The 48,878-nt window shown below is 30.5% G+C and carries 48 protein-coding genes, 1 pseudogene and 1 other annotated feature (1 of these 50 cut by a window edge); of the genes and pseudogenes, 42 read left to right on the top strand and 7 right to left on the bottom strand.

Translation table 11 applies throughout. The features are described 5' to 3' along the window. Positions 1-340: 340 nt before the first annotated feature. The 3 genes from HGI79_RS01755 to HGI79_RS01745 all read right to left on the bottom strand — a co-directional run bounded on the left by HGI79_RS01755 (position 341) and on the right by HGI79_RS01745 (position 3,859). Positions 341-820 (bottom strand): hydrogenase maturation protease, encoded by a 480-nt coding sequence (locus tag HGI79_RS01755; protein WP_185649002.1) that lies wholly within the window; start codon positions 818-820, stop codon positions 341-343. A gap of 154 nt (positions 821-974) precedes the next feature. Continuing rightward, positions 975-2,132 (bottom strand): YibE/F family protein, encoded by a 1,158-nt coding sequence (locus tag HGI79_RS01750; protein WP_185649001.1) that lies wholly within the window; start codon positions 2,130-2,132, stop codon positions 975-977. 149 nt (positions 2,133-2,281) lie between these two features. Further along, positions 2,282-3,859, bottom strand: coding sequence for an alkaline phosphatase (locus tag HGI79_RS01745; RefSeq protein ID WP_185649000.1), 1,578 nt, complete (start codon positions 3,857-3,859; stop codon positions 2,282-2,284). A 307-nt stretch (positions 3,860-4,166) separates the two neighbouring features. Between HGI79_RS01745 and HGI79_RS01740 the strand changes: the two genes are divergently transcribed. From HGI79_RS01740 to HGI79_RS01680, 13 genes are all read left to right on the top strand, one after another. Then, on the top strand, positions 4,167-4,832 hold the full coding sequence (locus HGI79_RS01740; protein WP_185648999.1) for a phosphatase PAP2 family protein: 666 nt from the start codon (positions 4,167-4,169) through the stop codon (positions 4,830-4,832). Between the two features lie 334 nt (positions 4,833-5,166). Continuing rightward, on the top strand, positions 5,167-5,937 hold the full coding sequence (locus tag HGI79_RS01735; RefSeq protein ID WP_185648998.1) for a histidinol phosphate phosphatase: 771 nt from the start codon (positions 5,167-5,169) through the stop codon (positions 5,935-5,937). Between the two features lie 161 nt (positions 5,938-6,098). Continuing rightward, positions 6,099-6,599 (top strand): flavin reductase family protein, encoded by a 501-nt coding sequence (locus HGI79_RS01730; protein WP_185648997.1) that lies wholly within the window; start codon positions 6,099-6,101, stop codon positions 6,597-6,599. 328 nt (positions 6,600-6,927) lie between these two features. Next, positions 6,928-7,713, top strand: coding sequence for a hypothetical protein (locus HGI79_RS01725; protein ID WP_185648996.1), 786 nt, complete (start codon positions 6,928-6,930; stop codon positions 7,711-7,713). A 69-nt stretch (positions 7,714-7,782) separates the two neighbouring features. Next, positions 7,783-8,856 (top strand): site-specific integrase, encoded by a 1,074-nt coding sequence (locus tag HGI79_RS01720; RefSeq protein WP_185648995.1) that lies wholly within the window; start codon positions 7,783-7,785, stop codon positions 8,854-8,856. 4 nt (positions 8,857-8,860) lie between these two features. Continuing rightward, positions 8,861-10,144, top strand: coding sequence for a hypothetical protein (locus tag HGI79_RS01715; protein WP_185648994.1), 1,284 nt, complete (start codon positions 8,861-8,863; stop codon positions 10,142-10,144). 11 nt (positions 10,145-10,155) lie between these two features. Beyond that, complete coding sequence (locus tag HGI79_RS01710; protein WP_185648993.1) at positions 10,156-11,547, top strand: hypothetical protein; 1,392 nt, start codon at positions 10,156-10,158, stop codon at positions 11,545-11,547. Positions 11,548-11,810: 263 nt separating this feature from the next. Beyond that, on the top strand, positions 11,811-13,427 hold the full coding sequence (locus tag HGI79_RS01705; RefSeq protein WP_185648992.1) for a tyrosine-type recombinase/integrase: 1,617 nt from the start codon (positions 11,811-11,813) through the stop codon (positions 13,425-13,427). Continuing rightward, positions 13,406-14,023: a hypothetical protein gene (locus HGI79_RS01700; protein WP_185648991.1), complete on the top strand. Its 618-nt coding sequence runs from the start codon at positions 13,406-13,408 to the stop codon at positions 14,021-14,023. Before HGI79_RS01705 ends, HGI79_RS01700 begins: the two co-directional genes overlap by 22 nt. Positions 14,024-14,282: 259 nt before the next feature. Beyond that, positions 14,283-14,612 (top strand): helix-turn-helix transcriptional regulator, encoded by a 330-nt coding sequence (locus HGI79_RS01695; protein ID WP_185648990.1) that lies wholly within the window; start codon positions 14,283-14,285, stop codon positions 14,610-14,612. Between the two features lie 35 nt (positions 14,613-14,647). Beyond that, a complete protein-coding gene (gene arsD / locus HGI79_RS01690; protein ID WP_185648989.1) occupies positions 14,648-15,025 on the top strand; it encodes an arsenite efflux transporter metallochaperone ArsD in 378 nt (125 codons plus the stop codon). 21 nt (positions 15,026-15,046) lie between these two features. Then, positions 15,047-16,792, top strand: a complete 1,746-nt coding sequence (gene arsA, locus HGI79_RS01685; protein WP_185648988.1) for an arsenical pump-driving ATPase — start codon at positions 15,047-15,049, stop codon at positions 16,790-16,792. 85 nt (positions 16,793-16,877) lie between these two features. Then, a complete protein-coding gene (locus HGI79_RS01680) occupies positions 16,878-17,594 on the top strand; it encodes a metallophosphoesterase (RefSeq protein ID WP_185648987.1) in 717 nt (238 codons plus the stop codon). Positions 17,595-17,745: 151 nt separating this feature from the next. Here HGI79_RS01680 and HGI79_RS01675 read toward each other — a convergent pair whose 3' ends face one another. Next, positions 17,746-18,837 carry a hypothetical protein gene (locus HGI79_RS01675; protein WP_185648986.1) on the bottom strand — a complete coding sequence of 364 codons (1,092 nt, stop codon included), beginning with the start codon at positions 18,835-18,837 and terminating at the stop codon, positions 17,746-17,748. Between the two features lie 212 nt (positions 18,838-19,049). Beyond that, positions 19,050-20,342 carry an RCCLKC-tail radical SAM protein gene (locus tag HGI79_RS01670; protein ID WP_207725675.1) on the bottom strand — a complete coding sequence of 431 codons (1,293 nt, stop codon included), beginning with the start codon at positions 20,340-20,342 and terminating at the stop codon, positions 19,050-19,052. A 378-nt stretch (positions 20,343-20,720) separates the two neighbouring features. Here HGI79_RS01670 and HGI79_RS01665 point away from each other — a divergent pair, with 378 nt between their 5' ends. From HGI79_RS01665 to HGI79_RS01630, 8 genes are all read left to right on the top strand, one after another. Further along, positions 20,721-21,011 (top strand): helix-turn-helix transcriptional regulator, encoded by a 291-nt coding sequence (locus HGI79_RS01665; RefSeq protein WP_185648985.1) that lies wholly within the window; start codon positions 20,721-20,723, stop codon positions 21,009-21,011. Between the two features lie 220 nt (positions 21,012-21,231). Then, the gene (locus HGI79_RS01660) at positions 21,232-21,576 is read left to right on the top strand and encodes an arsenic metallochaperone ArsD family protein (RefSeq protein WP_185648984.1); all 345 of its coding nucleotides are present in this window, start codon (positions 21,232-21,234) and stop codon (positions 21,574-21,576) included. A 25-nt stretch (positions 21,577-21,601) separates the two neighbouring features. After that, positions 21,602-23,347 carry an arsenical pump-driving ATPase gene (gene arsA / locus HGI79_RS01655; protein WP_185648983.1) on the top strand — a complete coding sequence of 582 codons (1,746 nt, stop codon included), beginning with the start codon at positions 21,602-21,604 and terminating at the stop codon, positions 23,345-23,347. 35 nt (positions 23,348-23,382) lie between these two features. Continuing rightward, on the top strand, positions 23,383-24,612 hold the full coding sequence (locus tag HGI79_RS01650; protein WP_185648982.1) for an ATP-grasp domain-containing protein: 1,230 nt from the start codon (positions 23,383-23,385) through the stop codon (positions 24,610-24,612). A 20-nt stretch (positions 24,613-24,632) separates the two neighbouring features. Continuing rightward, entirely contained in the window at positions 24,633-24,905 is a 273-nt protein-coding gene (locus tag HGI79_RS01645) for a hypothetical protein (protein WP_185648981.1), read from the top strand. A gap of 133 nt (positions 24,906-25,038) precedes the next feature. Beyond that, positions 25,039-26,358, top strand: coding sequence for an MFS transporter (locus HGI79_RS01640; RefSeq protein WP_185648980.1), 1,320 nt, complete (start codon positions 25,039-25,041; stop codon positions 26,356-26,358). Between the two features lie 210 nt (positions 26,359-26,568). Further along, a complete protein-coding gene (locus HGI79_RS01635) occupies positions 26,569-26,715 on the top strand; it encodes a hypothetical protein (RefSeq protein WP_185648979.1) in 147 nt (48 codons plus the stop codon). Positions 26,716-26,830: 115 nt separating this feature from the next. Continuing rightward, entirely contained in the window at positions 26,831-26,974 is a 144-nt protein-coding gene (locus HGI79_RS01630) for a hypothetical protein (protein WP_185648978.1), read from the top strand. A 151-nt stretch (positions 26,975-27,125) separates the two neighbouring features. On the opposite strand, the gene HGI79_RS01625 is transcribed toward HGI79_RS01630, so the two are convergent. After that, positions 27,126-27,350, bottom strand: coding sequence for a helix-turn-helix domain-containing protein (locus tag HGI79_RS01625; protein ID WP_395939490.1), 225 nt, complete (start codon positions 27,348-27,350; stop codon positions 27,126-27,128). A 112-nt stretch (positions 27,351-27,462) separates the two neighbouring features. Here HGI79_RS01625 and HGI79_RS01620 point away from each other — a divergent pair, with 112 nt between their 5' ends. Together HGI79_RS01620 and HGI79_RS01615 are read left to right on the top strand one after the other, a co-directional pair. Then, on the top strand, positions 27,463-29,112 hold the full coding sequence (locus tag HGI79_RS01620) for an ATP-binding protein (protein ID WP_185648976.1): 1,650 nt from the start codon (positions 27,463-27,465) through the stop codon (positions 29,110-29,112). Positions 29,113-29,312: 200 nt separating this feature from the next. Continuing rightward, complete coding sequence (locus tag HGI79_RS01615) at positions 29,313-29,459, top strand: hypothetical protein (protein ID WP_185648975.1); 147 nt, start codon at positions 29,313-29,315, stop codon at positions 29,457-29,459. A 588-nt stretch (positions 29,460-30,047) separates the two neighbouring features. Here the strand turns inward: HGI79_RS01615 and HGI79_RS01610 are convergent. Beyond that, positions 30,048-31,361, bottom strand: coding sequence for a replication-associated recombination protein A (locus HGI79_RS01610; protein WP_185648974.1), 1,314 nt, complete (start codon positions 31,359-31,361; stop codon positions 30,048-30,050). Between the two features lie 590 nt (positions 31,362-31,951). On the opposite strand from HGI79_RS01610, the pseudogene HGI79_RS01605 reads away from it, so the two are divergent. The 19 genes and pseudogenes from HGI79_RS01605 to HGI79_RS01515 all read left to right on the top strand — a co-directional run. Beyond that, positions 31,952-32,482: pseudogene (locus HGI79_RS01605) on the top strand (AAA family ATPase); the annotation flags it as partial. Between the two features lie 14 nt (positions 32,483-32,496). After that, entirely contained in the window at positions 32,497-32,880 is a 384-nt protein-coding gene (locus HGI79_RS01600) for a hypothetical protein (protein ID WP_185648973.1), read from the top strand. A gap of 226 nt (positions 32,881-33,106) precedes the next feature. Beyond that, entirely contained in the window at positions 33,107-33,286 is a 180-nt protein-coding gene (locus HGI79_RS01595) for a hypothetical protein (protein ID WP_185648972.1), read from the top strand. Between the two features lie 132 nt (positions 33,287-33,418). Continuing rightward, positions 33,419-33,874 (top strand): Rrf2 family transcriptional regulator, encoded by a 456-nt coding sequence (locus HGI79_RS01590; RefSeq protein WP_185648971.1) that lies wholly within the window; start codon positions 33,419-33,421, stop codon positions 33,872-33,874. Continuing rightward, complete coding sequence (nifS, locus tag HGI79_RS01585) at positions 33,867-35,069, top strand: cysteine desulfurase NifS (protein WP_185648970.1); 1,203 nt, start codon at positions 33,867-33,869, stop codon at positions 35,067-35,069. Before HGI79_RS01590 ends, nifS begins: the two co-directional genes overlap by 8 nt. A gap of 6 nt (positions 35,070-35,075) precedes the next feature. Continuing rightward, positions 35,076-35,513 carry a Fe-S cluster assembly scaffold protein NifU gene (nifU, locus tag HGI79_RS01580; protein WP_185649007.1) on the top strand — a complete coding sequence of 146 codons (438 nt, stop codon included), beginning with the start codon at positions 35,076-35,078 and terminating at the stop codon, positions 35,511-35,513. 287 nt (positions 35,514-35,800) lie between these two features. Beyond that, positions 35,801-36,307 carry a PRC-barrel domain-containing protein gene (locus HGI79_RS01575; protein WP_185648969.1) on the top strand — a complete coding sequence of 169 codons (507 nt, stop codon included), beginning with the start codon at positions 35,801-35,803 and terminating at the stop codon, positions 36,305-36,307. After that, complete coding sequence (locus HGI79_RS01570; protein WP_185648968.1) at positions 36,294-37,322, top strand: AI-2E family transporter; 1,029 nt, start codon at positions 36,294-36,296, stop codon at positions 37,320-37,322. The genes HGI79_RS01575 and HGI79_RS01570 overlap by 14 nt, the downstream gene beginning before the upstream one ends. A 78-nt stretch (positions 37,323-37,400) precedes the next feature. Then, positions 37,401-37,610: a binding site (T-box leader), on the top strand. Between the two features lie 57 nt (positions 37,611-37,667). After that, positions 37,668-40,307: an alanine--tRNA ligase gene (gene alaS, locus HGI79_RS01565; RefSeq protein WP_185648967.1), complete on the top strand. Its 2,640-nt coding sequence runs from the start codon at positions 37,668-37,670 to the stop codon at positions 40,305-40,307. A gap of 61 nt (positions 40,308-40,368) precedes the next feature. Further along, positions 40,369-40,620 (top strand): IreB family regulatory phosphoprotein, encoded by a 252-nt coding sequence (locus tag HGI79_RS01560; protein WP_185648966.1) that lies wholly within the window; start codon positions 40,369-40,371, stop codon positions 40,618-40,620. Positions 40,621-40,678: 58 nt separating this feature from the next. After that, the gene (gene ruvX, locus HGI79_RS01555; RefSeq protein ID WP_185648965.1) at positions 40,679-41,095 is read left to right on the top strand and encodes a Holliday junction resolvase RuvX; all 417 of its coding nucleotides are present in this window, start codon (positions 40,679-40,681) and stop codon (positions 41,093-41,095) included. A 93-nt stretch (positions 41,096-41,188) separates the two neighbouring features. After that, positions 41,189-41,458 carry a DUF1292 domain-containing protein gene (locus tag HGI79_RS01550; RefSeq protein WP_185648964.1) on the top strand — a complete coding sequence of 90 codons (270 nt, stop codon included), beginning with the start codon at positions 41,189-41,191 and terminating at the stop codon, positions 41,456-41,458. 81 nt (positions 41,459-41,539) lie between these two features. Further along, complete coding sequence (locus HGI79_RS01545) at positions 41,540-41,995, top strand: Fur family transcriptional regulator (RefSeq protein WP_185648963.1); 456 nt, start codon at positions 41,540-41,542, stop codon at positions 41,993-41,995. 53 nt (positions 41,996-42,048) lie between these two features. After that, positions 42,049-43,716, top strand: a complete 1,668-nt coding sequence (locus tag HGI79_RS01540) for a ribonuclease J (RefSeq protein WP_185648962.1) — start codon at positions 42,049-42,051, stop codon at positions 43,714-43,716. Positions 43,717-43,730: 14 nt separating this feature from the next. Beyond that, positions 43,731-44,081 carry a YlbF family regulator gene (locus tag HGI79_RS01535; RefSeq protein WP_185648961.1) on the top strand — a complete coding sequence of 117 codons (351 nt, stop codon included), beginning with the start codon at positions 43,731-43,733 and terminating at the stop codon, positions 44,079-44,081. 159 nt (positions 44,082-44,240) lie between these two features. Then, positions 44,241-46,061, top strand: coding sequence for a translational GTPase TypA (gene typA / locus HGI79_RS01530; protein ID WP_185648960.1), 1,821 nt, complete (start codon positions 44,241-44,243; stop codon positions 46,059-46,061). Between the two features lie 673 nt (positions 46,062-46,734). Beyond that, positions 46,735-47,385 carry an O-methyltransferase gene (locus tag HGI79_RS01525; protein ID WP_185648959.1) on the top strand — a complete coding sequence of 217 codons (651 nt, stop codon included), beginning with the start codon at positions 46,735-46,737 and terminating at the stop codon, positions 47,383-47,385. Next, positions 47,385-48,608, top strand: a complete 1,224-nt coding sequence (locus HGI79_RS01520) for a U32 family peptidase (protein WP_185649006.1) — start codon at positions 47,385-47,387, stop codon at positions 48,606-48,608. Before HGI79_RS01525 ends, HGI79_RS01520 begins: the two co-directional genes overlap by 1 nt. Before the next feature lie 217 nt (positions 48,609-48,825). Beyond that, positions 48,826-48,878 carry the 5' portion of a penicillin-binding transpeptidase domain-containing protein gene (locus tag HGI79_RS01515; RefSeq protein WP_185648958.1) on the top strand. 1,615 nt of this gene lie beyond the right edge of the window, so the window shows 53 of its 1,668 coding nt (coding positions 1-53); the start codon lies at positions 48,826-48,828; its stop codon lies beyond the right edge, outside the window.

The following is a 48,878-nucleotide window of genomic DNA, read 5'->3' as shown; positions in this document are numbered from 1 at the left end:
TCCTGAATATGCTGCCAAACTTCGGCACGTTAAAAACTTTTAGTCAGTCTAAAGTTCGTGTTTTTGAAAATCTAAGAGCCTTATATAAACTCGCTATGCTCAAACATATATAAGGTTCTAAGATTTTCTAAAAACACTTCACTAAGACTGACAAAAAGTTTTTAAATGTGCTTCAGTTTTGGCAGCATATTCCTGCGTATAAGTTAAATTTAAGTTGTGTGTATCTATATTTAAAATTTAGAGGGACTGTAGACATCGGTTTACAGTCCCTCAAGTTTTGAATAAAAAAGGTTGCATGCTTAGATAATTATTTCTCTCTCATTAAAACTAGGAAATATATTTATGATATCATATGTTCACGTATATCGTCTTTACAAGAACTTATGAATGTAATATGTTCTAAGCATTGTTTACATATTTCAGAAAACTTCATTTCTAAATCTGGGCTTAAGTCAAAGTTAAAGTAAAATTCATAGGCTTCTATATTTATTATAAAACCGTGAACTTTTTTATTAGATGAATCTAAAGCTTTTACTAAATCTATTGCATGAGTACATAAATAATTATTACTGCATATATCAATTTCCTTCAAAGGAGTAACTGTAACGTTGCCAGGCTGTATACCATAGTAACTAGAATCTAAGATTATTATAAAATCATCATTTTCAATTTTATTTAAACAATAGTTTATATCAGTTTCGCCCATTATTATATGAAAGCCAAGTAATGTGAGTTTACTGGTTAAAAATTCTAGAACTTTTACCCCAATGCCATCGTCGCACATAGATATATTTCCCAAAGCAATAATTTTTTTCTCCATAGTATCCCCCATATCCAACATTAAGTTTATATAGATTGTTAATAAGTATCTATATAAAAATATATGAGTGATATGGCCATAAAATTATACTTATTTTAATTTTTAAGGTAAATTAAAATACACAGGATCAATAAGATCCTGTGCAAGTGGTATATTATACTGCGGCTTTATGTTCTTCAGAAATTTTTTTTATATATTCAGGTTTTGTAAATATAACACCTGCTAGAATGGCAGTTAGAGGAGCTACTAGTACTAATCCAAAACTACCCACCATGGTATGAAGTATTTCAGCAGATACATATGTTAGATTTAAAATATTCATTACGGGTGTTCCTTGTGCCATAAAAACCATAAGCATTGCTGTATAGCCACCAGAATAAGCTAGAAGAAGAGTTGTTGTCATTGTGCCAACTACAGCTTTAGCCACTGAAAAACCACTTTTTATAGCATATTTCCTTGTTATATCAGGTTTGGTTATAACAAGCTCATAAACTGCAGTTGAAATATCCATAGTAACATCCATAATTGCTCCAGAGGAAGCTATAAAAATACCTGAAATAAATATACTGGTAAGGTTCAAGTTCCCATAGCCAGAGTAAAGCAGACTTTCAGAGAAGGGAACCACAGCACCATGAATTTTAAAAGCAGTACCAAAAATTAGAGCAAAGATACAAGTTAATAATACTCCAGAAATGGAACCTAAAAAAGATACTACAGCTTTTTTGTTCAGGCCAGCAACTAAAAAAGTAGTAACTCCAATTAATATAGTAACAACTATAAGGGCTGTTACTATTGGATTCCAACCTTTTAAAAAACCAGGAATTAGTACTTTCCATATCATCAGTACTGTAAAAATAAATGATAAGACTGATTTAACTCCAGTCCAACCAGCAAATAATATTAGCATTATTATAAATATAAAAAATAGAACTAATTCTATGTTAATTCTATAATGATCAATTATATTTACAAAATTAATTTTATTGCCTGTATGCTCTATAACTACAAAGGCTTTATCACCAACCGCAAACATTTTATCAAGTTCAAGTTGCCCTCTTAAATTGTTTGGTGATACAAATTCACTACCCTTAAAGGGACCATTTAATATTTTTACTTTTACGGCCTGAACTCCTGTTTTAACTATACCTCTTTGTTCAAGCTGTGAGTTATCTACAGATATAACTAATGCTTTAGCTCGTATGCTTTGATTATTTTTATCATTAAAGCTTGTGGGCATAATAATAAGAATAACATTTATTATTAGTAATATTATAACAAATATACTTTCACGGTTTTTTAATATTTTTAACATGCTGCTCCTTTCCTGGTAAAGGATTAAATTATAAATTTACCTTCAATATATAATCTAATCAATACATTTATTAATTCAAGTAAACATCAGATGGGATAAAAACCACCATCTGATGTTTACTTGAATATTATTAAAATTTCGCAATATTGTTAGGATATTGCCATAATCGAAGTTAACTTTTTAAATAAATCGGTGTTGTCGTAATATCCGTTAAATAAATCTTGACCTATACCTTTAACATATACTGGAATAGGAACTGCTGTATGGGAATAAGATGTAAAGCTTAAACCTGCTTTATGATCTAATATATGTGTTAAGGTTACAGTAAATGGATCATAAGTTCCATATAATAATTGAGCTTGTTCATCTTTTGCTCTATTAGCTTTTTCAGTCATACTTTGTTTTAATGCTGCTCTTAAATCATCCATATCTTTTGGACTAAGAGCCATACCAATTTGCTCCTCTGCTTCTTTTGCTTTAGGATTTTTTTCATCGGAAGCTATCTTAGATAGTTCATTATACTTAGCTGGATCCATTGCCTCAAGTCCATAACTTTCTTTAACCAAAGGTAATAAATCTTCAAGCTTAGCGTTGTCAGCAGTATGTCCAGCCTTTTTATAAGCTTCAACCTTTTTAGTAAACTCATCATAGGAAATAGTTTGTTTTCCTATTTTTTCAAAGAAAGTATTATAGCCTGTACCAGCGAAACCAAGAGTAAATCCACCAGTTTCATGGTCCCCAGTAACAACAATTAAAGTTTCATCAGGATGTTTTTCATAAAAGTCTACTGCTTGTTTTATGGATTTATCAAATGCTAAAGTTTCATGGATTGATGAAGCTGCATCATTAGCATGACAGGCCCAGTCAACCTTTCCACCTTCTACCATCATGAAAAATCCTTTATCGTTATCTAATACATTTATACCTTTTTTAGTAAAATCCTCTAAAGAAATTGAATCTTTATCATTGTTTATAGCATAAGGTAATGCTTGGTCAGCATCAAGCTTTGGGCTTATAGCTATAACTTTTCCAGACTTTGAGTCTAACTTTTCTAGAGAAGCTTTATCTTTAACTATCTTATAGCCATTTTTCTCAGCTTCTTTAAATGCATCAGGTTTATCTTTAGTTTTGCCTGTTGGCTGCTTAAGACCTCCACCAGCAAAATAATCAAAATTACTTTTTCCAAGCTCTAAGGATATGTCATAGTAGTTGTTTCTTGAAGGATTATGTGCATAGAAAACTGCTGGAGTAGCATGATCTAATGAAACTGAAGATACAATACCTACTTTCATTCCTTTTTTCTTTGCCATTTCAGCCATTGATGTATATTTTTCTTTTTTAGCTGGATCCATATTAATTACGCCGTCATTGGTTTTATGTCCAGTAGCTATTGCAGTACCCGCAGATGCAGAGTCAGTTATAAATGTATCTGCAGCATATGTTGTATTCATACCTTGAGCAGGAAACTGAGTGAAAGCTAACTTTTGTATGTTTGGATTCTTAGGATCCTTTTGATTTCCAAGAAAAATTTCAGCTGAATTTATTTGAGATATACCCATACCATCACCTATGAATAAAAAAACATACTTAGGATTCTTTTTACCAGTGAAAGTATTTGGGTTAGCAGAACTGTTTGTAGCAACGGAACTACCACAGCCAGATAAAAGTAAAGATGTGGTCATTACTAGTGATAATACACCTAAAAACCATTTTTTCTTTTTTAACATTGTTTTTCCCCCTTATATAACTTTAAACTATGTAAATAAATACCACGGTACTAGTATATTGTACTTTTGTTAACATTATATTAGGATTATGTTAACTGTTAACTAAATGGTTTAATTTGATAATTTTATATATTAATGAATTTACTGAAGAATATGGTTAAAAGTTTGACTAGAAGTAAAATTTGTTAAAACATAAATAGAAATATCAATATCATAATAATAGGAATAATGTTCGACAAATTTCGATAAAATATTACAGTGAGAGAATTGAATAAAGATAAAATGTTTAATTCAGAGGTGATAACTTATGAAGATGATAAAAAAAAATATAAAGTCTTTAGGACTAATGTTCATAATACCTTTAGTAAATATATTATACATGTATCTAAATAACTCTTTAAGAGGAGTTCACTATTTAATAACTAATATTGATAGGAAGATTCCTTTTATAAAAATATTTGCTATACCATATTTAGTATGGTATCCATTTATAGTTATTACCTTAGTATATTTTTGCTTTTACTATAGAAAAACATATTATAAAGTTATATTTAGCTTTGTAATAGGGATGTTGATATGCTATGCGTCATTTTACTTTTTTCAAACAGGCATACAGCGACCAGAGCTATATGGTAATGATTTTCTTACAGAGTTGATAAGATTTATATACAATACTGACAAGCCTTACAATTGTTTTCCAAGTATTCATGTGTTAACCTGTTATCTAGTAGTTAAGGGAGTAAGAGATTGTAATGAAAAGAATTCAACTGATAAAGCTATTATTACTGTAACATCTATGCTAATAATTCTATCTACACAATTCATTAAACAGCATGTGATTTTAGATTTAATTTTTGCTATACTTTTAGGTGATGGAATTTATAGAATTATAACCAACATTAACATAGAAAGGATCACATTATTGATAAAGAAACCATCTTGGTGGACTACAAAAAAGAAATTAGAGACTTAAAATTCACATGGGTTAAAATAAACCTTTATTTTTTTTATATAAGAGTGTAAAATTTTAATAAAATAATTCTAAAACATGTATAGATAGCCATGTCCGAAATTTAACTTATACCACCGTATATATTACCATGTTTCGTCACGTTAAATATTTTTAATTAGTCTAAAGCTCTAGGATTTTTCTCAAATTCTCGCTAAGACTAATAAAAAAATATTTAAATGTGATTTCAACATTGGTAATATATACCTACGTATAAGTTAAATTTTGACTTGGGGTATCTATATTTAATTAATGTAATAAACATAATAAAGTAAGCAGTAAATTGGAGGGATAGCATATGTTTGACACACATCTTCATACAAAAGTTTCAACAGATTCAAAAATGGAAATAGAGGATGCTATTAAAGCATCGGAGGCAAAAAATATTTCATTAATTATAACAGAGCACATGGATTTAAATTATCCACAGAAGGATATGTTTTGTTTTGATGAAAAATTATATTTTGATAAATATTTAAAGTATAGAACTGATAAATTATTACTTGGAATTGAAATAGGTATGAAAGCCGATTGTATTAATGAAAGTAGAAATATAGCAGTAAATAGTCCCTTTGATTTTGTTATAGGATCAATTCATTTGGTAAACAATATGGATATATACTATACTGAATTCTATGAAGGAAAAACTAAGAAAGAAGCTTATGAAGAGTATTTTAAGTGTATGCTTGATTGTGTGGAGCAATATGACTTTATAGATAGTATGGGACATATAGACTATATAGCTAGATATGGAAAATATCCTGATCCAGAAATATATTATGAAGATTTTTCGGATTACATAGACGAAATACTGAAAAGTTTAATAGAAAAAGATAAATGTATAGAATTAAATACTAGAAGATTAGATGATAAAACAGTGGTTGAAAACTTAATTAACATTTATAAAAGATACAGAGAATTAGGTGGCAAAGATGTAACAATAGGTTCTGATGCTCATGGAGTAGCAGCTATAGGTAGTAACTTTGATTTAGCACGAGAAATAATAGATAGATGTAATTTAAAGGCTGTATATTTTAAGGAGAGAAAAAAGGAATATGAAAAAATATAAGTGGGAAATATTATGGAGGATTTAGAATTAATATTAATATTAGGTAACATTAAGGTTACTATTTAACCAAATAGTGCTTTATTGAGTTTTCTAGAGTACTATAATATAATCTTATGTGGATATACGGTAATTTTAATTTAATCAAACAGGAGAGTGATATTATGGAGTTTACAGAAAATCTAGGAAAACACATGGAGTATTTACATAAGCAGGGAGCATTCCTAACAACTAAAGTTGGTGATGAAACTAATACTATGACAATAAGTTGGGGAAGTATTGGATTTATATGGCAAAAGCCTGTGTTCACAGTGCTTGTTAGAGAGTCAAGATATACACATAATCTTATTGAAAAGGCAGGGGAATTTACTGTAAGTATACCTGTGGATGATAGTTTAAAAAAAGCGCTAGCTACTTGTGGAACTAAATCAGGAAGAGATATAAATAAGATTAGTGAGTGTAATTTAGAATTGGTAGCTGGAAAGAATATAGAGACTCCAGTTATAAAAGGTTGTGGTGTGCACTATGAATGTAAAATTGTATATAAAGAAAATATGAACCCTAAGTTTTTAAATGATGAAATAAATAAGAAATGTTATGGTGACAATGATTATCACACAGTTTATTATGGAGAAATAGTTAACTGTTATACAGACGAAGAATAATTTTTTACCCTCTCGTTTTAACGGGAGGGTAATTTTGTTTACTGTAGTAAATAGCACTCTATAACCATGTATAATAGTCTTTTGTACTTGCCAAAAACACTCGTTTACGGATGAGCCAGTAAATAAAGGCAAAAAATAATGCGGTTGGCAGACTTTTCAGTATGTCTTTAGACATAACCAGTAACATGCCCTTATAGAACTAAAGCAAGCTGCCCGTTAGACGAGTGATCCTGACTAAAGTTAATTATATAGTAAATTATACTATTTGTTTTCTAGTTTGAAAATAATATAATTAAAAGTAATAATCTAATTTTTAAGGGGAACTGCCATGAGTGTTATAAATAAAATAATAAAAATTGGAAAAATAGCCGTTAGTTCAGCAAAAGAAACAACAAAATGTAAATACTTTGAAAGAAATATAAGGAATATAGATAAAACCATACAGGTATCTAATAAAGAGCAAATAGAACATTTAAAAATAAGAAAAGAGAATCTAAGAAGAAAGATAAAAGAAGAGCAAAAAAAAGAAAGTGAAAAAAGAAAGTTTGTTAAGTTAGAGTTAAAAAAACAGGTGAAAATATCTAAAGAGCAAAGACAAAAGGACAACAAAAACATAAATATATTAGAAAGGGCCCAAAAAGAATTTAAGGAATTGCCAATAGTTACAGCCGCTGATGATTTGGTAGCGGGTATATCTGATATAGATAAAATTAAGGAATATGTAAAAAATCATCCAGAAGACATTTATTCCTGGCTTAATTTAGCTGAAGCTTTAAAATTTCATAAGAAAACATTTCTAGTTGTTAATGGGATAAAAGCTCCTTTTGATTTGATAGGAACTACTCTGGATATAGGAATGGAGTTTATAGGAGATAGGGTAGAAAATGTGTTGGATAAAGATAATTGGACTTACGAAAGAGCCGTAAACCAAGCAAAAAAACTAGGAGCTACAGAAAACCAAATTGAAGAGTTTAGGAAAAGATATAAAATAAATATTGTAAATGCTGCAGTGAAGGGAACTGGGCATATGATATATAAACAAAGTAAGAAGATGTTAAATACTAGCGAGAGAATTTTAGATTTTGCAGTTGATAAGCTTATGCATAAGAAATAAAGTGAAACTTGAATAAGATGGGAATATTAGAGCGGGTAGTCATCGAATAAAATTTTTAGGAGGAAATCAATGAATCCTTTAGCAGATAAAATTAGACCAAATAACATTGATGATATAGTAGGGCAGAAACATATATTGGGTAAAGGTAAGATATTGAGAAGAATTATAGAAACTAAGCATATACCTAATATGATATTCTATGGACCACCATTGAATCAAAAGAATGATTACTTAACTGCTAAAACTTCAGTACGGAATTATACTCATCCAAACAGTGAAAATCAGTTTGCTGCTGAGAAATATGTCAGTAATGAGGAGATTGGCAAAAAGGTTCTTGAGGTACCTCGTTATATATCTCTGGATGAATTAAGATTGATCATTCAAGAAATAAGACAAAATTATGGGTTAAGAGAAGAAATCATAGTTAGGCTGATGTTTGAGAATGGACTTCGAGTGGGCGAAGTCCTGGGTTTGGCTTTTGATGATGTTCTCATGGAAAAGGTTGAACGTCCACCGGGTTCAGGTAAATTTGAAATTGTTCCTGTTGTTTATATTAGGAATAGGGTAAGTGATAAGCCATATCAAAAAGCTAAGAGATTGATGCAAGTTAAAGATAGGAGCGAATATAATTTCAGCGAATATAAGAGAAAAGAATATGGCTACAATCAAATCATTATAAGAAAGGAATTATTTAACTTAATAAATGAGTATATTGATGAAATACATTTGGATGCAAGAGAAAGAAAGAGCACTAATTACTATAAATACTCACTCGCTGACAGGGTAAGGAAACCTGAAAAATTCGAGGAAGATAATTTTTATATTTTCATCAATTCTTTAGGAAGACCACTATCTCAAACACTATGGAATGGTACAATCAGAAAAATCTTTAAAACCTTAAATATTGAAGTGGACAGGGATGTTAAGGAACATAACTTAAATCATCGCTTCAGGCACGGTTTCGCCATGTATAATGTTAGCAGGGGTGTAAATGAATTACAGCTTATGGGTATGATGAGACATGCTTCTTTGCAGTCTGTTGCTAAATATTATCGTCCAACACTCTCTGATGCAATTGAGATGAAAACTAATTTTACAGAGGATTTATATACCGACATTCCAGAATTAAGACGAGAGGGGTAAAAGTATGGAAGTACCTTTTTATTACAGGTATTTAGAAGGAGAATTTGCTGATATAGAGATGTACAACATAGCATGTTCATTTATGGATCAATATCAGTCTAGTTTAAAGGGAAATAAATATAGTAGGTGTAAGAATGTTGGTACAGTAATTTTAAAATATCTTGCATCTTTGCGTATAGAAGAATTTTCAAGTGATTTTATCATTCAGCTAATGGCTAATTCCAATTTTGAAGCAGGTGAAGCCATTATAATTAATAAATTTTTATTATTTATGGTTGACAATGATAAAATACAGGATGCTATTGTCAAAAGAATTATTTTCTTCAAAAAAAGAATTGAAGGAATGTCATTTGTAGATGATTTTTATAGAATTTTCAAATACACGAGGTTTGATGATTTTTTAAACAATAACTTCTTTGAAAGCGAAATAGGAATCATGATATTCTTCAGGAAAATTCCAAAAGAGAACTTTTTAGACGAAAGACTTTACGAAGTATTATCTAACAAACTGGAAGAAATAAAGTTATCTCCTGAAATCAATAATTTATATACAATGAGAAGAATTTGTAATGAATTCGTGGTTCTTGCCAAAGCGTTTTTTGCAAATGTTAAACTGGCTGATATTACCTTAAAACATCTTCATACTTGCATTGTGTCGTTAAAAAATCTAAAAAGTTACGCAATTTCAAGAAGGTTATCAGAAATGTTGCTGTTGCTTGAATCAAAGGGATTAATTAAAGATAAAGAAGTATTACATTTATTATCTTTTAAAGATTATCTTTTAAGTGATAGTTGCAAACTAGGTAAATATATTGAGTTAACCAGTGGTAAAAATATCAAACGCTTTGTTTGTAATACAAGTAATTCTAGGCAACAAATGGTTCTTCAATATATGAATATAGATTGCCAAGAAGTTTTTGACGCTTGGGTAAAGTTCTATGAGGAGGATAGTTATAGGGCAAGTTGTACAACTTTTAAGACTATTTGTACCGAATTTGATGATTATTTATCTGAATTTACCGTAGAATCCTTAGAAGATATTAATTTTGATACATTTTATGCTCAAATAATGTATTTTGGAAAATATAAAAGCAAACATTATATCTCTCCCATTACTGCGTTTTATATGTTTTTATCACAAAACTACAACCCAAAGATATTTGAAGTATCGCATGTTGATATTAAATTACTGCAAAGAAATAGAATAGCAGAAGAATTACTGGAAGGTTATAAAATTATAATTATAATCCGTTTGAAGATATTCCTGAAGCAGATAAATGGCTATTGAGTTATAATTATATGCAGGATACCAACATGGCTGTAAACACTACAACATCACAAATAGTAGACTTTACCAAAATAAAGTCGAAGACATATAGATATTGGGCTAAACACTTTATTTGGAAAGCTACTGGAAGTATATATTCCAAATTAAAATATGCATGTACCTTGATTGAGTTCATGAATTATATCTATGATTTAAAGCATGGAATTGAGCTTTCAATATTTGCCAAAAAGACTTCAAGTGAAGGTATAGTAGCAAATGAAGCGCTTGCTTATAAGACGTATATATTAAATAAATCGCTAAAACCAAATTCACAACGTTTTATTATTAATGTTTCAAGAAGGCTTTTAAAACATGTCTCATCTAATAAATTAGCAAAATTTGAAACTGGAGTTTTTTATAATTTAAGGCATGGAGGTGACAATACAATCAATGCTGAGGCTCTTTCTAATGACGATGTAAATAAGTTAGCAGCATTTATGAAACAGAAGGCTAAGAACTCTATTGAAAATGAAGTATACTATGCTATTCTGTGTTTAACAATAGAAACTGAATTTAGAAGTTCTCAAATCCTTGCATTACCAATTGATTGTACACTGGAGGCAAATAAAAAAAATCAATATGTTCTTATATCTAGAACAAAGACCAGTAAAAGAGAATTGACGGAACAAGCCCTAACTATTCAGACAAAAATGCTTCTTGACCATGTTATTAAATTGACTTCTGAATATAGAAAGGATTGTACTGTTGATAGCCTAAAAAATCAAATGTTTTTACTTCCGTCAGCAAAAAAAGGTGCATATAAAATCGTATCACAAGACGATTTCAATAGATACTTAAAAAAATGCTGTAGAGAACTAGGATTAAAAAAATATACTTTAAGTAATCTTAGAGATACTCATATGACTAAAGTAGAAGAACATATCACTAAAAATGCATTGTCAGATATGACTAAAAAAGTCTTAGGTGGTCATGATAATCCTAGAAGTGATAAAAATTATGAAGATACTGATATAAGGACTTTATTAGAGGCTGTGCATGGAATTATCATAGGAAATGTTGACATTAAGGGGCAGATTCTTAGAGAAGTAGCTTCTGAAATTGCAACTGATGAAAACACTGTTTGCAAACAATGTGGATACTGTGGAGCTAAATCCTGTCATGAGCTTAGCTATCTTGATTGCCTGATGTGTAAAGACTTCATTGCAACAGTTAGTAGGATTCCATTTTTTCAAGACCAAATACGAGCAATAGACAACAAACTTTTATCAGCAACAATAAAACATGACAAAGAAGATTTGGTTAACATCAAGAGACTACTTCTTGAGTATTTAAGAAGATTATTAATTCTAAAGAAGGAGTGTGAAAAAGGAGAATCTGAAAATATTGAAAGGAGTATAAATTGATGTCAAATTATATTAAACTTACTAATTACCTAGATTTAGAGTGCATTTTACCAGATGACTTTGTGGTAAATACCACTGCTGGTGAATCTTTTATTACACAATTAAAAGAGATTGATATCTTACCCTTTAATAAGAGTAGGATCCTTTACTCCTAGAATACATGGGATTTTGGCAAATATACACAACAAAATATACAAAAAGGTTTTTTAAAATTTAATTTTGAACTTGTTGTTGAGGAGTTTAGGGATGATGCAAAAAATTATGTGCTGTTTAAAATCATTGAAAATATTAGTAAAGTCCAAACTATAACTAGATACTATGCTTATATATACAAATTTCTAAATTTTGCAAATTCAAAAGGTTATTCTCATCTGGAAGACGTTGATTTTACTATTGTAAAGGAATTTATTGACAACCTGAAGCAAGAGGGGAAATCCTACTTAACTATTACTAGTTACAAAGAATCTATTGATAGCTTTTATAAATCGTATTCTGTGAACTTTAAAGATTTAATGACCCTAGAATTGAAAGAAACTCTGAAAATTGATAGGAAATTATTAAAAATTGTACAAGAAGAGAATAAAACACCAGATATACCTCGAGATTATTATGATAATTTCCTTAGCTCTATTATAAGGATTATAGATGATAATGATGCTCCTTATTATATAAGAGCAACAGCATGTGTTTATTTGATATTAAGCCAAACTGGGCTTAGGATTTCCGAAGTTCTTGGGTTAGAATTAAATATGTTAAAGGAGACAACCATATTTAATGGTGATAAAGCATATTTTTTGCAATATAAGACATGGAAAAGAGAAAAAGGTAATAACACCTTTAGTATCGTTAAAACATATATAAATAAGCTTAGCAAAAAGGGATATGACACTTTAGTAGAAATCTATAAAGATAAAAGAACTAAACTAAATCTACCTTATGTTTTTTTGGGTGGAGATAGAATGAAAAAGGCATCTCAATTTCCTGTTAACTCAACCAGTTTTGATAATTTTCAAGAAAGATTTTTTAAATATCTTGATAATAATAAATATATGGAAACTATAAATTTAGACGAAAATAAATATCCTCAACTAAGTTATAAAAAAGTGGACGGATGGCTTCAAAACAGGTCTGTCAATCATCCTCAGATAAATACTATAACATATCCTACTTCCAACCAATTCAGAGTGCATGTATGTACTGAATTATATAAGGCAGGTGTACCTCTTCAATATATTGAGAAATTTATGGCACATCTCAGTGAAGAAATGAAAGGATATTATGTTAGGACAACGCCTAGCAATCCACAAGAAGATATGGAATTTGCTTATAAAACTCTTGAAAAAGTTGTAACTGGAGAAACTAAATTGCTTGGTGGCACTGGAGATTTATCAGAAAAAATTCAAGAATTTATAGAACAAAACCATTATAATGTTGACAAGGATACAAAAACTATAGTTCAAGAACTGGTAAAAAAAATTCCTGTGAGACAAAAAACAGGCGGTGTGTGTATCAAATCTTCTATTCGTGAGTGTAGTACTGATTATGCAACAGATGAATTTTACTGTTCATATGGAGCTTGTCCGAATGTTTTTCATTTTTATTATATGGCGAATTTTTCCTATAGCATAGCGAAGGAATGTGAAGAATCATTTTTATATCACAAGGAAAATGGATTTTTAAGACAAGCTGAAAAAGAATTAAACAAGCTTAAAAAAAGAGTTAAAGACAAGCTGATTCCTGAATTAGATGAATTGAAAAAAGTTATTGAAAGAAAAGGTTCCAATGCAGTCCTGGAGGAATATCCAGCATTACTGGAAATTATATTAAACATAGATAGCGTTTATAAGGAGACAAAAAAATGGCTGAAGTTGAAAATATAAATGAAAATAGAGAAGTTACTACAGAGAGTTCCATCAATGAAAGGATAAAGGAGAAGATAAAATCCTTGGATATAAATTATGATTCACTGTCAGAAAGAGTTCAAAAGTATCTTTACATAATTGAAGATATTATAACCCATAAGACAGCTATCAAAGAAAAAGCATTGCAAACATTGAAGACCACTACTTTTAATATTAACTCAATCGCAGATACTATGAAAATTTCACGTACTACTCTATATAATAATAAAACATTAGAACGTTATATTAAGTACTCTATGGATGTTTTTAATCAAGATGACCCATATGCTGCCATTGATAAATTAAAGGCTTCTATGGGTGAGCTAGAAAAGCAAGTAAGTGATATGGTAAACAGGGATATAGAGTTTGAATTAATAAAGCAGCAGGTAATGGCATTAAATCAAGAACTGGCTAAGACAGAAAAAAAATATAAAGATGTTTTAGAAAGAAGGAATATACTTTCTGCTGAAAATACTAAACTAAAAGCTGAACTCAGGGAACTAAAGAGTATAGTAGAAAAAGAACCTGTTGAAAAGGTAAAGGAATTAAAAAAAGTAAATAAAAAACTGCCTTAGATTATTTCTAAGGCTTTTATTATTAGTGGTACTCAAAAGTATTCTGGTGGAGATCTTGAATCTTATATTTTGAAAAAGAAGTTTTATAAATTTTATGGTAACAAAAGAACAATTATAAATTGTACACATATAATATTGTTATATAGAGGATAATATATATAATGGTATTATTTTCGCTTGAATGCACAGATAATATTGACTAAACATAGATAGCCATCTATACTAAATATAGATGGTTATCTATATAAGAGGTGATGTAATGGACAAAAGCTATGAAACCAATGCTAAAATATTTAAAGCTTTATCAGATCCAAGTAGATTAAAAATTATTGATATATTATCCTGCGGTGAGAAATGTGCCTATGAAATATTAGAAGATTTTAATTTTACACAGCCCACACTATCCCATCATATGAAAGTGCTAATGGAATGTGGTCTTGTAAAATCTAGAAAAGAGGGTTTATGGAGTTACTATTGTTTAGATAATGATAACTCAAATAGATTAGTGCTATTCTTAATGACTCTTGTAACTAGTACAGATGATTGTATTTGTAAAGGAAAAAATAAATCTGATTGTGACAATAAATAATGAAAATATTAATTTATATGAAGGAGCGATAAATTATGAAGAAAATGATTATTTTTGATCCTGCTATGTGTTGTTCAACAGGTGTATGTGGCCCAAGTGTTGACACAGAATTATTGAGAGTGTCTACAGTGTTAAACAGCTTAAACAAAAAAGGCATTGCAGTTGAGAGACATAATTTAACAAGTAATCCTCAGGCTTTTGTTGACAATAAAATTGTAAATGAATTATTGAACAGTGATGGAGTTGATATACTGCCAGTTACTATAGTTGATAACATTGTAGTAAAAACAAAGTCATATCCAACTAATGAAGAGTTTTGTAAGTTTCTTGATATACCAGAAGATTATTTGAAGACTGGAATTAAGTTTAAGGTTAAGTCTAAAGGATGTGGCTGCGAGGATGGATGTTGTTAACTGAAGAAAAGAGGGGTAACTATGATAAAGACTTTTAATCTAAATAATATAGAATTGACTAAGTATCTATTTTTTACGGGTAAAGGCGGCGTAGGAAAAACATCAACAGCCTGTGCAACTGCGGTAAGCTTAGCGGACCAAGGTAAAAAAATTATGCTTATAAGTACAGATCCAGCCTCAAATCTGCAGGATGTATTCAATACAGAGTTAAATAATAAAGGTGTTGCTATTAAGGAAGTAACAAAACTGGTAGTAGCAAATTTTGATCCTGAGGAAGCTGCCAGAGAATATAAAGAAAGTGTTGTTGGTCCGTATAGAGGAAAGCTTCCAGATGTAGTAATAAAAAATATGGAAGAACAACTTTCAGGTTCCTGTACTGTAGAAATTGCAGCTTTTAATGAGTTTTCTAATTTTATAACTGACGAAAAAGTACAAAAGGAATTTGATCATATAATATTTGATACTGCTCCAACAGGACATACCTTAAGAATGCTGCAGCTTCCATCAGCTTGGAGTAGTTTTATGAGTGAGAGTACTCATGGAGCATCTTGTTTAGGACAGCTGGCAGGACTTGAAGATAAAAAAGAAGTTTATAAAAATGCTGTAAAAACCTTATCAGATAAAGAGAAAACTACACTAATACTTGTATCACGACCAGAAAATACACCTTTGAAAGAAGCTGAAAGAGCATCTAAGGAATTACAAGATATAGGAGTAGATAATCAAATATTAGTTATTAATGGTGTTCTAAAAAGTTATGACGATAACCTTTCAAATGCAATTTATATAAAACAACAGCAGGCTTTAAAGGATATTCCAGAACACATAAAAGAATTAAAAACTTATGAAATCCCATTAAGACCTTACAATGTAACAGGACTTGAAAATGTAAGAACTTTTTTAAAGGAAGACAACATTAAATATAATAATGAAACTTTAAATGTTGAGAAGGTGTTAAGTCTAAAAACTGTTATTGATGATTTATATAGCACAGACAAAAAAGTAATTTTCACCATGGGAAAAGGTGGAGTTGGTAAAACTACTATAGCAGCAGCTGTTGCCTTAGGTCTTGCTGAAAAAGGTAAAAAGGTACACTTAACTACCACAGATCCAGCAGCACACTTAAAGTTTGTTTTAGATGGTGGCTATGGTATTACTTTAAGTCATGTAGATGAAAAGAAAGAACTAGAAAATTATAAAGAAGAAGTTTTAAGCAAAGCAAAGGAAACCATGAGTGAAGAAGATATAGCTTACGTAGAGGAAGATTTAAGATCTCCTTGTACTCAGGAAATTGCTGTATTTAGAGCTTTTGCAGAAATAGTTGAAAGATCTGAGAAGGAAGTAGTGGTTATAGATACTGCTCCTACAGGTCATACGTTACTGCTGCTAGATTCTACCCAAAGTTATCACAAAGAAATACAGCGTTCACAAGGTCATGTACCAGAATCAGTTAAAAAGCTTTTACCTAAACTTAGAAACGCTAGTGAAACAGAAGTTATTATTGTAACTTTAGCTGAAACCACACCGGTACACGAAGCCATGAGATTAGAAGAAGATTTAAAGAGAGCTGGAATTAATAGTAAATGGTGGGTTATAAACTCTAGCTTATTTGCAACAAATACTACTAATGAGATTCTTAAGGCAAAAGCAAGCAATGAGATAACTTGGATAAATAAAGTAAATGAAATTTCTAAAGGGAATTTTGCAGTTATTGAATGGAAATCAGAAGAAGTAAAAGGTGAAAAACTAATTGAGTTAATAAAATAGAGCATAATTACACTACAAAATAATAAGGAACTATTTTGTAGTGTAAATTCTAATGTTAATACAGAAATACAGAGGTGAAATATTAATGAGGTTTGCAGTTATAGGAGATATTCACAGCAATATATTTGCTCTCGAAAGTGTTTTAAAAGATATTGAAGCAAGAAAGGTGGACTTTATAGTATCTACAGGGGATTTAGTTGGATATTTGCCATTTCCAAATGAAGTGATTGATACAATAAAGCAAAACAAAATCTTAGTAGTACAAGGTAATCATGATAAGCATATTGCAAATTCTGAGGCTGTAGAAGATGATAAAATTAATAAAATGTCTGGAGAAGAGATTCAAAAAAATGCATCGGCTGTTTATACAAATTGGATTATTACAAATGATAACAGAAAATATCTTAAAAACCTATCACAAAAAATAAATATTCAGTGTAATGGGTTTAAAGTACTTGTAGTTCATGGCAGTCCAAGAGTTATAGATGAGTATTTATATGAGAGTGAAGATACACTAACTGAAATAGCAAAGTCTATAGATGAAGATATTATAGTTTGTGGACATACTCATATACCTTATCACGTAGTGGTTGAAAAAAAGCATTTCATCAATGCTGGTTCAGTAGGTAAGCCTAAGCATGGAGAACCACTGGCTACATATGTAATTATAGATATTATAGATAAAGAAGTTAAAAGTGAAATAATAAAAGTGAGTTATGATGTTGAAAAAATTGTTAGAGCTATTGAGGATAATAAAATGATTTCTAATAAATTAATTCTTATGCTCAAAGAAGGATTTTAATCCTCCATCCGGAGATAAATTCTATAGAAATATTGATTGTATTCACCATGATTGCACCTGTACCTATAAACAATAGAAAGAAGGTGCCTATAAATTCTGAAATATATTTTTTATACATATAATCCGCCTCTTTACTTTTATTATATTAGTTTTAGCAATCACAGCCACAATCACAAGATGTTAAACAAGCTATCTCTTCTTTTGATTCAGTTACACCTACTAAGCCCTTAGTAACATGAATATCTCTAATTTTTGGAGTATTGCAGTCAAAAAGTTGGGCAGACTCTTCTGGAATTTCCACATAGCATGGTACATAGATAAATTGATCTTTATAAGGATTTCTATTAACCACTCCATAAGTTTTTGAACAAACAGCTACACGTTCTCCACGTACGTAGCGATGTCCATCATCATCAACTACTTCCTTCCAAGGTCCACGATAAATAACTGATTGTCCGCAATCAATACATGGTCCTTGTTTTCCTTTGTAAGCAGAGATTACAAATTCTCTTAACTCTACTCCTCCAATTACTTTAACAGGTAACTCGCTTCTACATTCAAACTGTATACCATGAAATCCTGCTTGATCCATTATATTAATGATTTCCTTTTCTAAAGGAATTGTTTTTAAATTGTATTCCTTAACACTTACTGATAATAAATGATCGCATGGTTCATCTGCAATTATCATTCTTATTAAAATCTTTCCACCCTTTTCAAGTACTCTAAATGCTTCAGTGATTACTTCGTTAACTCTGCTAGAGTCCAATGTATTTATATCTATATCTACAATCACTGTATCTATTGAGCTATCAGATATTAAGGGAGTAGTCTTTCTTTGTTCTTCAATGATTGATTGTAATGTTCTATATGCTGACAAATCTATGGTTGGATTCTCTTTTAGATAGTTGCTGATTAAGCTTGGATTGGTTTTTAAATCATAATTTTCAGTGAGTAAAACTTCAAGCTTAGTATTATCAGCATCTGATAACCTCTTACTAATATCATTATTCTTAGTAACTATTTTAATTTGATTTTCTAAATTTGCATTATCAAGTAGTTCTTCTGGAGTATCACAACACAAAAGAACTAACTTTTTTGCTTCATTTACTGATCTTTTAATTATATTTGTAGAGTTGTCCGATTTCATGCTAATTGAACTTAAATCAAGTTCAGAATTACTCTTAGCTACTACACTAAGTATAGTGTTTTCTAGGTTTCTTACTTTAGAATTTTTTAACATACTTACGCCTCCAAGTTTTATATCTAATCATTAATACATGATATTCTAGTGAGCATCATTCATAACTAATATGCTCGATACTTTTGTTACATCTATATTGCTAACTGTAACTAAATTTCTACATAGCAATTCCGTAAAATTTAGTAAGTATTCTATATAAGCAAGTAATTTTTATACAAATCAAAGCATAAATTTCTGTTGTTCTATTAGCATTAACACTTTAAACAACATCTTTTGAATATACCTTCCTCTACTGGAGTAACCATTCTATTATAAACTTCATCAACTCGTGGATCTGGATGCTTCCATTCATAATTAAACTCATGTTCAACTAAATCAAGATCCTGGATTGATTTCTGCCTTAGCAGCGGTGAACCTTTATATATATGGAGTCTTGTTTCATATTGTATTGGATCAATTATATCGTCCAAGTTATTTTTACTTACAAAAGCCTTAAAATCTATTAAATTCTCTAATTTAATCCATGGATTAAACATGATAAAAGTAGGGTTTATCTTTATACTAGTTTCTTGTAAAAACTTTAATGCTTCTTCTATATCTTCTAATGTAATTTCCTTTGATATTTCATCTACTACTTCTTCGCAAGGGAATTCAACGGCTGTTGTAATAAACTTAACTCCTAAATTGGCCATCTCGGCAATAATTTCTTTGTGCTCATTAATGTGATCTACTCTTGTTGTAAAATCGTATGTAAGTTTAGGAAACTCACTATGAAGTTTTCGTATTATATTTATTCCATGATATTTTGAATTAAAGAAATCTGCATCCATAAAAGTTAAATGAGTCATTCCTTGTTCAACAAGGTTTCTTACATCTGAAATTACTACTTCTTCTGGAATTACATGAACCTTTCCTTCGTATGATGCATATACTGAGCAATACAGACATTTATGATGGCATCCACGGGTAATTTCAGTTCCTCCTATTATCTGCTTACTACCACACAACTTATCAATCTGTTCTTGTGGATATTTATATAATGGCGGTAACATCCTTCTGTCAGGAAGATAGAATCTCTCGTCCTTTTTTTCACTACAACACCCTGTTTGAGGCTTGGATAATACTGTAGATAACAAATCACTTTCATTTTGTTCTAATTTCTTAGCCAAATCTACTAGAGTATCTTCCCACTGACCAACTATACAACTGTCACTATACTTTGGTGAAAGTCTATTAGCATTTATTGAAGCATACTGACCAAAGAAAGTAACATGTGCATTTTTATTTAACTTCTTTACAGTTTTAGCAATCTCTATACCTGAAAATAACGCATCAAATAGTGGTATAGAAATAGCTACTAAATCAGCATCTCCTAGTAAATCTTCTTTAATTCCGTCTACATAAGTATCAAGAATTGTGGTGCTAAACCCATTTTCAATCAGTGCTGAATAAGCTGTAGCAATACTTATTGGCTGATATCCTCCCTCGAAATTTGATACAAGTAGCACCTTTAGTTTCTGCATGTCATTTTTTGTGTTACACATTCTCTTAAAACCTCCTTAAATTTCCTATTTACAATAAAACACCCTACATATAGCCACATATTATTCCATTATATTGAATTTATGTAACATATCTAGAGTATTCACACAGATTATACAGTGTATATTTTGGCAACGCAACACATTTTTTTATAAAAAAGTAATTAGTGTTATTATTTTACATTATTTTAACTTTCAAAAACAGCATGGAATCTAGCTTCAAATAAGTTAAAAAATTTTTTTAAAAAAACTTTTTAATATTTGTTAAAAAGTTTGCATAAAAAAGTGCAATTTATTGACTTATCCATATTTTATTTGTACTATATAATCATATTTATATAATTATATAATTATATCGTTATATTATTACGAGGTGTTGTTATGAACAATCCGATAAGTCTTAATAAACTTGAGGCCACTTTAAAAATTTTAAGTGATAGAACTAGATTAATTATTTTATTTAAACTCAAGAATAGCGAACTGTGTGTCTGCGATATAGTTGAAACACTAAGAATTAGTCAACCAGCAGTAAGCCAGCATTTGAGAAAGATGAAAGATTTAGAGATAATCACAGAAGAAAAAAGAGGACAATGGAGCTATTATAAAATAAATAAAAACAACGTACTGTATGATTTGATTCAAGATATAATAGACAAAGTTGAACTAGACTAAATTATTAGTTTGAGATACGAAAGGTGAATTACATTTCAATTGACTTTTCATATCTCAAATAATAAAACATTTTTCTATTGACATATAAATTTCCATGTTTTACTATTAATAATATAAGCATATAATTATATGATTATACGAAAACATAAAGCATCATATTTTTTTACACTCTTATATAAGTACATGCTTATATGATTATAAGTCTGAGGAGGATATTTTTATGATATCAATTGAAATTTTTGAAACAGTAACTTGTTGTTCAGGTGGCTTTGACAAAGAACTTTTAAAAGTATCAAGTACAATTAATAACCTAAAACAAGAAGGAATTAGAATTACGAGATACAACTTATCTAAGGAACCACAGGCATTTGTAGATAATAAAATTATCAATGACTATATTGCCGCTCATGGTATTGAAGAACTACCAATAACCATTGTTAATGACAAAATAGTTAAATTAAATCAATATCCAACAGTTAGTGATTTTAGCGGATGGGTTGGAATAACAATAGATACTTCATCAGAGGAATCATCAGGAAAGGGCTGTTCTTGTGGTTGCAAGTAGCAGCCATACTAGGGAGGAAAAAATTATGTATAAACAATATAAAGCCATAGATTTGTCATTACCTAAGTTCATCTTTTTTACAGGTAAAGGTGGTGTAGGTAAGACATCTACAGCATGTGCTACTGCTGTGACTTTAGCTGATAATGGAAGCAAAGTTTTGTTAGTGAGTACCGATCCAGCTTCCAACTTACAGGATGTATTTAATATCAATCTAAGCAATGTACATCAACAAGTAGAAACATCTCCAAACCTATTTGTTGTAAACTTAAATCCTGAGGAAGCAGCAAGACAATACAAAGAATCAATCGTTGCTCCATACAGAGGTAAACTTCCCGATGTGGTTATAGCTGAAATGGAAGAGAAGTTATCAGGCTCGTGTACTCTTGAAGTTTCAGCATTCAATGAATTTTCAGATTATATTACGAATGATGAAATACAAAAAAAATATGATTATATAATTTTCGATACTGCTCCTACAGGTCATACACTAAGATTATTGGAATTACCTGCAGCATGGAATAAGTATGTAAATGAACAAGATACTGAAAACTTAAGTGTAGGACAACTATCTGGTCTTCAAAGCAGAAGAGAAGATTGTAAAAAAGCCGTAGAAACACTATCAAATCCTGATATGACAAAAATAATTTTAGTCTCAAGAGCAGAAAAGATACCTTTACTAGAAACTGCAAGAGCTCTAAAGGAATTAAAAGAACTAGAAATAAGTAACTTTACAATTATTATTAATGGTTTAGTGAATAGTGGAAATGATAGTATCTCTGATAGTTTTTATAAAAAGCAGCAAATTGCATTGCAGAATATGCCAGAAGAATTAAAAGACAGAGAAACTTATTTCATACCACTACGTTCCTACAATATCAGCGGAATAGATAATATTCGTATGATGCTTAAAGATGACCGTATCGAAGATATAGCTATAAAACTAAATGATTTAAATTTGAAGAATTTAAAAGAATTAATTGATGATTTATATAAGTCAAAGAAGAAAGTCGTATTTACAATGGGTAAAGGTGGAGTTGGAAAAACTTCAATAGCTGCTGCAGTTGCTTTAGGATTATCTGAAAAAGGTATGAAAGTTCACTTAACAACTACAGATCCAGCTGACCATTTACAATATGTCATTCAACAAAATAGCAAAATAACCTTAAGCAGGATAGATGAAAAAAAGGTACTAGAAGAATATAAGAGTGAAGTTCTATCCGAAGCCGAACAAACAATGAGTAAAGAAGATATCGATTATCTAAAAGAAAGTCTAAAAACTCCATGCACTCAAGAGATTGCAGTATTTAGAGCCTTTTCAAAGATAGTAGAAAAAGCTGATGATGAAATTGTTGTAATTGATACTGCGCCAACGGGGCATACCCTACTTCTATTAGACTCTTCTCAAAGGAATTATAAACAAATCGAAAATTCCCAAGTAGAAGTTCCTAATAGTGTTAGAAAATTACTTCCTAGATTGCGAAATAAAAATGATACTGAGGTAATTATAGTTACCTTACCTGAAATAACGCCAATATATGAAGCAACAAGACTTGAAGAAGATTTAAAGCGTGCTGAAATATTTACAAAATGGTGGGTTATAAACTCAAGTTTATTCTTAACTAATACCAAAAATGATTTGTTAAGAGTAAAAGCTGCAAGTGAAGTACAATGGATAGAAAAGACAATTATTCATACTAATAATAATTGTGTTATAACTCCTTGGATAGCTGATGACATTAAAAGAAACATACTTCATGAGTTGATAAAATAAAATGTTTTTCACTACTATAGGTTTGGAGGTTATCTATGAATAATGAAGAAAAGTATGTTGTGGTTGTAAAACTTATGAGTAAAGGAAATGAGTTTGAGATAATTAGAGAATTAGGCTACAAAACAATATCATTTTCTACAGAGTTAAGTATAACTGAAGCATTACAAGTTGATGTACCAGTTGAAGTTGATTTAAATGACGAAAATGCAGTTTTAGAAAAAGCTAGAGAGTTATCAAAAAAGTACAATATAGCAGGTGTATTTACACTAAATGAATATAGAGTTCCATTATGTGCACGCATAAGAGAAGTGTTAGGAATAAAATACGGAATTTCTTATGAGGCAGCCTTTAAGTGTAGAAATAAAAAAGAAACAAGGAAAGCCCTGTCAGATACAGGAGTTAATTCTGTTAAATATAAATTAATTCGTTCTGTAGATGAAGCAGTAAATTCACTTAATGAAATCCCATTGCCAGTTGTAATTAAACCATCAAACGACGCAGGAAGTAAAATGGTATACTGCTGCCAAACATTAGATGAAGTTCGCTCAGCAGTAGAATCAATATTGGACTGTTCAAGCAATTTAGTAGGTCAAAAGCTTGATGAAGAGATTATTTTAGAAGAATTTCTAACTGGTCCTGAGTTCAGTGTTGAAACCTATACCTTCGATAAAGAAACAAGAATAATCGCTATAACTGCCAAGAAAGTATTATCACCTTTTTTCCCTATTGAAGCAGGACATACTGTACCCGCTAGACTTGATGATCAAGTTGTAAAAGAAATTGAAGATGTTGTGAAATCAGCAGTCTCAGCACTAAAAATTGATTTTTCAATTACTCACATTGAAATTAAACTAACTCCTACAGGACCTAAGATAGTAGAAATCAATGCACGACCTGGTGGAGACAATATACCAACACTTGTAGAAATGGCTACAGGATTTAATCTTCATAAGATTGCATTACTAATATCGTTGGGAATCCCAATAGACGAAGTAAATCCAAAGGAACCAGAAACAAGTTCAGCTTCTATTCGATTTCTAATGTCAAATGCTGATGGAAGAGTAGAAATTGATGATCAACTTAGTGTTTTAGATAACCCAGCAGTAACTCAAGCCAATATATCTGTTTCTGATGGAGATCTCGTTGAAAAAACTACGAGCAATTACAATAGATTAGGTTATTTTATTGTAAAAGGAACTGATACCAAATACGCTGAAGATTTAGCCGAAGATTTGTTAAGTAAAATTAATATAAAAATAAGATAATTATTTAGGAGGATTTTAATATGAGCGAAAACACAAAATCTTGTCAATGTTGTGGTGATACAAAAAAGACTACTTTAACAGAACGTGAAAAACACTTAATTAATTTAGCTTATAAATTTGCAGTAAGAGATACTGCTTCTATAAAACAAAGCATTGTCGCAGCAAAAAGTGTTGGTATAACTTATGAAGATATAAAAGAACTTTGCTTAATTACTGCAGAAAATTCAAAAGAAAGCATTTTATCTATAATTGAACTAAATAACAAAGTAAATTCAAATACTTGTTGTATATAAACAATAATTTATTAGTTATTTAAAGTATTATAGCTTACAACTTTTATGGTGTTATAAGGATAGTATATTACTACTTTATAACACCATAAAAAATAATGTCATATTTTAGACAATATTATACGGAGGTTTTTTAATGATCAATAATAAACAAGTTGAAGCTAACTTTTTTAATGTGTCAAAAGAAGTTAAGCTAATTATGCTTGCAACTTTAGTTACTAATATAGGAAATGGTATGTATACTATAGCTGTGAGTAAGCTAGTGTATGATAAAACTAATAGTGCAATGGCATTTGGCGGTGTAATGATACTTCAATATATAGTTATGTTCTCAGTACAATTTTTATCAGGCTCTTTAGTAGATAGAAATAACCCTAAATATGTTTCAATCGTTTGTGATCTTATAAGCGGATTCTTAGTTGTAAGTAGCGGTCTAATGGTTTTCTTCACAAATATAGGATTATTCTACTTATTTATTGCTGTAATATTCCTAAATATCGTTGCTCCATTTTTCAGTTCAGCTAATTTTAGCTTATTGCCGATGGTTGTTGAAGATAAAACTAAACTGCTAAAAATAAATGGTATAATAACAAGCATATTCCAAGCTGGTCAGTTATTAGGATGTGCTCTTGTTGCTCCAGTAATATACTTCTTCAACCCTCAAACAGCTTTAGTTATAGATGGAGTAACTTTTTTCTTATCAGCTCTATTTATAAGCTTTGTTACCGTAACCAATGTTGAAGTGAAAAAAGATAATAGTAAAAATATAGGTAAGAATTTATTAAACGATTGGAAGGAAATAGGCAGAGCTATCATGAAAGAAAAAAGTTTTGCTGCACACTTATTTATGGCATCAGGTGATTATCTTTCAATCAATTTCTTTAACGTAATGCTTGTACCTATGGTTACACTTTGGTATAAAAACAATAGTTTTTATATATCTCTTTATGATGGCGGATTCGCAGTTGGCGCTATGTTGATTGCCACATTTGTAGTAATGTTGTCAAAGAAAATTGGTACTAACAACTCTGCATTCATAGGTCTTTTTGTGCAGGCTATAATATTCGGATTAATGATATTAAGTAGTAATCCATTAGTCACATTTCTTATCATATTGATATTCGGAGCATTAAACTCCTTCTCTGTAGCTATTTTTACCTCTAATCTTCAACAACGTTGTGTTGGACCTATCAAAGGTAGAGTTGGCTCAATAAAAAGCTTTATTGTATCTTGCTTCTCTATCGTATTAATACCAATCATATCTAAACTACATGACGTTTCAATAACGTATGGATTAGCAGCGTCAAGTGGAATTATTTTAACCTATTCTTTAGTATCATTTATATTCGGTAGAAAATTTGCTTTTGGAAATGATTATCTATTAAAAACTGTTGAATTAGATAATAATGCACGAATGCATAAAAAGCTAGATATGGACGAAAGCATAAAAAGTTAGATATGGACGAAAGCTCTTAATATTTTATACACTTCTATCCCATTCTAGTATTATCTAACAAAGGCTATGTAAAGTTGGGGATATTTTCTATACTGAAAATATCCCTTTTAGCATCTAATGTTCAAAGTTGACGTACCTTAGTGAAATTCACAAAATTGTTAATATGTTTATACACAGAAAACAGTATAAGAAGAAAGAGGGTGAGTTTTAGTGAGAGTTTGGTACTTATTATACACTATCTCACTAAAGATAATTGATGAGAACTATTTAAATGAACAGATAGAAGAAATTAAAAAGTTGCAGGTTAGTGGCCATACTAAAAAGCAGATATTAGATGGAAATGAATTTTGTTATTAAGCATTATATGCGTGTGGGTTACTGATAAGTTATCTTATCTCAAAAGTAGAATGTACAAAAATAGATTTGCAAGAATGGGATACCCAAATAAGCTGTGAACATAAGTGGGAGTTCGATGGAACAACGATTTTGTTCAGATATGGAAAGGGATAGAGTTTTAATAGAACTAGTATATAGTGTAGGGTTTAAGCACCCAATAGAAATACTTCCAATACAATCAAGAGAAAAACTTTTAGAGTTAGTTAAAAATTTAAAATAATTTATTGCATAAATATTAGTTTAAAAATCTTTCGAGATAACTTTAGTTTGTTTATGCTATAGTTGTTGTTTTAGAATCTTCTTCATATTTCACAAGTACCTGTATGTGAAATTATATAGAGTATAAAAAGCTACTAAAAGCTGGTGCATATTCATTTATTTTTAAATAAGAATTCGATGGGTACACCTAAAGCTTTAGCAATGCCGATTATTTCATAATCTAGTAGTTCTCTGGATTGATTTTCGATTTTCGATATCATGGGACGATCTATATCTATACCCTGAACATTTAGTCGTGCAGCTAATTGTTCCTGAGTTATCCCTTCTTTTAATCTCAACATTTTTATCCTTTTACCAATAACATTTCTAGTATGCAAATTAATCATCCTTAAAAATAGAATTTTATGTATTGATTTTATATGATAGAAGATACTAATATGTGTGGTAACCACACATATAGAAAATTTTTGAGAGGTTAGGTGAAAAAGATTGCAGGTATATAAGCCAGAAGTAAAAGATACATCTCTATTTAGAGAAATAGCTAAAAATATAGTTAACCCATTGGAAGTATTAAGAGAGGCAGTAAGTAATTCACATGATGCTGAGGCTAAAACTATTACAGTAGTTACATACCGTAATATGAATGGAGTATTCGTTTTAGAAATTCAGGATGATGGAAAAGGTATGTGTTTAGAAGACATACACAGATTCTTTAATTTAGGAGATTCAGATAAATCCAAATTCGGAATTGGTGAAAAAGGACTGGGAACAAAGATATATTTAAAAAGTGATAAGATTACGATTTATACGCAAACAAAAGATAACGAAGCTTATAAAGTAGTTATGGAGAAACCTTGGGAAAATTTATGTAACAATTTACTTCCTGCATATTCTGTGGAAAAGTTACAAGTTAAACTTGGAAAAGTTGGTACTCAAATACTAATAGAAGGATATGTCATTGATAACCCTGAAAAATACTTTAACTTTTATACTATTAAAGATTATATCTTGTGGTATACAGCTGCTGGAAGCTTTAAAACTTATTTTGCTAACTATACTGAATTACATAAGTATATTCATAATATGCAGGTTGCCCCAAGAATATTTTTGGAAGATAAAATATTCAATATTAAAGAAGAAATAGCAGGAACTCACCAGTTTCATCCACCACAGGAAAAACCAAAGGAAGATCCATGTGAAACTATTTATAGGTTATCATCAAATTATTGTATACATTTTGGTCCATACCACAGGGCAACTAATATAAATGGAGAATATGTTTCTTTTCAGATGTATGGGACTGTATCTGGTACAAATTGTAGAAAGAAGATTGTCAAGCTAAAGCAAGGCGAAAGTCTGAAATCAAGGTTTGGAGTATATTTAGCAAAAGATTTTATTCCTTTTACAAAGAAAAATACTTTTATACCTGATTTAAATAGTAGTCATTATCATCTCCTCATCAATTCTCAGGTATTCGAATTAACTGCCGATAGGAATAACATATCAAATGAAGATGATCCAAAAGTGAAGTGGGTACTGGAAGCAGCAAAAAAAATTATTGAAGAAGATATAATACCACTTGCTAATGAGGGATATTTTAAACTCAGAAAGATGGAAGAGATAGATTATTTAGTTAAAGATAAAAAAAGAAAGACAGAAAAAAGGCTTGAAGACTTTGATAAAATCGACGAATTAGCTATAAGGGAGTTGCCTATTACAAAGCGACCAGATAACGAATCTCAGGTAGCACTATTGTTTGCTATGATGATTTCTAGTCAAAGATGTAAAGAGCTAATAAAGCACATCGATAGAATAGGGCATTACTCTCATCAATCTCCAACAGATATGATTTGCTTTAATAGAAATAATGAGAAAATATTAGTAGAAATTGAATACAAGTTAAGTAATTTATTTAAACATGATCATCCATATGAGACATTTGACTATGTTATTTGTTGGATAGTAGATTTAGATATTAATGAAAAGAGATGTATGAGAGATGGCAAGTTTTTATGCTTGATGCAAGAAAATGGAGAATGGATGCTTAAATATGGGACAGAAAAAATTATACCTGTTGTAGAGCTTAAGCATATAGTTAATGATTTAAAATCATGTGTAAAAGATAAATTGTCTGTATAAAATTAATAACATAGCACTGCTATGACACATCCACTATATAAATTGATACATAAACATATGTTAGACAATATAATCAAGAAGGAAACTAAAGATCTAAGAGGAGATGAATATATGGAAAAACAATGGTCAACATAAAAAAATATAATAACATTTGATAGAATATCTATATTAATAAGGAACTGCTAGTAGCTTTAAGAGAAGTGATTAGTAGCTCATACGATGCGGATAACTCACATATATGTGCAGTAGCTCAGACTAATTTTAAGGATATATTTTCATATATTAAAAGAAAAAAACTAGAGGATATAGATAAAAACGAACTACCACAAGGATTAACAAGTGATTAATCATTGAGAAAAGCTAGATGTAATGCATCTACATGAAGAAGAAATAGAAATATATCAGAATAGTTTAAAGTTGTTAATAGCTCAAAGTTTAAATTGAAAACTACAAATTTAATAATATTAATGATATTACTAAGATAGAGAGCAGAGATCTGTTCTCTTTTTTGGGTGTAATATATTACTTTATCTTGAATATAAAAAGATAATGTTTTACTATAAATTATGCTATATAGATAGTTAACTAGGATGCTTTGACTAAAGAAATGGTGTGTGGAAATGAAAGACATATATTAAAGAACCGATAAAATATTATATAATTGTAGTCTTATAAAATAGTTTGTTCAAAACATTCTTATTTAATGAATTTAAAGTTATAAACAATTTTATCAACAGGTTATCTACAGGAATGAAATAGTAGTAGCCTATATCTTATATTACTATGTAATATAAGATATAGGCTTTATTTTATAAGATAAGAGTTGTGCTGTATATTTTTAATATTAATGGTTTCTTTTTAGGTATACTAACAATGACGTTAGTTAATGTAGTATTGTCTTTAAATTATTAGTACAATTAACCAATCTTATTAAGTTATTTTTTACCCCAAAGTCTAATTAATCTCTCTTTAATTTTAGATTCGAGTCCGTTAGATGTTGGATTATAAAATACAGCATCTTTATGGGAATCAGGCAAATACTGCTGATTTACAAATCCACCATAAGAGTGTGGATATAAATAACCAGTTCCATGACCTAATTTTTCTGCACCTTTATAATGAGCATCTCTTAGATGTGGCGGTATTCCAGAATCTCTTCGACTTTTTACGTCGGTAAGTGCTGAATCAATTGCAACACAGGAAGCATTTGATTTTGGTGCTGATGCTACATATATTGCTGCTTGTGATAGTGCATATCTACATTCAGGCATGCCAATCATATGAGTAGCATTCATAGCACTTACAGCTAACATTAACGCCATTGGGTCTGCATTTCCTACATCTTCTGAAGCCTGTATAACAATTCTTCTCGCTATAAATACTGGGTCTTCACCAGCATCTAGCATTTTCCCAAGATAGTATACTGCTGCATCAGGAGAGCTGCCTCTGAGTGACTTTATGAAGGCACTGATAGTATCATAGTGAGATGTACCCCCTTTATCGTACAACGTCATTTTTCTCTGGATGCATTCTTTTGCATCTTCAACAGTTACAAAAACCTTATCTTCCTTTATTGATGAAGTCCTAACTGCCATATCTAAAGCATTTAAAGCCTTTCTTATATCACCGTTACTATGTACGGCAAAGTAATCAAACACTTCAGGTTCTACTTCTATTTTAAGATAGCCAAAACCTTTTGAACTTTCAATAGCATTCCTCAATGCTTTTTTAACGTCACCCTCAGAAAGGTTGTTTAACCGAAAAATCATAGAACGAGAAAGAAGTGCATTGTTAACTTCAAAATAGGGATTTTCTGTAGTAGCGCCTATCAATATAATGATACCTTTTTCAACTGCATTTAAAACACTATCCTGTTGAGCTTTATTAAATCTATGTATCTCATCAATAAATAATATTGTTTTTTTAGAATAAAACTTTAAGTTATCCTCTGCTTCCTTTATAATCTTCTTTACATCTGCTGTACCAGAATTTACAGCACTCAATTCATAAAAATTTGCCTTTGTTGTATTAGCTATAATTCTTGCCAATGTAGTCTTACCTACGCCAGGTGGTCCATAAAAAATTGCTGAAGAAATATTATCTGTAACTATTGCCCTATACAGCATCTTACCTTTAGCTAAGATATGCTCTTGTCCTATATATTCTTCTAAAGTCTCTGGTCTCATTCTTTCAGCCAAAGGCTTTAATCCTTTATTATTTTTTTCATTGGCAATATCAAATAAATCCATAATCTCACCATCCTTTTAAAGCTATTTTATATTATTATACTGCAAAACTGATAGTTTTTAATAATAAAAGCAATATTCAAGTATTTTTGTGCATATGTTCTTCAATTGCTTGAAGCTAATATCCTAATCAAAATATATAATTTATTCTTTAGAGTAGCAATTTCAATTGAGGTTTTTGACTTAAGACACTTGTTATTATTGATTTTTTGTTGTAAATTCACAGAAAAAGAACTCTTGAATATTTTTTCCCTGTGGGTCTTTTATTCTAAGGTATCCCATCATCCCTCACCACATCCTTCCTTTAAGTCTATAGAAAGGTTTTCTTTTGGCATTCTTCAAAAGAACTTTCGATCTACATTCTGTAGTCCGCCATTACCTTTTCAAGCTATTCCTATCCTAACTCTAATATTATTCTAATCTTAACCTTACGCCTACTATATTCTTACTATTTTAATTACTTTATCTGTTCAACTTATTTGTTTATGGAGTATAATATTTATGTAATAATTAATCTTTAGTTTATGAGTATTGTACAAGTAATTATTAGGTATTAGATAAATATTATTGTACATATATAATATTTATCATAACAAAAGTCTATAAGAGGAAGTGACCCGGATGCAGCAATTCATTATTTGGCTAGACTTGTAAAGTCAGGAGATTTAATATCTATTTGCAGAAGAATTATGGTTATTGCAGCAGAAGATATAGGATTGGCATATCCTAATGCTGTACCAATAGTTAAAGCCTGTGTAGATTCGGCCTTACAATTAGGGTTTCCAGAAGCTAGAATTCCACTAGCTGAGGCTGTGATACTTTTAGCAACATCACCTAAATCTAATTCAGCAATTAACGCTATAAATTTAGCTTTAGAAGATTTAAATGGAAAGGATATAGGAGATATACCAAGCTATTTAAAAGATGCCCATTATGAAGGTGCAGAAAAATTAAATAGAGGCATTGGGTATAAATATCCTCATAATTATAAAAAGCATTATATTACACAACAGTACTTACCAGATAATATAAAAGATTCTATATATTATATACCTGCAGACAATAAGATGGAAAATGCAATAAAAAGTTATATGAAATACATTAAGGAAGATTCAGATAGTTAAAGAAGGTGATATTGATGTCTATGGAACAAAAAGGATGGGCAATACAATTTTATAAAAATCCTTCAAAAGAATTGCAAATGTTAGCTGTAGAAAAAGATTGGGATGCAATTAGATATATAGACAACCCAACGGAAAAAGTACAGTTAACTGCGGTGAAGAAAGAGTGGAATGCCATTAAATATATAAAAAATCCATCTTTAGATATTATGAGAGCAGCAGTAACTGAAAATGAGGAAGCTGTTATATATATAAATAATATTTCTGAAGAAAATTGGTTAACTTTTATTAGAGATAACGTGAAAGTTTTGAAATATCTTAATGGAAAAGTTAGTTTAGACAAAGTAACAGAAATGCTTAAGGTGAAACTAGCTGAAGATAACATAGATAGAAGAGCATGATTTTATAAAAACTGAACATGATTCAGAACATGATGCTCATGATTTATGGAGTGAACAAGAAAAATTTTTAGACTTTGATGAGCTTAAGGAACTAACTAAGAAAATTGCAGAAGGTGCAGCTAAAGGGAAAACACCTAAGCAGTTTCAAAAAATTATAACAGGTCTTAGCTTAAAGGCTGAAATCTCATGGAGTAATTACTTAAGAAAAATAGTAGGTACACTTCCGTTGGGTTACAAAAAGACAGTTACTCGTAGGGATAGAAGGCAGCCACATAGAGGTGAGGAACTTTCACTTCAAAATCCTTATGGAACAATTAAAAAGCTATCAAATAATAAACTAAATTCTGCAGATCTAACCTATGCAAAAGATACTATGAAGGAATTATTAATGGAATGGGCCAAATAAAGTAAACTAGTTTCTACAAAAAAACTAATTTGTTTTCAAAATTTTCTATATCTATTGTTGACAATTTTACTCTGCTTTGCTATTATAATTATAAAACATAGTAAAACACTCAACATTAAAGGAAGTGGTTAAGTGAAGCTATCAACTAAAGGAAGATATGGTGTTAAAGCTATGGTTGATTTGGCTATTCATTATGGTGAGGAACCGTCATCCATTAAGAGTATATCAGAAAGACAGAATATATCAGAGTATTATTTAGAGCAGTTATTTTCACCTCTTAGAAAAGCAAACTTGATTAAGAGTATAAGAGGAGCACAAGGTGGATACATATTAAGTAGAGATCCTAAAGATATAAGTGTTGCAGATATAATGACGGTTTTAGAAGGACCCATAGAAATATCTGAATGTATCGAAGAAAATAATGAAATATCATGTAATAATATAGAGTGCTGTGCCACAAGGGTATTATGGTCTAGAATTAAGAAGAGTATTGATAGTGTTATGGAATCTACTACGTTACAAGATATGTTAGACGATTATAATAATATGAAGTTTGGCAGGAAGAAAGGGGATAATATTGATGAATAAAAAAGTTTATATGGATTATTCAGCTACCACATATACAAAACCAGAGGTATTAGAAGAAATGCTTCCATATTTTACAGAACATTTTGGAAACCCATCTTCTTTTTACTCAATGTCTGATGCTACTAGAAAAGCTATTAATACTGCTAGAGAAAGAGTAGCTAAGGCTATAAATGCTGAAGCAAGTGAAATATTTTTTACAGCCGGTGGATCAGAGAGTGATAACTGGATATTAAAAGGAATTGCTTTCGCTAACAAGAATAAAGGTAATCATATAATAACTACTAAGATAGAGCATCATGCAATACTACATGCCTGTAAATTTCTTGAAAAGAATGGCTTTGAGATAACTTATCTTCCAGTAGATGAATATGGTTTTATAAGTTTAGAAGATTTAAAAAATGCTATTACAGATAAAACTATATTGGTTTCAATAATGTTTGCTAACAATGAAGTGGGAGTTATTGAACCTATAAGGGAAATTGGAAGAATATGCAAAGATAGGAAAATTTATTTTCATACAGATGCAGTTCAAGCTATTGGACACGTAGATATAGATGTAAAAGAAATGAATATAGATGCTTTATCACTAGCCGCTCATAAGTTTTATGGACCTAAAGGTGTAGGTGCAATGTATTTAAGAAAAGGTATTAAGATTGAGAATCTTATACACGGAGGCGGACAAGAGAGAGGTAAAAGAGCGTCCACAGAAAATGTACCGGGAATTGTAGGTCTTGGTAAAGCTATTGAATTAGCTATTAGTGAATTGAAAGAAGAATCAGATAGATTAAGTCACCTTAGAGATAAGCTTCTTAACGGATTACTTGAAAGAATACCTTATGTTAAGGTGAATGGACCAAAGGATCATGACAGGTTGCCAGGAAACGTAAATGTGAGCTTCGTAGGGATAGAAGGAGAAACTCTATTATTAGATTTAAATGATGCAGGTATATTTGCTTCTACAGGAAGTGCATGTGCGTCAGGTTCTCTAGATCCATCACATGTATTATTAGCTTTAGGATTGCCACATGAAATTGCACATGGTTCTTTAAGGTTGAGCCTTGGTGCTGGAAGTACTGAAGAAGATGTAGCTTATGCACTAGATATAATTCCTGGTATAGTTAAGAGAAGAAGAGAAATGTCCCCATTCTGGGAAGATTTTATAAAACAAGAAGATGCAAGAAAGGTAGGTAAATAAGATATGATGACTTACAGCGAAAAGGTTATGGATCACTTTAGAAATCCTAGAAATGTTGGGGAATTGGAAGCTGCTAATGGAGTAGGCGAAGTAGGAAATCCTCAATGTGGAGATATAATGAAAATTTATATAAAAGTTGAAGATAACATATTAAAAGATGTAAAGTTTAAAACTTTTGGATGTGGTTCAGCTATAGCTTCATCAAGTATAGCCACTGAGCTTATTAAAGGGAAAACTACAGAAGAAGCATGGAAGTTAACAAATAAAGCAGTAGCTGAAGCTCTAGACGGACTTCCACCTGTTAAAATGCATTGTTCCGTATTAGCTGAAGAAGCTATCCATAAAGCAATAAATAACTATAGAGAATCTCAGGGGTTAGAGCCTTGGGAAATGAAGACACATTCAGAACATATTCATGACCATGTTCATGGAACTGAAGAATAGATATTGTAATATAAAATATTTGTAGTACAGAATTTACAAATAGACATTCGTAATTAAGAAGAAACACTATCAGGTTTGTTAAACCTGATAGTGTTTATTTATATTTGACTCAATTAACAATTTAGGTTTAGAAAACATTCATTAATTTTAATTTTTCATACACTTCTATAAAGTTTTTACATAATGTTATATTTTTATTGTATTTGGAAACTATAGTATTAATAGTTATATAAGTTTATAATGGTGTACATCCGTATAATTCATGTTAACTCTAAGAGGTGATAACTATGTATAGAACTAAAGATTTTAGTCTTATGGATGTAGTAAATGTAAATGGTAAGCGTCTAGGTTTTATTAATGATCTATTAATTGATTTTAATAGAAAACAGGTTTTAGGATTCAATGTAACTCCATTGAGTTTATTTAGAAAGACTTTAAATATAATGCTGGAAGATGTAATAAGCTTTAATTCCGTTATGGTAATTATTAAAGCTGCTAAAGGAAGTTTTCTAAAATTTAAAGATATAAAAGCAATGGATGTTAGAGATAAAGAGGGTAATGTATTGGGAATGGTAGAAGATATTTTATTTGATGAACATAAATTTACACTAAATGCTGTTATAATATCTACAGGTTTTATTACGAATTTTATATCAGGGAAAAAGATAATATTAGTTAAGGATTTAATGCTTGGTGAGAAAAACTTGTTGTACAATGGTAAGAATGAAAATATAAATTTTTCAAGCTTGCCTCATAAATTATTTTTGGAAGATGGTTTAGATGAAAAAATTTAAAACAAAATATTTTATAAAGTATAGTATAGTTTCCATTGTAATATTTGCATTAATTATTTTATGTCTGAGAAGTCAGATCATAAGAGAAGTATTATATTTGTTGCTTTTATCCTTTGCTATAGCCTATACATTAAAACCAATACAAAAAAGGTTGAATTATAGTGGTGTAAGTGATAGTACTGCTGCTTTAATATTGATATGTGCATTAGTATTAATAATTTTATTATTATTTGTTGTAGTTATACCATCTATTTTCAAAGAAAGTCTGAATATAAATACAACTATAGATAAAATACAGAATTATATTAATGGATTCTATTCTAGGTTAAAGCCTATAAGAAATAACAAAATTATGTACGCTATAACAGATAAAATTTACTTAAAGATAGATAGTTATTTTTTAGGTATATCTTCAAAGATATTTGATACAGCATTAAAATTAGGTCAGAATATCATAACAATTGCAGTTATTCCTATAGTTGCGTACTACTTCTTAGCTGATAGTAATTATATAAATAATAGAGTTCTAAATTTCTTTCCTTTAAGAAGTAGAAATATAGTTAGAAAAATCAGCTGTGATGTAGATAAAATACTAGGAAGATACATAGTTAGTCAACTCATATTATGCGGTTTTATAGGTATAGTAACCTTTGTGGTTTTACTAATTCTGCATATAGATTTTCCTGTTGTGTTGTCCTTGTTAAATGCTTTTTTTAATATAATACCGTATTTTGGACCTATCTTTGGGGCTTTGCCTGCTATCTTTATAGCTTTAATCAAGTCTCCTGAGAAAGCTTTATATACTGCAATATGGCTGTATTTATTGCAGCAAATAGAAGGTAATGTATTATCACCAAAGATAACTGGAGATAGTGTAAACATGCATCCTCTTGTAGTTATAATATTGCTTATCATAGGAGGAGAAGCGGCGGGATTTATAGGAATGGTTTTAGCAATACCTATAGGTGTAATTATAAAGGTAATATATGAAGACTTAAATTATTACCTATTCTAAATAAGATATTCGTTAAAACTAAAAAACCAATATTGACATGTAATATATTTTTAATTATAATTTTTATCATAATTATATATGTAGGCAATGATTGGAATGAGTAAATATATTCTTACATAAAGAGAGGAAGTGGAGGGTGTAAACTTCTTGTAAAATATATTGAAGCTATCTAGGAGTCATTATATTTTAAAGAGGCTAGCTTACAGTAAGTGATATATAATAAGAAAATATTCACTTTATAAGCTGTGTAATTAGGGTGGTACCGCGGAATAAACTTTCGTCCCTTTGGGATGAGAGTTTATTATTTTTTTTCAAATATACTAAAATTGCAAGGAGAGATTAACCATGGAAAAGTTGGGGCTAAATGAAATAAGAGAGATGTATTTAAAATTTTTTGAGAACAAGGATCACTTGAGACTTCCAAGTTTTTCCCTTGTACCTCAGAATGATAAAAGTTTATTGCTAATAAATGCAGGGATGGCGCCTTTAAAACCATATTTTACAGGATTACAGGTTCCTCCTAAAAACAGGGTTACAACTTGTCAAAAATGCATTAGAACAGGAGACATAGAAAATGTAGGTAAAACTTCAAGACATGGAACCTTCTTTGAAATGCTGGGAAATTTTTCTTTTGGAGATTATTTTAAAGAAGAAATAATTCCTTGGGCTTGGGAATTTGTAACAGAGGTTTTAAAGTTACCTAAAGATAGACTATATGTAACTATTTATTTGGAAGATGATGAGTCTTTTGATATATGGACTAAGAAAACAGATGTTGATCCTACCAGAATATTTAGATTGGGAAAGGACGATAATTTCTGGGAGCTTGGAGTTGGACCTTGTGGACCTTGTTCGGAAATACATTTTGATAGAGGAGAAGGCAAAATAAGTTCTGTAGAAGAATTTGTTGAAGCTGCGGATAACGATAGGGTAGTTGAGTTCTGGAACCTAGTATTTACTCAATTTGATAAAGATGAAGAGGGAAACTATAATAGATTAGCTAAACCTAATATTGACACAGGAATGGGTTTAGAAAGAATAGCTACTATTATGCAGGGTAAAAATAATATATTTGAGGTAGATACTATAAGAACCATCTTAGATGAAATAAGTAAAATAGCTGGTGTAAATTATGGAGATAAGGAAAAAAGTGATATATCTCTAAGAGTAATAACTGATCATATAAGAAGTGTAACCTTTATGATTAGTGATGGAATTTTACCTTCTAATGAAGGTAGAGGATATGTATTGAGAAGATTATTAAGAAGAGCTGCAAAGCACGGAAAATCTTTGGGAATAAATCATACCTTCTTGTATAAACTAACAGATATAGTTATAGAAAACTGTGTTGGAAATTATCCTCAACTTGGAGAACAAAAAGATTATATAGAAAAAGTAATTAAGCTGGAAGAGGAAAGATTTGACCAGACAATAGATAGTGGTATGCAAATTTTAAACGAGTTTATACAGGATTTGCAGATTAAGAAAGAAAATATACTTTCCGGAGAAAGAGCTTTTAAGTTATATGATACATATGGTTTCCCTATAGAGTTAACACAGGAGATATTAGAGGAAAAAGGAATATCTATAGACATCGAAGATTTTAACAAAGAGATGCAGGGGCAAAGAGAAAGAGCAAGGAAGGCAAGAGAAACTACAAATTATATGGGATCAGAGGATACTATATTAAACAAAATACCATTGGAAATAGAAACTAATTTTAAAGGCTATGAAACCTTAGAGTGTGAAGCAAAGATTAAAATGTTAATCAAAGACGAAGAATTTGTTTCAGTTCTTTCAGAAGGGGATAGAGCTGTAGTAATTACAGATAGTACTCCTTTCTATGCTGAGATGGGAGGGCAAGTAGGTGATAGGGGAATATTATTTAGTAATTCCTTTAAGGCTGAAGTCTTAGATTGTAAAAAGAATGTAGCAGGAAAAATACTACACTTTATAAAGGTTACATCTGGAGAAGTGAATGGTGATGATGAAATTACTCTAAGTGTAGATGCTGCTAGAAGAAAAAATATAAGACGAAATCATACTGCAACACATATTCTTAATGAAGCCTTAAGAAGAATATTAGGAGAACACGTGCATCAATCTGGATCTTATGTTGATGATGATAGACTTAGATTTGACTTTAATCATTTTGAAGCTTTAAATGCTGAAGAACTTAGAAAAGTAGAAAATCTAGTTAATGAAAATATCATGAATGTTATACACGTTAAAACAGATGTTATGAGTTTAGATAAAGCAAAAGAAAGTGGTGCTATAGCATTATTTGATGATAAATATAAAGATGAGGTTAGAGTTGTATCAGTTGGAGACTTCAGTGTAGAATTATGTGGAGGAACTCATGTTACAAATTCAGGTGAAATAGGATTGTTTAAGATAGTGTCAGAAGCAGGAGTAGCAGCAGGAATCAGAAGAATTGAAGCTATTACCGGAACTAAAGCTATTTCATATGTACATGAAAAAAATGATTTATTAAAAGAAATATCAAATAAATTAAGATGTAATGAGAAAGAAATAGTCCATAGATTAGACACTCAATTTATAGAAATAAAAGAAAAGGACAAAGAAATAGCAGAATTAAAATCAAAATTGGCTAGTGGACAGGAAGATGAAATATTAAACAATGCAAAAGAAATAAAGGGAGTTAAGCTTATTACTGGAATCTTAAAGGATATAGATGGAAATGCCCTTAGAGATTTAGCAGATAAGATAAGAAGTAAAGCTGGGGAATGTACAGTTGTTCTTGGAAGTGAAGCAGATGGAAAAGTGCAGTTTATAGCCATGGCAACTAAAGGAGCTATAGAAAAAGGAGTACACTGTGGAAAGATAATAAAGGAAGTAGCTACTATTGCCGGCGGAGGTGGTGGTGGAAGACCAGATATGGCTCAAGCTGGTGGTAAACTTCCGGAAAAGCTAGATGAAGCTATAGGGAGCTGCTCTGCAATTATGGAAAAACTAGTTAAATAGTATACATTTAAGTGGATATGTTCTATAATATAGTTATGACAATTGTTAGCGGGGTGAGAAAATGGGTAACGATAATACTATTCAGTTTGATATTTCTAAAAGTAAGAAGGATTTGACTAAAGAAATAATGACTGAAGTCTATAATTCGCTAATTGAGAAAGGATATAATCCAGTTAATCAGCTAGTAGGATATTTAATTTCAGGAGATCCAACATATATTACAAATTATAATGGAGCAAGATCTTTAGTGAGAAAACTTGAAAGAGACGAAATATTAGAAGAAGTATTAAAAGCATATCTAGGGATAAAATAAAAGTGCCCTTTTGGGCATTTTTATTTTAAATTTGAACATAATAAGTAGGAGAGTATAAATGAGAATACTTGGATTAGATATAGGAGATAAAACCATAGGTGTGGCAGTAAGTGACCCATTAGGTTTCACAGCCCAAGGCATAACTACTATTAGAAGAAAAAATGTAAAACAAGATATAGATGAATTAAAAAAGATTTGTTCAGAATATAGTGTAGAAAGCATTGTTGCAGGTCTTCCTAAAAATATGAATGGAACCTTGGGACCTCAGAGTGAAAAGGTACTAGATTTTTGTAAATTAATTGAAGAAAATATACAATTACCTATAAAAATGTGGGATGAGAGACTAACTACTGTAGCAGCCCATAAAGCTATGCTGGAAGCGGATCTATCACGTTCCAAAAGAAAAAAGATAGTTGATAAAATGGCTGCAATTTATATATTACAGGGATATTTAGACAGTATCTCAAGAAATTAAGATAAAATTTATACTCACATGTTATAATATGAGCAAGTTAAAAATAATTTATATAATATTAAAAAACATGCATAAAGAAGAGGTGAATTTATAATGGAAAACGATATAACAAGCATAGTATTAAATGATGAAGATGGCAATGAAGTTGAATTTGATGTAATTACTAAGATGGATATTGAGGACAAGGAATATGTGGTGGTAGTGCCAAAAGATGAAGAGGATAGCGATGAAGCAATAGTGTTAAGAATAGACAAAGATAAAGATGGCAATGATGTATTAGTCACTGTAGAAGATGACGATGAATTTGCAATTGTTTCAGAAGCATATGAAACATTATTTAGTGATGATGAAGATATTAATTGATTTTCAATTGACATTCTTAAACAATAATATTAAACTTAAATTTGAAAATTATTAAAATAGTGGTTGAAACGGGGTAGTGTGATGTCAAAGCTTTCACCTGAGGAAATAGAAAAGCTAAAGGGTAATCTAAAAGAAAAAGGATATAAACTAACGCCGCAAAGGCGAGCTATAGTTGATATAATAATCAGAAACGAGGGAAGTCACCTAACTACTGAAGAATTATACGATTTAGTGAAAAAAGAATGTCCAGAAATAGGTCTTGCTACCGTTTATAGAACAGTTCAATTACTTGAAGAATTAGGTGTAATATGTAAGCTTGATCTCAATGATGGTTGCAGCAGGTACGAATTAATTCACGAGGAAGAAAATCATCAACACCATCATTTAGTATGCACTAATTGTGGAAGAGTAATTGAAGTGCAGGGAGACCTATTAGAATTTATAGAACATGAAATAGAAGAAAAGTATAGTTTTAAAATTACCAATCATAGCGTCAAATTTTACGGAATATGCGATAAGTGTGAAGGGAAAGTATAGTAATTTTAAATATACTTGAATATACTTAAATACAACAAAGGAGGGGAGAATTTTTGCGTAAAGAAAAAGACAAGGTAAGGGTAGTTGCATTAGGTGGCTTAAATGAAATAGGAAAGAACTTAACTGCCATAGAATATAAAAATGACATAGTGATTATAGACTGCGGTTTAAAGTTTCCAGATGAGGAGATGCTGGGAATAGATATCGTAATACCTGATGTAACTTACCTACGAAAGAATATAGAAAAGGTAAAAGGTATATTCTTGACTCACGGGCACGAAGATCACATTGGAGCACTTCCATATATCTTAAAGGAAATAAATGTACCTGTATATGGTACAAAGTTAACTTTAGGTATTGTTCAAACAAAACTTAAAGAACATGGATTATTAAGTGTAGTTGACTTAAGATGTATAAAACCAAAAGACATGGTTAAGTTGGAAAACGTAACTGTAGAGTTTATAAGAACCAGTCATAGTATCGCTGATTCTGTTGCAATTGCAGTTCATACACCTATTGGTGTAATTCTCCATACTGGAGATTTTAAAATTGATTATACACCTATTGATGGGTGCGTAGCTGACCTAGCTAGGTTTGCTGAATTAGGTAGAAAAGGTGTTGCCTTGATGTTGGCAGATAGTACGAATGTTGAAAGACCAGGATATACTATGTCAGAAAGCATCGTTGGAGAAACCTTTGAAAAGATTTTTACGGAAGCTAAGGGAAGAATTATTGTAGCAACTTTTGCATCTAATATTCACAGAATACAGCAAATTATTAAATGTGCAATTAAATATGAAAGAAAAGTTTCTGTATCTGGAAGAAGTATGGAAAACATAATGGAAGTAGCCATGGAACTTGGATATATAGATGTGGATAAGAATGTATTTATTAATATTGACCAAATAAACAAGTATCCTGATAACAAAATTGTTATTATAACTACAGGTAGTCAGGGGGAACCCATGTCGGCTCTTTCAAGAATGGCGGCATCAGAGCATAAAAAGGTTAATATCATTCCTGGAGATATGGTAATAATATCTGCAAATCCTATACCAGGAAATGAAAAATTAATTTCTAGAGTTATAAATCAATTATTTAAAAAAGGTGCAGAGGTAATTTATGAGGCATTAGCAGATGTACATGTTTCAGGGCATGCTTGTCAGGAAGAACTGAAGTTAATGCATACACTAGTAAAACCAAAGTTTTTTATGCCTGTTCATGGTGAATATAGACACTTAAAACAACATGTTGAATTAGCCATCAAGTTAGGTCTTCCATCCAATAATGTTGTTATTGGAGATAATGGAGATGTTATAGAAGTTACAAGAGATTCTATAAGAAAAAATGGTACTGTTATATCAGGCCAAGTATTCGTTGATGGATTAGGTGTTGGAGATGTAGGGAACATAGTTTTAAGAGATAGAAAACATCTTTCACAGGATGGAATTTTAACTGTGGTAGTTACTATAGAGAAGGAATCAGGAAGTGTAATTGCTGGACCGGATATTATTTCTAGAGGATTTGTTTATGTAAGAGAATCTGAGGATTTAATGGAGGAAGCAAGAGAATTAGTAAGAGATGCCCTTAGAGAATGTGAAGAAAAACATATAACTGAATGGGCAAGCATAAAATCTAATATAAAAGAAGTTTTAAGAACCTATCTTTATGAGAAGACTAAACGAAAACCTATGATATTACCTATAATAATGGAAATATAATTGGGGGTAAGTTAATGAATATTTATGACAAAGCACATGAATTTGCTAAAGAATTAAAGAATTGCGATGAAGTTGTTAAACTTAGAGAAGCTAGCAAAAAAATAGAGGGTAATGAAACTAATAGAAAAATGTTAGATGATTTTAGAAAGTTACAGATAGAAGCATATAGTCAACAGATGCAAAAAGGTAACATATCAGATGACTTGAAAGAAAAACTTAATAATATAGCATCAATTATATCTACTAATCCTAGTGTAAGTGAATATTTACAAGCAGAACAAAGATTTAGTATTATGTGGGATGATGTTTTAAAGATATTAAATGATGCTATAGGTGTAGATTTTACATTTGGAATGGGGAAATAATTCTACAATAGTTGACTTTTTAAGACTATAATACTAAAATAGATATGGTAAGCCTAAATAGAATTGGATACTTAATAGTATCCAATTTTTTTTGAGAATAAATAAAATAGAATAATTATTTTATAATATATTTTTATTAAAAAATTGGAGGAAAAAATAATGAGTTTATTCACTAGGAACGATATAAGAAATGTAGCAATAATCGCACACGTTGACCATGGTAAGACTACTTTAGTAGATGCACTACTTAAGCAGAGCCATGTGTATAGAGAAAATGAAAAAATTCAAGAAAGAGTTATGGATTCAAATGACCTAGAAAAAGAAAGAGGTATAACTATACTCTCTAAAAATACTGCTATTATGCATAATGGAATAAAGATTAATATTGTAGATACACCAGGACATGCTGATTTTGGTGGAGAAGTTGAACGTGTTCTTAAGATGGTTGATAGTGTGCTTCTAGTAGTAGATGCATATGAAGGACCTATGCCTCAAACTAAATTCGTTTTAAAGAAAGCTCTAGAACTAAACTTGCAACCAATAGTTGTTATAAATAAAATAGATAGACCAGATGAAAGGGCAGCATTAGTTTTAGATGAAGTATTTGATTTATTCGTAGAGCTTGGAGCAAATGATGAACAGCTAGATTTCACAGTAGTATACGCCTCTGGTAGAGCTGGTTTTGCAAAAAATGAATTAGAAGAAGAATCTACAAATATGGGTCCTCTATTTGAAGCTATTGTAAAAAATGTTCCTGCTCCGCAAGGATATTTAGATATGCCGTTCCAAATGCTAGTTACTACTATAGATTATAACGAGTATGTTGGTAAAATAGGAATTGGAAAGATAGAAAGAGGAAGTATTAAAAAGAATCAAGCTGTAGCATTAGTAAGAAAAGATGGAAAAATAGATAATGTAAAAGTTACAAATATTTACATTTATAATGGGCTTAAGAAAGAAGAAACAGAAGAAGCAAAACTTGGAGATATAGTAGCTGTTTCAGGTATTCCTGATATAAACATAGGAGAAACCTTGGCAGATATTAATAATCCAGAAGCACTTCCTTTTGTAGAAATAGATGAACCTACATTAAGTATGAACTTCATGGTTAATGATTCACCTTTTGCTGGTCAAGATGGAGATTTTGTTACATCAAGACATCTTAGAGATAGATTATTAAAAGAATTAGAAACAAATGTATCTTTAAGAGTTGAAGAAACAGAATCTGCAGAGTGCTTTAAAGTAAGCGGTAGAGGAGAACTTCATCTTTCAGTTTTAATTGAAACGATGAGAAGAGAAGGATATGAATTCCAAGTTTCTAAACCTTCCGTTATATTTAAAGAAGAAAATGGAAAGAAACTTGAACCGATAGAATATCTTACAATAGATGTGCCAGAAGAGTTTATGGGACCTGTTATGGAAAAACTAGGACCTAGAAAAGCTGAAATGGTAAATATGACATCAGCTGTTAATGGATATACAAGACTTGAGTTTAAAGTTCCAGCAAGAGGTCTTATAGGATTTAGAAACGAATTTATGACTGATACTAAGGGTAATGGTATAATGAATCACGTTCTTCACGGCTATGAAGACTATAGAGGTGAAATTCCAGAAAGAACTAGGGGTTCCCTTGTAGTGTTTGAAACAGGAGTATCAATTACTTACGGATTATTTAATGCACAGGAAAGAGGAACGTTATTTATACCTGCAGGAATAGATGTTTATCAAGGGATGATAGCTGGAGAATGTTCAAGAGCAGACGATCTTGATATTAATGTATGTAAGAAAAAGCAGTTGTCAAATACAAGATCTTCTGGATCAGATGAGGCTTTAAAGTTAGTGCCTGTAACTCAAATGTCTCTAGAACAATGTCTTGAGTTTATAGCATCAGATGAGCTTGTGGAAGTAACTCCTAAAAATATAAGAATGAGAAAGAAAATATTAAATCCAGATATGAGAAAAAAATCTAAAAGAAAATAAGGGTATACTATAGCGAAAAGCAATTTTTACCTATAGAAAATATTACTCAAGAGAATTAGAATAATTGACAATTAAAAATTGATAAGGGGGAATATATTATAGTTCTCTTTTGTCAATTTTAAACTGTCAATTGTTTTTTGTTATAGATAAGCATGTCCGAAATTTAACTTATACGACGGAATATGCTGCCAAACTTCGGCACGTTAAAAACTTTTAATTAGTCTAAAGTTCGTGTTTAAGCAGAGAGCCAAAATCTGAGATTTTGTGCGAATCGGTTAAGCAGACATACAAAATCTGTGATTTTGATATGGTCGCTTACTCTGTGAGCACTACTCTGACGGAAGGAAGAGTAGTTTCATTATAAATCTAAGAAGCTTTGATAAACTCGTACCTCAGTCCAGACCAACTTATCAATTACAATTGATAAGTCGCTGGTTGAAAGCCATTCAGGCTTTCAACCATATCAAAGCTTCTAAGATTTTCAAAAACACTTCACTAAGACTAATAAAAAAGTTTTTAAAAGTGCCATCAGTTTTGGCAACATATTCCTACGTATAAGTTAAATTTAAGTTGTGGTTATCTATATATAGGAATTAAAAGTGTACTATGTTTAAATTATTATGGTTACAACATGTAAGTACGTGTATAGAAAAGTGGAGGAAAAGAGGAAAATATGAGCGGTATTACTTATGATTATATGGAACAATATATAAGAGGGTTAATAAATAATGGTGATGGTGTGTTGAAAGAACTTGAGGACTATGCACACCATAATTCTGTTCCTATTATACAAAAAGAAGTTGCAAAATTTTTAGAGCTTATGATAAGTATAAAACAACCTTCTAAAATACTAGAGTTAGGAACAGCTATAGGATATTCAGCTATTCTAATGGCTCAAAGTTCAGGTAGTGTAACTAAAGTAACTTCTATTGAAAGAGATGAGAAAATGATAGAAGTAGCCACGAAAAATATTGAAAAGTATGGATTTAATGATAAGATAGATATACTTCAAGGAGATTGTATAGAAATATTGCAACAGTTAGATGATAAGTATGATTTGATTTTTATGGATGCAGGGAAAGGCCATTATAATCACTTCCTTCCTAATTGCTTAAGATTATTAAGTAAAGATGGAATAATAATATCTGATAACGTGTTGTTTAGAGGAATGGTTGCTTCACAAGACTTGGTAGAAAGAAGAAAAATAACTATAGTAAAACGTATGAGAGAGTATTTGAAAACTATATCAAATAATGAACACTTTATAACTTCTGTTATACCTATGGGAGATGGAGTGGCAGTTACAAAAAGGAGGGAACAATGATGAAGAAACCAGAATTGCTAGCACCAGCAGGAAACCTTGAAAAACTAAAAACTGCTATAAATTTTGGGGCGGATGCAGTTTATCTTGGAGGAAGTAAACTCAACCTGAGAGCTTTTGCAGATAACTTTACAGATGAAGAGTTAAAAGAGGGCGTAGAATATGCCCACAGCAGAGGAAAAAAGGTTTTCGTAACTATGAATGTTTTTCCGCATAATGAAGATTTGAATGGTTTAGAAGAGTATCTAAAAAATTTATATGAACTGAAAGTAGACGCTATAATTGTATCAGATCCAGGAATAATCATGGCTGCAAGGGAAGTTGTACCAGAGCTTGAACTGCACTTAAGTACGCAAGCTAATAATGTTAATTGGAAATCTGCTAAATTTTGGTATAATCAAGGAATAAAGAGAATAGTTTTAGCAAGAGAAATGTCTTTAGAAGAAATAAAGGACATACGAAATAATATTCCTGAAAGCTGTGAGATAGAATCGTTTATCCATGGCTCTATGTGTATGGCTTACTCTGGAAGATGTGTTATTTCAAATTATATGACAGGAAGGGATTCAAATAGAGGGCAATGCGCACAGCCTTGCAGATATAAATATTATTTAGTGGAAGAAAAAAGACCAGGAGAGTATTTTCCAGTATTTGAGGATGAAAAAGGATCATATATATTAAATTCTAAAGATCTATGTATGATTGAATATATACCTGAATTAGTTCGAGCAGGTATAGATTCTTTTAAAATAGAAGGTAGAATGAAGAGCTCTTACTATGTAGCATCCATAGTTAAATCTTACAGGCAGGCTATAGATGCATATTTTGAAGATCCTGAGGGGTATGAATTTCAGCAGAAATGGTTGGATAACCTTTCGAAAGCAAGTCATAGGACGTATTTTACAGGATTTTATTTTGGGGATCCTAATAAGCAGGCTCATGAAACATCAGCATATATAAGAGAATATGACATCATAGGTATTGTAAAAGGATACGATACCTCATCAAGGGTTGCAACTATAGAGCAAAGGAATAAGGTGTTTGATGGTGATAAAGTGGAAGTATTAAGACCTATTGGTGATAACTTTGAAATATGTTTAAGCGACATGAAAAACAAAAATGGAGAGAAAATACCATCAGCTCCGTCAGCTCAGATGATATTTACTATTACATCTGATACTGAATTATTTGAAGGAGATATACTTATAAAAAGTAAAGATAATTAAAGACAGATATATAGATAACCACGTCCGAAATTTAATTTATACGACCAGATATATTACCATGTTTCGTCACGTTAAATATTTTTTATTAGGTTAAATTTAAAAGTTCAACATCTATATATAATTTGTGTAAATATAAAACAAATTTTACAAGGGTTGCAATGATATGAATAAAACACCTCATTCTTGACAAAAATTATGTTTAGAAGGGGGTGTTTTTATGATACTAAAACTTAGTAGAAGAATAATAAGAAAAAGACAATATATATTGTT

This window comes from Clostridium sp. DJ247, from assembly GCF_014231265.1.
Note: the sequence above shows the minus strand (reverse complement) of the source record. Positions and strands in the feature narration are given on the sequence as shown.

Coding starts and splice junctions, on each gene's coding strand:
- HGI79_RS01755 (WP_185649002.1), bottom strand. CDS start 820: ATGGAGAAAAAAATTATTGCTTTGGGAAATATATCTATGTGCGACGAT.
- HGI79_RS01750 (WP_185649001.1), bottom strand. CDS start 2,132: ATGTTAAAAATATTAAAAAACCGTGAAAGTATATTTGTTATAATATTA.
- HGI79_RS01745 (WP_185649000.1), bottom strand. CDS start 3,859: ATGTTAAAAAAGAAAAAATGGTTTTTAGGTGTATTATCACTAGTAATG.
- HGI79_RS01740 (WP_185648999.1), top strand. CDS start 4,167: ATGAAGATGATAAAAAAAAATATAAAGTCTTTAGGACTAATGTTCATA.
- HGI79_RS01735 (WP_185648998.1), top strand. CDS start 5,167: ATGTTTGACACACATCTTCATACAAAAGTTTCAACAGATTCAAAAATG.
- HGI79_RS01730 (WP_185648997.1), top strand. CDS start 6,099: ATGGAGTTTACAGAAAATCTAGGAAAACACATGGAGTATTTACATAAG.
- HGI79_RS01725 (WP_185648996.1), top strand. CDS start 6,928: ATGAGTGTTATAAATAAAATAATAAAAATTGGAAAAATAGCCGTTAGT.
- HGI79_RS01720 (WP_185648995.1), top strand. CDS start 7,783: ATGAATCCTTTAGCAGATAAAATTAGACCAAATAACATTGATGATATA.
- HGI79_RS01715 (WP_185648994.1), top strand. CDS start 8,861: ATGGAAGTACCTTTTTATTACAGGTATTTAGAAGGAGAATTTGCTGAT.
- HGI79_RS01710 (WP_185648993.1), top strand. CDS start 10,156: ATGCAGGATACCAACATGGCTGTAAACACTACAACATCACAAATAGTA.
- HGI79_RS01700 (WP_185648991.1), top strand. CDS start 13,406: ATGGCTGAAGTTGAAAATATAAATGAAAATAGAGAAGTTACTACAGAG.
- HGI79_RS01695 (WP_185648990.1), top strand. CDS start 14,283: ATGGACAAAAGCTATGAAACCAATGCTAAAATATTTAAAGCTTTATCA.
- arsD (WP_185648989.1), top strand. CDS start 14,648: ATGAAGAAAATGATTATTTTTGATCCTGCTATGTGTTGTTCAACAGGT.
- arsA (WP_185648988.1), top strand. CDS start 15,047: ATGATAAAGACTTTTAATCTAAATAATATAGAATTGACTAAGTATCTA.
- HGI79_RS01680 (WP_185648987.1), top strand. CDS start 16,878: ATGAGGTTTGCAGTTATAGGAGATATTCACAGCAATATATTTGCTCTC.
- HGI79_RS01675 (WP_185648986.1), bottom strand. CDS start 18,837: ATGTTAAAAAATTCTAAAGTAAGAAACCTAGAAAACACTATACTTAGT.
- HGI79_RS01670 (WP_207725675.1), bottom strand. CDS start 20,342: ATGTGTAACACAAAAAATGACATGCAGAAACTAAAGGTGCTACTTGTA.
- HGI79_RS01665 (WP_185648985.1), top strand. CDS start 20,721: ATGAACAATCCGATAAGTCTTAATAAACTTGAGGCCACTTTAAAAATT.
- HGI79_RS01660 (WP_185648984.1), top strand. CDS start 21,232: ATGATATCAATTGAAATTTTTGAAACAGTAACTTGTTGTTCAGGTGGC.
- arsA (WP_185648983.1), top strand. CDS start 21,602: ATGTATAAACAATATAAAGCCATAGATTTGTCATTACCTAAGTTCATC.
- HGI79_RS01650 (WP_185648982.1), top strand. CDS start 23,383: ATGAATAATGAAGAAAAGTATGTTGTGGTTGTAAAACTTATGAGTAAA.
- HGI79_RS01645 (WP_185648981.1), top strand. CDS start 24,633: ATGAGCGAAAACACAAAATCTTGTCAATGTTGTGGTGATACAAAAAAG.
- HGI79_RS01640 (WP_185648980.1), top strand. CDS start 25,039: ATGATCAATAATAAACAAGTTGAAGCTAACTTTTTTAATGTGTCAAAA.
- HGI79_RS01630 (WP_185648978.1), top strand. CDS start 26,831: ATGGAACAACGATTTTGTTCAGATATGGAAAGGGATAGAGTTTTAATA.
- HGI79_RS01610 (WP_185648974.1), bottom strand. CDS start 31,361: ATGGATTTATTTGATATTGCCAATGAAAAAAATAATAAAGGATTAAAG.
- HGI79_RS01600 (WP_185648973.1), top strand. CDS start 32,497: ATGTCTATGGAACAAAAAGGATGGGCAATACAATTTTATAAAAATCCT.
- nifS (WP_185648970.1), top strand. CDS start 33,867: ATGAATAAAAAAGTTTATATGGATTATTCAGCTACCACATATACAAAA.
- nifU (WP_185649007.1), top strand. CDS start 35,076: ATGACTTACAGCGAAAAGGTTATGGATCACTTTAGAAATCCTAGAAAT.
- HGI79_RS01575 (WP_185648969.1), top strand. CDS start 35,801: ATGTATAGAACTAAAGATTTTAGTCTTATGGATGTAGTAAATGTAAAT.
- HGI79_RS01570 (WP_185648968.1), top strand. CDS start 36,294: ATGAAAAAATTTAAAACAAAATATTTTATAAAGTATAGTATAGTTTCC.
- alaS (WP_185648967.1), top strand. CDS start 37,668: ATGGAAAAGTTGGGGCTAAATGAAATAAGAGAGATGTATTTAAAATTT.
- HGI79_RS01560 (WP_185648966.1), top strand. CDS start 40,369: ATGGGTAACGATAATACTATTCAGTTTGATATTTCTAAAAGTAAGAAG.
- ruvX (WP_185648965.1), top strand. CDS start 40,679: ATGAGAATACTTGGATTAGATATAGGAGATAAAACCATAGGTGTGGCA.
- HGI79_RS01550 (WP_185648964.1), top strand. CDS start 41,189: ATGGAAAACGATATAACAAGCATAGTATTAAATGATGAAGATGGCAAT.
- HGI79_RS01545 (WP_185648963.1), top strand. CDS start 41,540: ATGTCAAAGCTTTCACCTGAGGAAATAGAAAAGCTAAAGGGTAATCTA.
- HGI79_RS01535 (WP_185648961.1), top strand. CDS start 43,731: ATGAATATTTATGACAAAGCACATGAATTTGCTAAAGAATTAAAGAAT.
- typA (WP_185648960.1), top strand. CDS start 44,241: ATGAGTTTATTCACTAGGAACGATATAAGAAATGTAGCAATAATCGCA.
- HGI79_RS01525 (WP_185648959.1), top strand. CDS start 46,735: ATGAGCGGTATTACTTATGATTATATGGAACAATATATAAGAGGGTTA.
- HGI79_RS01520 (WP_185649006.1), top strand. CDS start 47,385: ATGAAGAAACCAGAATTGCTAGCACCAGCAGGAAACCTTGAAAAACTA.